The sequence below is a fragment of the Arthrobacter sp. APC 3897 genome, assembly GCF_030407495.1.
GTDB lineage: Bacteria > Actinomycetota > Actinomycetes > Actinomycetales > Micrococcaceae > Arthrobacter_B.
In genome coordinates, this window is sequence record NZ_JASDDG010000011.1 from 1 (window position 1) to 57,671 (window position 57,671).

Sequence of the window (57,671 nt, forward strand, 5' to 3'; positions counted from 1 at the left end):
TGAGCTTTTCCTCGTTCTCCAGAACCGCACCTTCGGCAACATGCAGTGCTCCCAGGACCGCTGCCCGGTCCACGTCCGCGAGCGCGTGGCCCACTTCCTCCTGCGTCAGCAGGCAGGCACTGTCGGCAAGGGCGATCCGCAGCATTTCGCGCCGGCGGATGAGGCGGATCAACCGCATGGCCTCCTGCGGTTTGGGATGGCGGGACATCTTCGACCGGATTTCCTGCCACTGCGCGTCGAAGGTCATCGGCACCAGGTTTTTGTCGGTGTCCAGCCAGGCCGTGGCCTCCGGTGAGACTTCCAGGAGGTCTGTGATGAACCTGCTGGAGGACAGGATGGAGCACAGCCGTTCCCCGGCCGCGGAGGAATCGCGCAGCATGCCCAGATACCAGTGGGTCTCCCCCAGTGACTCGCTGAGGCGCCGGAAGCCCAGCAGGCCGGCGTCGGGATCCACGCCGTCGGCGAGCCAGCCCAGCAGCACGGGCAGGAGCTGCCGCTGCAGGGCGGCACGGCGGCTGATGCCGGTGGTGAGTGCCTCAATATGCCGCATGGCCCCCTTGGGGTCCGCATATCCCAGGGCGGCCAGCCGCGCCTGCGCAGCCGCCGGGGTAAGGCGCACCTCGTCCGCACTGAGGTTTGATGCAGTGTTGAGCAGCGGCCGGTAGAAGATGCTTTCATGAAGGCGCCGGACCAGCCTCTTGGTGCGCTGCCAGGTCTCGGTCAGCCGCTCCGCCGTGGGTCGCCCCGCGGCCAGCGATCCGCTGGCCGCCTTCGCCAGGGCCCGCAGCGCCGGTTCGGACTCCGGCATCAGATGCGTGCGGCGCATGTGCACCAGCTGGATCCTGTGTTCGAGCACCCGCAGATACCGGTAGGCGGCATCCAGGTCAACGGCATCGCTGCGTCCGATGTATCCGCCTTCGCTCAGTGCCGCGATGGCCGCCGTCGTACTGCGCACGCGCAGGCTTTCATCGGTCCGCCCGTGCACCAGCTGGAGAAGCTGGACGGTGAATTCGACGTCGCGCAGGCCGCCGCTGCCCAGCTTCAGCTGCCGGGCTTCTTCGTGTGCGGGGATGTGGTCGGTAACCCGGCGGCGCATCGCCTGCACTGCTTCCACAAAGCCCTCGCGCTCCGTGCTGGACCAAATCAGCGGCGCCACTGCTTCTTCATAGCGGCGGCCCAGGTCCGGGTCCCCTGCCGCGGCGCGGGCCTTGAGCAGTGCCTGGAACTCCCAGGTATGTGCCCAGCGGGAGTAATAGCTCAGATGCGAATCGAGGGTCCGGACCAGGGGGCCGTCCTTGCCCTCGGGCCGCAGGTTGGTGTCCACTTCCCACAACCCCGGTTCCGGGGCCGAGGCGTTGATGGCCCGGGAGATCCCCGCGGCCAGAGCGGTACCGATCCGTGACGCAAGCGTCCCGTCCAGTCCCGGTGCCTCCATCACGTAGATGACGTCGACGTCGGAAATGTAGTTGAGCTCCCGCGCGCCGGTTTTACCCATGGCAATGACGGCCAGACGCACCCGGGAAATATCCTCCGCCGCGTAGCTGGCGGCCAGTTCGGCACGCGAGACAGCCAGCGCTGCCTCCAAGGCGGCGCCGGCAAGGTCTGCGAGTTCGCGCCCGACGGCAGGGAGCACATCGGTGGGCGAGGCGGAGCCGAGGTCCCGCACGGCGAGGTCCAGCAGGTGCCTGCGGTATCTGGTCCGCAGGGCAACGTAGGCTTCGGTTCCCGTCAGTCCGGCAACCGGTGCTCTGCCGGTGCCCGCCTTGACCGATTCCAGCAGGGAAGCGCGCAGGGTGTCCCCGGGCACCTCCATGGGCTCGGCACGCAGCGGAGCACGCAGGCTATCCGCTGCCTCAGGGTGGCGCATCACAAACTCGGCCAGCGCCTCCGAAGCACCCAGGAGCCGGAAAAGCGCTTCGCTCTCCTCGGGCCCGGCTTCCACCAGTTCCCGCAGCGAGGGAACGCGGTCCAGCAGACGGACCAGCGACTGCAGCGCCAGGTCCGGGTCGGCGGCCTGCAGGAACCCGGTAAACAGCACCTGCTCATCAAGCCCCTCCAGCTCGGGTGCCTGCAGGAAGCGGCCGCTCTTTTCCAGGTCGCTGAAACCTGCGGCGATCAGCCGGCGGGTGAGACTCATCGAAGATCCTCCTTCTTGCCCATTCCTGCTCAACGCCAAGTACCGCAGCCCGTCTTTTGAGGGCCCTGCGGCCTAGAGGATGCCCAGGTTCTTTTTCAGCTCGAACTGGGTGACGTGCTGGCGGTACTCGTTCCATTCCGCACGCTTGTTGCGCAGGAAGTTTTCAAAGACCTGCTCACCGAGGATCTCGGCTACCAGCTCCGACTCCTCCATGGCCCGGACCGCGTCATGCAGGGATGCCGGCAGCGGATCCAGCCCCATGGCGCGGCGTTCGGCAGCCGAGAGGCTCTCAATGTCATCCTCCGCACCGGCGGGAAGCTCATAGCCTTCCTCGATGCCCTTGAGGCCGGCTCCCAGCAGGACGGCGTAGGACAGATACGGGTTGGCGGCGGAGTCGATGCCTCGGTATTCAATCCGTGCGGACTGGCCCTTGCCCGGCTTGTACAGCGGCACCCGGACCAGCGCGGAACGGTTGTTGTGGCCCCAGGACACGTAGCTGGGCGCCTCGCCGCCGCCCCACAACCGCTTGTAGGAATTTACGAACTGGTTGGTGACGGCGGTGAACTCCGGCGCGTGCCGCAGGATGCCGGCAATGAACTGGCGGGCGGTGCGGGACAGCTGGTACTCGGCGCCGGCTTCGAAGAACGCGTTGGTGTCACCCTCGAACAGGGACAGGTGCGTGTGCATGCCTGAGCCGGGATGGTCGGAGAACGGCTTGGGCATGAACGTGGCGTAGCAGTTGGTGGTCAGGGCAACTTCCTTGACCACGGTGCGGAACGTCATGATGTTGTCTGCCGTCTGCAGGGCATCCGCGTACCGCAGGTCAATTTCGTTCTGGCCGGGCCCGGCCTCGTGGTGGCTGAACTCCACGGAGATGCCTACGGCTTCCAGCATGGACACCGCGGTGCGGCGGAAATCCTGGGCGACGCCGCCGGGAACGTGGTCAAAGTAGCCGGCGCGGTCCACGGGGACGGGTTCGCCGTCGGGGCCGAGTTCGTCGGACTTCAGCAGGTAGAACTCAATTTCCGGATGCGTGTAGCAGGTGAAGCCCATGTCCGCGGCCTTGGCGAGCTGGCGCTTGAGCACGTTGCGGGGATCCGCAGCGGAGGGCTGGCCGTCGGGGGTGAGGATGTCGCAGAACATGCGCGAGGTCTGCTCGGAGTCGCCGCGCCAGGGAAGGATCTGGAAGGTGGAGGGATCCGGCTGGGCCAGCATGTCTGATTCGAAGACCCGGGCCAGTCCCTCAATGGAGGATCCGTCAAATCCCAGGCCCTCTTCGAAGGCACCTTCAACTTCGGCCGGAGCCAGGGCAACGGACTTCAGCGTGCCCACCACATCGGTAAACCACAACCGCACAAACCGGACGTCTCGCTCTTCAATGGTGCGCAAAACGAATTCCTGCTGGCGGTTCATCCCTACCCTCTTTCGTCAGACGGTGGGACGGGCCGGATTCTCCGGTGCCGCCCCAGTATTACAAGCCTTGGTTTACTCTACCCATCCTTGGGACTTTTGCCGCCGCGGGGCCGCCCCGGGGGCCCTGCGTTACGGCGGCACCGCCGGCTTTCGGGAGAACAGCGGCAGGACCGCGGGTTTTTAGTACGCTCAGGTCATGACAGACGCTGAACAGCCCGCTCCGTACGCACCGGCTCCCGGTAATCCGGCAACCCCCGCGGATCCCGAGACCCGGCCCGCCCGGCAGCGGATCCGCATTCCGCACCTGCAGCGGTTCAAGGACTCCGGGGAGCGCTTTGCCATGCTCACCGCCTATGACCAGTACACCGCGGCCATCTTTGACGAGGTCGGCATCGAGGTCCTGCTGGTGGGTGATTCGGCCGCCAACAACGTCATGGGCCACGCCACCACGCTGCCCATTACCCTGGATGAAATGCTCGTGTTCGCACGCTCCGTCACGGCGGGAGCCAGCCGCGCCCTGGTGGTCTGCGACCTGCCCTTCGGCTCCTACGAGGTCTCCCCCGCCCAAGCAGTGGAGTCCTCGATAAGACTGCTCAAGGAAGGACTGGTCCACGCCGTCAAGCTGGAGGGCGGAGCAGCCTACGCGCCGCACGTCCGTGCCCTGACGGCCGCCGGGATCCCCGTCATGGCTCACGTGGGCTTCACGCCGCAGAGCGAGCATGCCCTGGGCGGCTACCGGGTCCAGGGCCGCGGGGACGCCCGGCACGCAGTGATCGACGACGCCGCTGCCCTGGCCGAGGCGGGTGCCTTCTGCGTCCTGATGGAAATGGTGCCGGCGGATGTCGCCGCAGAGGTTGATGCCGCCGTCGGGGTTCCCACCATCGGCATCGGCGCCGGCAACGCGACCACGGGGCAGGTCCTTGTCTGGCAGGACATGGCAGGCCTGCGGGGAGGCAGGCAGCCGCGGTTCGTCAAGCAGTTTGCCGACGTCCGTTCCGTACTGGCAGCCGCCGCCGGCAGCTACGCGGAGGAAGTGCGCAGCGGCGCCTTCCCCGGCCCGGAGCACAGCTTTTAGCCGGCAGGGCTCCGAGCCTTCACAGACGCCGCCGGCGGGATCCAACTACCAGCGGGGATTCAACTACCAGGGGCGGTTTTCTTCATCCTCTTTGTCCCAGGCTTCGTTGCGCTGCTGCACCTTCAAAAGAGCCGACTGGGCCTCTTCCTCTGTCTTGTAGGGGCCCAGCAGTTTTGTCCAATCTGACTGAGGGCCCTTTTCGACCTCGTGCGTGACAACGTTGAACCAGTATTCGGTCATGGTCGGCTCTCCTTGAACGTGGTGCGTTTCCTTCCCCGCAGCTTTTGCTCCGCCGGCATAAAGACGTTCCGGAGGTCCGGCTCAGGGACGGCTGTGCCGCGGCACAGCCGTGCGGCGATAAGATCGATGGTATGCCCCACACAGTTGCCACTGCACCCCTTGGCCATCTCACACCGGGAGTCGTGAGCCGGCGTCGTCCCGTTCCCGCCTCAATCCCGCGACCCGAATACGTGGGCAAAGAAGCTCCCACCCCCTTCACGGGTTCAGAGGTCAAGAGCCCGGAAACCATCGAAAAGATCCGCGCAGCGTCAAAGATTGCCGCTCAGGCCATCGTGGAGGTGGGCAGGCACATTGCCCCCGGCGTCACCACTGACGAGCTGGACCGCGTAGGCCATGAGTTTTTGCTGGACCACCACGCCTACCCCTCCACACTGGGCTACCGCGGCTTCCCCAAGTCGCTGTGTTCCTCCGTGAATGAGGTCATTTGCCACGGCATTCCGGACAGCACGGTACTGGAGGACGGCGACATCATTAACATCGACATCACCGCCTACATCAACGGCGTGCACGGGGACACCAACTGGACGTTCCTCGTGGGAGACGTGGATGAAGAGTCTGCCCTGCTGGTGGAACGCACGCAGGAATCCCTCCGCCGGGCCATCAAAGCGGTCATGCCGGGACGGGAAATCAACGTCATCGGCCGCACCATCGAGTCCTACGCCAAGCGTTTCGGTTACGGCGTTGTCCGTGACTTCACCGGACACGGTGTCGGCGAAGCCTTCCACACCGGCCTGATCATCCCCCATTACGACGCCGCGCCCGCCTACAGCAGGCTGATCGAACCGGGAATGGTGTTTACGATTGAACCTATGCTCACTCTCGGCACCATTGAGTGGGACATGTGGGATGACAACTGGACCGTCCTTACCAAGGACCGCAAACGCACCGCACAGTTTGAGCACACGCTGCTCGTGACGGACTCCGGCGCCGAAGTTCTGACCCTTCCCTGACCTGTTAGTCCGAGCTGAGAACTACTACTGGAGAACCCATGCCCAAGAAGCACAAGTCCGACAAGCATGTCGACGCCGTCATTGGAATTGATATCGGTGGCACTGGCATCAAGGGCGGCATCGTCGACCTGGCCAAGGGCAAGCTGATTGGTGACCGTTACCGCATTCCCACCCCGCAGCCTGCAACCCCCGAAGCCGTAGCCGGCGTCGTGGCGCAAATTGTCGAAGAACTGTCCTCCCGCAAGGGCGGCCCCGGACCCGATGTCCCAGTGGGCGTCACGTTTCCGGCCATCATCCAGCACGGCATTGCCCGCTCCGCGGCCAATGTGGACGACAGCTGGATTGATACGGACGTGGACACGCTGCTCACCAAGGCTCTCGGCCGCGACGTACAGGTGATGAACGACGCCGACGCCGCAGGGCTGGCGGAGGCCCGCTACGGCGCCGGCCGCGGGGTGGACGGCACCGTCCTGGTGATCACGCTCGGCACCGGCATTGGCTCCGCCCTGATCTACAAGGGCACACTCATTCCGAATGCAGAACTCGGACATCTGGAAATTGACGGGTATGACGCCGAGTCCAAGGCCTCAGCCTCGGCACGTGAACGCGAAGACATCAGCTGGGAGGAATACGCGCAGCGCCTGCAGCGGTACTTCTCCCATGTTGAATTCCTGTTCTCCCCGGACCTCTTTGTGGTGGGCGGCGGCATCTCCAAGCGCAGCGAAGACTTCCTGCCGCTGCTGAACCTCCGGACCCCGCTGGTCACGGCCAATCTGAAGAACAACGCCGGCATTGTGGGCGCTGCACTCCAGGCTGCGCTGCACTTCAAAATCGTCAAGTAGTTCCCGGCACAAGAAGCGGCAGCAGGATTTCCTGCTGCCGCTTCTTTGTGGTCCGCTTCTTTGCGGCCTTACCGCAGTGTCAGCGCCCCTGGGCGACGGCGGGCGCGGACGAACCGTGCAGGGAGTCCCTGCGCAGCACCGCAATGGCCGCCTCGAAGTCCTCCAGCGATTCGAAGGCCTGATAGACGCTGGCAAACCGCAGATAGGCCACCTGGTCCAGTTTCTGCAGCGGCTTGAGAATAGCCAGGCCCACCTCATGGGCATCAATCTCCGCCACGCCGCTGGCGCGGATGGATTCCTCCACCTCCTGGGCCAGCATGGCCAGGTCATCTTCACTCACGGGCCGGCCCTGGCACGCCTTGCGCACACCGTTGATCACCTTCCCGCGGCTGAACGGCTCCCCCACACCGGAACGCTTGATAACGCTCAGACTGGTGGTCTCCACAGTGCTGAACCTGCGGCCGCACTCCGGGCACTGGCGCCGGCGGCGGATCGCCGAGCCGTCTTCGGCCAAGCGGCTGTCCACGACGCGGGAATCAGCGTTGCGGCAGAACGGACAGTACATCCGGTGTCCTTTCGCTGGGGGTCCGGGGTCCGGGGTCCGGGACGGCAGCGAACGCCGCGGGCCCGGGAGGCTCCTGGTTCAAACCGGCACAGCGCCGGTTGCGCACTCATTCTAGGGTCCGAAGGCGCCCAGCACCAACTGCCCGTCACCATATGTAGTACCCGTGGGCACTACATATGGTGGTCCGGCAGCACCGGGGGTACGAAACGTCAGGAAGAAAACCGCACGGATACGGCATCACCGTGCGCGGGCAGGTCCTCGGCGCGGGAGAGGGCTACCACATGCCCGCTCACTTCCTCCAAAGCGGCCCGGTCGTAGTTGATGACCTGGATGGCGCGCATAAAGGTGGTCACATTCAAGCCGGAGGAAAAGGCTGCAGTGCCCGCCGTGGGCAGGACGTGGTTGGAGCCGGAGCAGTAGTCACCCAGGCTCACCGGGCTGTAGCTGCCAACAAAAACGGCGCCGGCGCTGGTGATGCGTGCAGCTGTTTCCTCTGCGTTGGCGGTCTGGATTTCAAGGTGCTCCGCCCCGTAGGCGTTGCAGACGTCGATGCCCTGCTCCAGGTTGTCCACCAGGATGGTTCCGGACTGGGGTCCGGACAACGCGGTGGCCACACGGTCCGCGTGGCGGGTAGCCGGTACCTGACGGTCCAGTTCCGCCCACACCCGCTGCTCCAGATCAACGGAGTCGGTGACGAGCACCGAGGCGGCGTTCGGGTCGTGCTCGGCCTGGCTGATCAGGTCCGCAGCCACCAGGCGCGCGTCGGCCCCGGCGTCGGCCAGGATGGCAATTTCGGTGGGGCCGGCTTCTGCGTCGATGCCCACCACACCCTTGACCAGGCGCTTGGCCGTAGCCACATAGACGTTGCCGGGTCCGGTGACCACATCCACCGGCGCCAGCTCGGGGTTGTCCCCCGCGGCACGAACACCGTAGGCGAAGGCAGCAATGGCCTGGGCGCCGCCCATGGCATACACCTCTTCAATCCCCAGCAGTTCGGCCGCTGCCAGAATGGTGGGGTGCGGCAGGCCGCCGAAGGCCGGCTGCGGCGGTGAGGCCAGGGCCAGCGATGAGACCCCCGCTGCCTGGGCGGGGACAACATTCATGATCACCGATGACGGATAAACCGCCAGGCCGCCGGGTACGTAAAGGCCCACCCGGCGGACGGGAATCCATTTCTGGGCCACGTTGGCGCCGGGGCCTATCTGCAGGTCGGTGTTCCGGGGACGCTGGGCGTCGGCAAACAGCCGGGCGCGGCGGATGGATTCCTCCAGGGCTGCACGGACCTGGGGGTCCAGCTGCTCCAGCGCTTCCTTCAGCGCGGCGCGCGGAACCAGCGGACGGTGCTGCTCCACCCGGTCAAACCGGGCCGCCAGCTCACTCAGGGCGTCGTAGCCGCGGGAGCGGACATCGGAAATGATGGCGGCTACCGCGTCTGAGGCTACATCGGTGGTGGTTTCCGCCCGGGGCATCGCGTGCTTCAGTTCGGCGGCCGAAAGATGCCGGCCGCGCAGGTCGATGGTTCGGAAGGATGTGCTGACGGCTGCGGGGCTGGAAGAAGTCACGGGTTCATTCTACTGCCCCGCCGGCCCCGCTGCCGCTTTGCTACACGTCCAGGCAGGCCGGGCCCAGCAGCACCTTCAGGTCACCGAACAGCGACGGCGTGGGGTTCACCCTGAGGTCGACGCCCAGCTTCATGACCTCCATGGTCCGGGACCCGTTCAGCCTGATCTGCACCTCCGACGTTCCCGGGTGGGTCCGGAGGACGTCCCCGAGCTGGGTCACCACCGTTTCCGTGGCCTTGTACGTGGCCATGGAAATCACCACCGGACCGGAGTGTCCCTCGCTCAGGTCCGGAACGGTGAGCTCCTGCGCGTTCAGGGTTACGGCGCCGTCGTCGCGCCGCTGCAGCCGGCCGCGGACGACCACGATCAGGTCCTCGGCGAGCACTGCGGCAATCGGGCCGTACACCTGGCCGAAGAACATGACTTCCATGGAGCCGGCCAGGTCCTCGATCTCGCACCGGGCATAGGCGTTGCCGCTGTTCTTGGCAATCCTGCGCTGCAGCGAGGTGATCATCCCCGCAATGGTGACAATCGCGCCGTCGGGCGGGCCTTCCTCGCCCACAATGCTGGTGATGGAGGAATCCGCGTGCTGGCTGAGGATGCCCTCAAGACCCTGCAGCGGATGGTCGGACACATACAGGCCCAGCATGTCCCGTTCGAAGGACAGTTTGTCTTTCTTCTCCCACTCGGGCAGATCCGGAATCTCGATGCTGATCGAGTCCTCCGGCTCCTGGTCGGCGATTGCGGCAAAGAGGTCAAACTGGCCCACGGCTTCGTTGCGCTTGAGCACGACGACGGAATCGATCGCCTCTTCGTGGATCATCGCCAGCGGACGCCGCGCGTGGCCCATGGAGTCAAAGGCACCTGCCTTGATCAGGGACTCGATGGTGCGCTTGTTGCAGACCACCGCCGGAACCTTCATCAGGAAGTCCTTGAAGTTGGTGAACGCCCCCTTTTCTTCGCGGGCGGACACCATGGACTGCACCACGTTGGCGCCCACGTTGCGGATGGCTCCCATCCCGAAGCGGATGTCCTTACCCACCGGAGTGAAGTTCACGCTGGACTCGTTGACGTCCGGCGGCAGCACCGTGATGCCCATCTTGCGGCACTCGTTCAGGTACATGGCCAGCTTGTCCTTGTCATCGCCCACGGAGGTGAGCAGGGCAGCCATGTACTCGGCCGGATACTGGGCCTTCAGATACGCGGTCCAGTAGGACACCACGCCGTAGGCGGCCGAGTGCGCCTTGTTGAAGGCGTAGTCGGAGAACGGCAGCAGAATGTCCCAGAGCGCCTTGATGGCAGCCTCCGAGTAGCCGCGGTCCACCATTCCCTGGTGGAAGCCGGCGTACTGTTTGTCCAGCTCGGACTTCTTCTTCTTACCCATGGCGCGGCGCAGGATGTCGGCCTGGCCGAGGGTGAACCCGGCCACCTTCTGGGCAATGGCCATCACCTGTTCCTGATAGACAATCAGGCCGTAGGTGGTGCCCAGGATCTCCGCCAGCGGTTCTTCGAGCTCCGGATGGATGGGGGTGATTTCCTGCTGGCCGGTTTTGCGCAGGGCATAGTTGGTGTGCGAGTTGGCGCCCATGGGACCCGGCCGGTACAGGGCGATGACGGCCGAGATGTCTTCAAAGTTGTCCGGGCGCATACTCTTGAGCAGCGACCGCATGGGCCCGCCGTCGAGCTGGAACACGCCCAGGGTTTCGCCGCCGGCCAGGAGGTCGTAGGCCTCTTTGCGGTCCAGCGGCAGGTCTTCCAGGACCAGGTCCTCGCCGCGGTTGTTCTTGATGTTCTCCACCGCGTCGGAAACGATCGTCAGGTTTCGCAGGCCCAGGAAGTCCATCTTGATCAGCCCCAGGCCTTCGCAGGTCGGGTAATCGAACTGCGTGATGACCTGCCCGTCCTGCTCGCGGCGCATGATCGGAATGATGTCGATCAGCGGGTCCGAGGACATGATGACGCCGGCGGCGTGGACGCCCCACTGGCGCTTGAGGCCTTCCAGTCCCAGCGCGGTGTCGAACACCCGCTGCGAGTCGGGATCGGTGCGCAGCAGTTCACGCAGCTCTTCCGCTTCGCCGTAGCGCTTGGCTTCCTTGTTGTGGACGTCCTGCAGGGAAAGTCCCTTGCCCATGACGTCCGGCGGCATGGCCTTGGTCAGGCGCTCTCCCACGGAGAACGGATAGCCCATGACGCGGGAGGAGTCCTTCAGCGCCTGCTTGGCTTTGATGGTGCCGTAGGTGACAATCATGGCCACGCGCTCGTCGCCGTACTTCTCCGTGACGTAATGGATCACTTCGGAGCGGCGCCGATCATCGAAGTCGACGTCGAAGTCAGGCATGGAAACACGGTCCGGGTTCAGGAACCGCTCAAAGATCAGGCCGTGCTGCAGCGGATCCAGGTCGGTGATGCCCATGGCGTAGGCGGCCATGGAACCGGCACCGGAGCCGCGGCCCGGGCCCACGCGGATTCCGTTGGCCTTGGCCCAGTTGATGAAGTCGGCCACCACCAGGAAGTAGCCCGGGAAACCCATCTGGGCAATGATGCCCACTTCATAGTCGGCCCGCTTGCGGACGTCGTCGGTGATCCCGTTCGGGTAGCGGCGGTGCAGGCCCGCTTCCACTTCCTTAACGAACCAGGATTCCTCGTTTTCCCCTTCGGGGCAGGGGAAACGCGGCATGTAGTTCGCCTTGGTGTTGAATTCGACGTCGCACCGCTCGGCAATGAGCAGGGTGTTGTCGCACGCGTCGGGGTAGTCGCGGAAGATGGCGCGCATTTCCGCCGGGGACTTGAGGTAGAACTCGTCGGCGTCGAACTTGAAGCGCTTGGGATCGGCCAGGGAGGAGCCGGACTGGACGCACAGCAGCGCAGCGTGCGCGGAGGCGTCTTCAGCATGCGTGTAGTGCAGGTCATTGGTAGCCACGAGGGGCAGCTGCAGCTCGCGGGCAAGCTTGATCAGATCCGCCTGGACGTTGCGCTCGATGTCCAGTCCGTGGTCCATCAGCTCGCAGAAGAAGTTGTCCTTCCCGAAGATATCCCGGAAGTCAGCGGCAGCCTGGACGGCTTCCTTGTACAGGCCCAGCCGCAGTTTGGTCTGGACTTCGCCGGAGGGGCAGCCGGTGGTGGCGATGAGTCCCTTGCCGTAGGTCTGGAGCAAATCGCGGTCCATGCGCGGCTTGTAGAGAAATCCCTCAAGGGAAGCCAGGGAGGACATCCGGAAGAGGTTATGCATTCCCTCGGTGGTCTCTGACCACATGGTCATGTGGGTGTACGCACCGGCACCGGAGACGTCGTTGCGGCCTCCGTCGCCCCACTTCACACGGGTCTTGTCGCCCCGTGCGGTTCCCGGAGTCAGGTAGGCTTCAACGCCCACAATCGGTTTGATGCCGGCGTTGCGTGCCTTGTTCCAGAAGTCGAAGGCCCCAAACACGAATCCGTGGTCCGTGGTTGCCACGGCATTCATGCCCAGCTCCTCGGCATGACTGAAGAGGTCCGTCAGGCGGGCCGCCCCGTCCAGCATCGAGTACTCGGTGTGGTTGTGAAGATGGACAAACGATTTCGAAGAAGTTGCTGAAGCCACCGAACCATTCTAGGCCGGGTTAGAGCGGCAGCCGGACGGCTCGCCGCCGTCCGGCTGCCGGCGTTCGTCACTTCCGGCTGCGTGCCTTAGACATCCCCGCGCTGCAGGGCGTCCAGTGCATACTGCAGGTCCTGGGGGTATTCGCTGACAACTTCCACGCGTTCTCCGGTTCCCGGGTGCGCGAAGGCCAGTTTGCGGGCGTGCAGCCACTGCCGGGTCAGGCCCAGTTCGGCGGCCAGCTTTGCCTCGGCGCCGTAGGTGAGATCTCCGGCACAGGGGTGCTTGAGTGCCGAGAAATGCACCCGGATCTGGTGCGTGCGGCCGGTCTCCAGATGCACCTCCACCAGCGAGGCCTTGCCGAACGCCTCAAGCACCTCATAGTGGGTGACCGAGGGCCGGCCGCCCTCAAGCACCGCGAACCGCCAGTCATAGGAAGGATGCCGCCCGATCGGTGCATCGATGGTTCCGCGCAGCGGATCCGGCAGGCCCTGAACCACAGCGTGGTACATCTTCTCCACGGTGCGGTCCTTGAAGGCCTGCTTCAGCAGCGTGTAGGCGTGCTCGGTCTTGGCCACCACCATGGCGCCGGAGGTGCCCACATCGAGGCGGTGGACAATGCCCTGGCGTTCAGGGGAACCGGAGGTGGAAATGCGGTAGCCGGCGGCTGCCAGTCCGCCTACTACGGTGGGGCCCACCCAGCCCGGCGAGGGATGCGCGGCCACGCCCACGGGCTTGTCGATGACAACAAAGTGGTCATCATCGGCCAGGATCTTCAGTCCCTCAACGGGTTCGACGACGACGGCGAGCGGATCACGCTGCTCGGGAATGTCAACGGTCACCCGGTCCCCGGCCGCGAGGCGGTCAGACTTGCCCAGCGCCTTGCCGTTCATACTGAAGTAGCCATCGGTAAACCAGGTGGCTGCTGTGGACCGCGAGACATCCAGGAGTTTCGCCATGACCGCGTCGGCGCGGCCGCCGTCAGCCTCGTCCGGAATCTGCAGGACGGTGTGGATCTCATTCATTTGGTGTCGTTGCCGTTCTTTATGTCTGTGCTGCCGGGTTCGCTGCCGGTGTCCGCGTCCGGTGCTGCCCCTGTGGGGGTCCGCACTCCGTCCAGGCCCACGCCGCGCAGAGTCAGCAGGCAAACCAGAATGACGCCGGAAACCACGCAGGTGTCGGCAATGTTGAAGATTGCGAAGTTGGGCAGGGCGATGAAGTCCACCACGTGGCCCTGGCCGAACGAGGGGTCACGGAACAGCCGGTCGGTGAGGTTGCCCGCCGCTCCCCCGAGGACCAGGCCCAGGGCAACAGCCCAGGAGAAGGAACGGACCCTGAGCATGAGGTACACAAGGAACCCGCACACCGCCGCCATGATGATGGTGAACACCCAGGTGTAGTCGGTACCGATGGAGAAGGCAGCCCCGGGGTTGAGAATGTAGTGCCAGCGCAGCAGGGGCGGCAGCACGTCGGTGACCTGGCCCAGTGTCATGGTGGACTCGACCCACCATTTCGTGAGCTGGTCGATCCCCACGGCCAGTACTGCGCACGCGGCCATAATCAGCGCATATCCGGACCACGCCGGCCGCACGTGGCCGCCGCCGCTGCCGGCTTCGCTTGCCGACACGGGTTCCTCAGAAGATTTAGTCATGGTGCTTTCGTTGGTCGTGGCCCGTCGCAGGGCCCCGGGAGTGCGAAAGCAAGGGGCCGGCCAGCCGGGGCATCCCGGCCAGCCGGCCCTTGCTCTAATTCAGTTTAGTGCACCTTCGGTGCCGCCGTGCCGTCCGCGTTATGCGTCGGCAGTCTCGGAGGCAACGGATCCGCGGGCATCGAGGTCGCGCAGCTGGCCTTCGATGTAGGTCTTCAGGCGTGAACGGTAGTCACGCTCGAAGCCGCGCAGCTGCTCCACCTTGCGCTCCAGGACTTCCTTCTGCTGTTCCAGGCTGCTGAGGATCTTGCGGCTCTTGTCCTCGGCTTCGGTGACCAGGCCGGTGGCTTCGATCTGGGCTTCGGCAATAATCTTGTCGCGCTGCTCAACACCGGCGCCCACGTAGTCATCGTGCATCTTCTGGGCCATCGCCAGGATGCCTGCCGCGGTCTCGGTGTCGCTGGCTGCGGTTGCCGGAGCAGATGCGGCGGCTGCGTTGGCCGGTGCTGCGGCGGCCGGGGCACCGGCCTTGACCTCGTCAGCCTTGGTGGCCTGGGGTTTTGCCTCTTCAGCCTTGGACTCCTGGAGCTTGGCGGCGGCTGCGGTGGCCTTCGACCCCTGGGCCTTGACCGGCTCGGGCTTCTTCTGTCCCTTAACCGGTGCCGTGACCTGCTCCGTCTTGGCTGCAGCTGACACGGGGGCCGGAACAGCGGAGCTGTCATCGGACTTGCCGGCAACGCAGTCGGCGAGCTGACTGCGGAGGTCTTCGTTCTCAGCGTTCAGACGACGCAGCTCAATAACAATCTCATCGAGAAAGTCGTCAACTTCGTCCTGGTCGTAGCCTTCACGGAACTTGGTCGGCTGGAACCGCTTATTGACAACATCTTCTGGCGTCAGAGCCATCTGGTCACCTCACACTGGTTATAAGATACGCCTGCGAGTTCAGCAGACGGTTCTACGTAGAGAATATTGAACATAAAAACCTAAGGAGTCTTATTCCTTTTCACAGTATCGCTTCCAGGGAAGGAAAACTAACTGCAGCCGCAGGGCCGCCGCAAATTAAAAGAGGGCGCCCGCGACGATCTGCTTCACGATGGCAACGACGATGAACAGCACAATGAAGGCGAGGTCCAGGGAGATTCCGCCCAGGCGCAGCGGAGGAATAAACCGGCGAAGCAGCCGGATGGCCGGGTCAGTGGCCCCATAAATTACCGAGGCCAGCACCAGGGCCGGTCCCTTGGGACGCCATTGGCGGGCGAAGATCTGGACGGCGTCGTAGACAATCCTCAGGAACAGGGTGAACTGAAAGAGCACCAGCAGCACATACAGCAGGGCAAAAATAATACTCACGCGTGTTGTTTCGTTTCAGGGAAGGCCGTAGCGGTCCGGGGATATCCCGCTGCTGCGGGCCCGCGGTCAGCTCTGATTGAAGAATGCCGACTGGGATTCGCTGACTTTTTTGTCATCACCCAGCACCTCCACGTAGGACGGTGACAGGAGGAAAACCTTGTTGGTCACGCGTTCGATGCTACCGCGCAGCCCAAAGACAAGGCCAGCAGAGAAATCGACCAGGCGCTTGGCATCTGCTTCGCCCATGTCGGTGACATTCATGATTACCGGAATTCCGTCCCGGAAGCTCTCACCGATGATCTTGGCGTCGTTGTAAGAACGGGGGTGAACGGTGGTGATCTGGCGCAAGCCATCCACTTCCTCTCGGGATGACGGTGCTCGCTTAATGGGTGTGACCGGTGCCCGGTATTCTTCGACTGCAGTGCGTGCCGCGGGTGCCGGTGCGGGCTCGGCGTCGCGGTCCGCACGCTCTGGCCGCTCGGGACGTTCCGTGCGCTCGGCGCGCTCCGTCCGTTCGGGGCGTTCAGTGCGCTCGTACTCGGGGGTGTACTCCTCGGTGCTGCGCCCCGGGGCTTCCCGCTGGCTCTTCTGCTCAGACTCGTAGGGCTCTTCACCGTCGGCGAGCCCAAGGTAGATCATTGTCCTGCGCATTGCGCCAGCCATGGTTGCTCCTTCTATAACTTCAGCGCCGTAGCACCCGCCCCCCGTCAGATGAGGGACTCTATCCTCCTATAGACGCTACCGCACTGCGGGCCGGGGCCCGAGAATATCGGAGCCGATCCGCAGGTGTGTCGCCCCGTTTTCCAGCGCCGCTTCCAGGTCCCCGCTCATGCCGGCCGAGATCGCATCCGCCCCGGGGTGGTCCCGCTGCAGTTCGCCTGACAGGGCAGCCAAACGGGCAAAGGCCTCCCCTGCGTCGGCACCGAGGGGTGCCACCGCCATGACCCCGGCGAGACGAAGGCCGGCGGTTTCCGCGGCTGCCTCCGCCAGACCGGCCAGCTCCTGCGGCAGCGCTCCTCCGCGGGACGCCCCGGCACCGGACAGGCCGCCTCCAGCTGCCTGCTCCCGCAGATCCACCTGCAGGAACACATCCAGGTCCGCCCTGGGCTGCTCCCCCGCCTGCGTACGGCGGGCTTGTTCAGCCGCCACGGCTTTGCCAAGTGCCGTGACCAGCGAGAGCCGGTCCACTGAATGGACGGCCGCCGCGTATCGGACCACTGACTTCGCCTTGTTGCTCTGCAGCTGGCCGATGAAATGCCACTTCAAGCCCTGAGCCTGCACCGATGACGCCTTCGCCGCGGCCTCCTGAGCCTTGTTCTCACCAACGTCGGTGACGCCCAAACCGGCCAGGAGATGCACATCCGAGGCGGGAAAGTACTTGGTGACCACTATGAGGGTTGGCGCCGCAGCGCCTGCTGCCGCTGAGCTGATACGGGAGCGCACCCGCTGAAGCCGCTGCGAAAGCTCAGTGGACCGTTCGGCGGGGGTGAGGCTGGCAGTCATGGCGTCGTGCTCCTTGTATCAAGCAGGTAGTTCAGGCAGCGGAGCTGCCGGTCATGCGGGGATCCGGGACATTTGCGAAAGCGGGGATCCATGCGTCAGTTTCGCCAGATGAGCCCGGCGAAGCGCCCTGCACTGCTGCTGCGGCGGTGCGAGTAGAGATCGTCGGATTCGAGGGTGCACCCGGGGACCCGGACGACGTCGACGCCCAGGGCTTCCAGCTGTGACTGTGCCCCGGCAGGGAGATCGAGGGCAGGAGTTCCCCAGCGGGTGGTCGAGCGCACTTCCGGCAACACAGCGGCTGCCTCACGCTGCATGGCCTCGGGAACCTCGTAGCACTGTCCGCACACCGCCGGGCCGATCCAGGCGCGGAGGTCCTGTGCGCCTGCAGCGGCCATCTCCTGCACGGTGTTGGCGAGGATACCGTCAAGCAGTCCCCGGCGGCCGGCGTGGGCTACACCCGTCACCATGCCGCCGGCACGGTTCCGCCCGGCCAGCACCACGGGGACACAGTCGGCCACCATGACGGCCAGCGGCACGCTGCCGTCCGGACTGACGAGGGCGTCGGCAGTGAGCGGGTCTGCTGCAGCATCAGCCGTCCCCACGGGTGACGCTCCGGCTACGGATGCAACAACTGCCGAATGTACCTGGTTCATGAACCGCAGGGCCCCATCGGGCACACCCATGCGCGCCTCCAGCGCCCTGCGGCGCCGCAGCACCTGTACCGGGTCATCCCCAACATGCAGAGCGAGGTTGCCCGCCTCTGTAGTGGTGAACGCGACCGCCAGGCCGTCACCGGCCTGCGTCTGCCACCAAAACATCGTCGAACAACCTCGCTGGGCTAAATGGTCCGGGTCCGGGACCCGGACCGGGGTGTTACTTCAGGAAGTCAGGGACATCCAGGTCATCATTGCGTCCAGTGGACAGATCCGGCTCCACGACTGCGGGCAGGTCCACATCGAAGCCTGCATCGGCAGGAACATCACTGCGCTGGGTGGAGCGCTGCGACCATGCCGACAGCCCTGCGGAAGCAGGCGCGGCGGCTGCGTAGCCGCCGGCGGCCGGTGCACTGGCCGGGGGCTGTGCAGGTTCGGCCGGCTTGTGCGAAACAGGCTGTGAGGTGACATCCACCTGGTCGAAGCCTGCCGCAATGACGGTAACGCGCGCTTCGTCACCGAGGGCGTCGTCAATAACGGCACCGAAGATGATGTTGGCTTCCGGGTGGGCAACTTCCTGCACCAGCCGCGCAGCCTCGTTGATCTCGAACAGGCCGAGGTCGGACCCGCCCTGGATGGAGAGCAGGACACCGTGGGCGCCGTCAATGGAGGCTTCCAGCAGCGGCGACGCAATGGCCAGCTCAGCGGCCTTGACGGCACGGTCCTCACCGCGTGCGGAACCGATACCCATGAGGGCGGAACCTGCACCCTGCATGACGGACTTGACGTCGGCGAAGTCGAGGTTGATCAGACCCGGCGTGGTAATCAGGTCGGTAATGCCCTGCACACCGGAGAGCAGCACCTGGTCAGCGGAGCGGAAGGCGTCCAGCATGGAGACGTTCCGGTCGCTGATGGAGAGCAGACGGTCATTCGGGATGACGATCAGCGTGTCGACTTCGTCGCGCAGCGTATCGATGCCGGACTCGGCCTGGTTGGACCGGCGGCGGCCTTCGAAGGTGAACGGACGCGTCACGACGCCGATGGTCAGGGCACCCAGGGACCGGGCAATGCGGGCCACGACGGGCGCGCCGCCGGTGCCGGTGCCGCCGCCCTCGCCGGCGGTAACGAAGACCATGTCAGCCCCGCGCAGGACTTCCTCGATCTCTTCGGCGTGGTCCTCGGCGGCCTTGCGGCCCACCTCGGGATCCGCGCCGGCGCCCAGGCCACGCGTCAGCTCGCGGCCGACGTCGAGCTTCACGTCGGCGTCGCTCATCAGCAGCGCCTGCGCATCGGTGTTGATGGCGATAAACTCCACGCCTCGGAGTCCGACATCAATCATCCGGTTTACGGCGTTCACGCCACCGCCGCCGATGCCGACGACCTTGATGACGGCCAAGTAATTCTGCGGTGCTGCCACGTCCTGTGTCCCTTGTTCGAATCTGTGCAACTGATCAATTGTGGCCGGATTTTTCCGGCCGAAAACCTTGAACCTGACCTGCAACGTTCAACCCGAAACCCTAAGCTTTCAGTTGAAGGTTATAGTTATGTCAAGTAATCCTCTACCAGTGACGCTATGGGGCGAAAACTGGTTCTGCAATTACCTCTGCCGCGTGTCGGATTTTTCTTTCCCGCAAGAGAAGAAAATCACCTCGTAACCGGAGCGCTTGGGGTGCTGACATCAAACACACTGATCGGCGGATCCTTGGGCGGCATCAGAAGCAGGGCTTCCAAAACACGCGCCTTGGCCACATTGGATTCGGCGCTCCCCCAGAATACCGTCTGCCCGTTGAGCAGCTGAAGTTCCACTGAATCGACGGATGTCGCCGACGCGTGGTCCAGCTGGGCGAGAACATTTTCCGGCAGCACGGACAGGACCGAGGTCACCGTACTGAAGACTGCATTGTTCACCGCTTCGCTGCCGCCGTCGATCAGCGGCAGCCTGGCCTCGGCACGGTTGGCCGCAGTGCCGATCACCAGCCCGTCTTCATCAATCAGCGAAAACGCATTTCCGGTCTGCAGGACCGCCACCGGAACGCGTTCCGTGATGCTCACGATAATCTCGGACGGGGGCACGGCCACGACGTCCACTCCGGCGACCTCCGGCCGGTCCGCGAGCAGCCCGGCGACGTCGTCGTCACTAATCGTGGTCAGCGGCTCGCCCATGAGCGGCTGAAGGGCACGGTGAACCTCGTCCTCGGCCAGCAGCGAGTTTCCCTGGACTGTTACGGTCTTCAGGGCCAGTGCCGGAGACAGAAAGAGGAAAGCCAGAAAAGCACCCAGCAGAACAACAGCAGTCACCACTGACACCAGCAGCCACCGGCGGCGCCTGCGAGGGGGCGGTTCGGGAAACGCCAGCACCGTGGCGGTCACCAGTTCCCCGTTTCCGGAGCCCGTTTCCGTCCCCGTGCGGCCCCCGGGTTCTTCGGCAGCAGGGGCAGTCCTTCCGGCGCCCCCGTGCAGCCTCCGCTCCCGCTGGACGGGATCCCCGTAGCCTGCTGCACGCCGGACCGACGAGTGTCCGCTGCCGCCGTGACGGATGGGACCCGCGTCTGGCCGCCGGGGTTTTTTGCTAGCCACGGAGTTCCTTCCGCAGCTCGGGCTCGGCCGCGTCCGTCCTGGCGAGTTCCTGCACCAGGTCCGCACCGTACCGGGTGACGTCTCCGGCACCCACCGTAAGGATGATGTCCCCCGGTGCGGCACGGCGGCAAATATCCCGTACGGCCTGCCCGGCGTCCGGCGCGTAGCCTCCGGGCCGGCTCACCTTGGCGGAAATCACCTCGCTGGTCACTCCGGGCACCGGATCCTCGCGGGCCGCATAAATGTCCAGCACCGTGGCGGTGTCCGCCCGTTCCAGAGCGGCGGCAAATTCCTCCGCGAAGGCCAGTGTCCGGCTAAACAGGTGCGGCTGGAACAACACGTGGACGCGGTGGTCCCCGGCAACGGTGCGCGCCGCGTCCAGCGCAGCCACCAGCTCAGTGGGATGATGCGCGTAGTCATCGAAGACCCGCACGCCGCGCATCGCGCCTTTGGCTTCGAAGCGTCGTGCCGCGCCGGAAAAGACTGCCAGCCCTGCCGCGGCCAGGGCCGGGTCCACTCCCAGTCCAAGCCCGACAGCGAACGCGGCGGCGGCATTGCGGATGTTATGCGCGCCGGGGACCATCAGCCGCAGTTCCTGCTCGCAGTCCAGGCCGTCCAGGCTGAAACGCAGGATCGACACCGAACCGCTGGCGAGCGGCCGCGTGTCAGTGATCCGGATGTCGGCGCTCTCGCTGTAGCCGTAGGTGCACACCCGGGCGGCACCGGAGCGGCGCACCACGTCCGCTGCTCCGGGATCGTCCGCACAAGCCACCAGCAGGCCGTCTGCCGGCAGGAGCCGGACAAACCTGTCGAAGGAGGCGAAAACTGCTTCCTCGGTACCGTAATGGTCCAAATGATCGGCCTCAACGTTGGTGAGGACGGAAATCTGCGGCCGGTAGTTCAGGAAAGAGCCGTCCGACTCGTCGGCCTCGGCAACGAACACCCTGCCGCTTCCAAAGGCGGCGTTCACGCCCAGTGCCGCCACGTCTCCGCCGATCGCGAAAGAGGGATCCAGGCCTGCTTCACGCAGGAGGACAGTCACCATGGCAGTGGTGGTGGTTTTGCCGTGGGTTCCGGCGACGGCCACCACGTCCTGCGTCCCCATAGCCGCGGCCAGCGCCTCGGAGCGGTGAATGACGCGCAGGCCCAGTTCACGGGCAGCAGCGAGTTCGGGGTTGTCGGGGCGGATAGCGGTGGACACCACCACGGTATCCGCGCCCTGTACATTGGCCGCGTCCTGGCCCACGAATACCGAGGCGCCCAGGGCTTCCAAAGCCCGCAGCCCGGCGGAGTCCCGCGAGTCCGAGCCGGACACAGAAACGCCCCGGCCGATCATTACCCGGGCGACAGCGGACATGCCTGCACCGCCCAGGCCGATGAAGTGCACCCGGCCGAGCTCGGAAAGATTCAGGGTGCTCATGCTCGTGACCTTACCTTCGCTTCGAGGATAAACTCTGCCATCCGCCGGTCCGCGTCGCGGATTCCCTGAGCTGACGAAGCTGCCGACATGGCTTCCAGCGCCGCGGGATCCGCCAGCAAAGGTATCAGCCGGTCCGATATCCACTGTGCCGTGAAGAGTGTGTCCGCAACCACCAGCGCTCCCCCGGCAGACGCCAGACCGGCCGCGTTGAGTGCCTGTTCCCCGTTGCCGTGCGGCAGCGGAACCAGCACGGCGGGCAGGCCGACTGCGCTGATTTCACAGACCGTACCGGCGCCGGAGCGGGCGAGCAGAAGGTCAGCAGCGGCGTAGGCCTGTTCCATCCCGTCCACATACTCGACCTGGCGGTAAAGCGGCGCCGACAGCGGCGTACCTTCGGAGGTCAGAAGCTGCTTGCCCCGTCCGGTGATGTGCAGGGTCTGAATGCCCGCTTCCGCGAGGGCCGGCAGCGCCGCCTCAACGGCACGGTTGATGCTGGCTGCTCCGGAAGAGCCGCCGGTCACCACCAGGGTTGGACGGTCCTGGTCCAGTCCCAGCGCTGTGCGTGCGCCGGCACGCGCCCGGCTGCGGTCCAGTCCGGAAATTTCGCGGCGCATCGGCATGCCCACCAGTTGCGCGCGGGGCAGCTTGGTCTGCGCAAAGGCGGTGCCGACGACGTCGGCGAACCGTGCGCCCACGCGGTTGGCGAGTCCGGGACGGGCATTGGCCTCGTGCACGATGATCGGCAGTTTCCGCCGGCGGGCGGCAAGATACACCGGCGTGGACACGTAACCGCCAACTCCCACGACGACGTCGGCCGCTGCCTCGTCCAGAATCGCACCGGCCTGGCGCACGGCCTGCACGAGCCTGCCGGGCAGCCGGACCAGGTCGCCGCCGGGTTTGCGAGGCATCGGGACCCGGTCGATGAAGGCCAGCTCAAACCCTGCGGCCGGAACCAGCCGGGTCTCCATGCCTGCGGCGGTGCCCACCACCTTGATGCGGGACTCCGGCGCGGACTCCTGCACAGCGCGCGCCACCGCAAGGAGCGGGCTGATGTGCCCGGCGGTGCCGCCACCGGCGAGGACGAGGGAAAGGGGACGTTGTGTCATGGAGCTGATGGTTCACTTTCAGGAATTTTGTGTTCTGGGATTTTGCGGGCAAAGGAAAGCAGGACCCCCACGGCCGCCAGGGTGAAGGTGAGGGAAGAACCGCCGTAGGAGATAAAGGGCAGAGGCACGCCGATCACAGGCAGCAGTCCGGTCACCATGGCGATGTTCACGAACGCCTGGCCGATGATCCACACCAGGATGGACCCGCAGACAATCCGGATAAACGGATCCGTGTGCCGCATGGTCATGCGGATGGTGGCAACCGCCAGGACACCGAAGAGCAGCACGATCAGGAGCGTGCCCAGCAGTCCGAATTCCTCGCCGATGATTGCGAAAATGAAGTCGTTGTGGGCTTCGGGGATCCAGCTCCACTTCTGCCGGCTCTGTCCGATGCCCACGCCGAACCAGCCTCCGGAGGCCAGGGCGTACATGCCGGCGTTGGCCTGGTCGCAGAGCCCGGCCCCGCAGTCCTGTCCCAGCCAGGCGCTGATGCGCCCGGTGCGGTTTCCGCTGAGCATGGACATCAGGACGGCTCCGGCCCCTCCGGCAGCAACCAGCGCCGCCACGAACCGCAGCGGCGCCCCGGCAAAGAACAGGGCGGCGATCATGATCAATCCCATGATGATGACGGTGCCGAGGTCCCTGCCCAGCAGGACCAGCCCGATCAGGAGGCCGCCGCCCGGAACCACCGGCACCAGGGCATGCTTCCATTCGGTCAGCAGCTTCTGCTTCGTGGAGAGCACGGAGGCGAACCAAACGGCCATCGCCAGTTTTGCCGCTTCCGAGGGCTGGCCCGTGAGGGGACCGATCTCGATCCAGTTCCGGTTGCCGCCGACCTCCTTGCCGATGCCCGGGATAAACACCAGGACCAGCAGGATGACGGCCCCCGCCAGAGCCACCCAGGCCAGTTTCCGGTACGTCCGCGGACCAAGCCGGGACAGTACCAGCATGGCCAGGATTCCCAATGCCGCGAAAAGAGCCTGTTTCATGAAGAAGCCGAAGGTGCTGCCCGCGGATTCTCCGGCCGAGGCCGCAATGGATTCCACGGAGGACGCGGAAAGCACCATCATCAGGCCGATGGCCGTCAGGGCCAGGGCTGCGCCGAGGATGGTGTAGTAAGCAGATCCCGTGGCTTTGCGGCGGCTGCCTTCAAGCACGATGATGCCGCGTTCCAGCAGCGAGGGACTCTTGTCCGGGGCGGCATTCTTACGCGCACCCCGGCCGCGGGTCTTGCCTGCGGCCGCCGGAACCGACGGAGCAGCTGCTCCGGGCTTCCCTGTCCGTGAAGCGGGGCCGGTGGATGCCGGGGGTGTGGATGCCGGGGATGTTTGCGGTGTTTGGCGCTTGGACCGGAGTACGGGCTTCCGGGGCTTCCCTGAGGGCGTAGTGACCATCTAGGGCTCCTTAGGAGTCTGCGCCTGTCCTTCCACGTACCCGCGGACGGCCTCGATGAAAGCGTCCCCGCGGTGCGCGTAGGACGCGAACTGATCCATGGACGCTGCTGCAGGCGCCATCAGGACTGTATCTCCCGGCTGCGCTTCAGCGGCGGCGGCTGCAACGGCCGAAACCATCACGTCCTCACCGCTTACCGCCGAAGCAGCGGCATCCGTTCCACCAGTGTGCGGGGGAACGGCATCGATCACCCGGACGTTGGGCGCGTGTCGCGCCAACGCATCCCGGAGGTCCGAGGAGTCCGCACCGATCAGCACCACGGAACGCAGGCGGGACGCATTGTCCCGGACCAGGTCTGCGTAATGGACACCCTTTGACAGCCCTCCGGCGATCCACACCACCGAGGTGAAGGCAGACAGGGACGCCGACGCGGCGTGCGGATTGGTGGCCTTTGAATCATTGATCCACAGGATGTCATTGAGGCGGGCAACCGGCTGGATGCGGTGGTCTCCGGGCGCATAGGTCCGAAGCCCGTCCCGTACCGCCACCGGCTCAACGCCGTAGGCCCGGACCAGGGCCGCGGCGGCCAGGGCGTTGGCCACCATGTGCCGGGGCGCGTATTCGCCGAGATCGGACATGGAAGCGAGCTCGGCCGCGGAATCCTTGCGCTGCTCGATGAAGGCGCGGTCCACCAGCAGGTTCTCCACCATTCCCACCATGGAGACCGACGGCATGCCGGTGGTGAAGCCGACGGCGCGGCAACCTTCAACAACGTCGGCTTCCTCGACCATGTGCTCGGTCTCGGTCTGCTCGGCGTTGTAGATGCAGGCAACCTGCGTGTTCTCGTAGATCTTGGCTTTGTCGGCTTTGTAAGCCTCATAGGAGCCGTGCCAGTCCACGTGGTCTTCGGCAATGTTCAGGCACACGCTGGCCAGCGGAGAGATGGAATGCGTCCAGTGCAGCTGGAAGGAAGACAGTTCCACGGCGAGGACGTCATAGCCCTGCGGATCGCGAATGGCATCCAGGATGGGGGTTCCCACGTTTCCGGCAGCAATGGCGCGCAGTCCGGCGGCGCGCAGCATGCTTTCGGTCATCGAAACCGTGGTGGTCTTGCCGTTGGTGCCGGTGATGGTCAGCCACTGGGCGGTCTTGCGGCCTTCGCGGATGCGGACCCGCCAGGCCAGTTCGACGTCGCCCCACACCGGGATGCCGGCGTCAGCTGCCGCCCGCATCAGCGGATGGGCCGGGCTGAAGCCGGGCGAGGTGACGACCAGCTCTGCCGGCTCGCCGTCAACGGCGGGCAGGGCTTCTGCATGGTCGGCGCCCAGCAGGACGTCGGCTGCTCCCACGATCCGCAGGGTGTCGGCCTTCGCCCGGTTTTCCTCTGTGTCCCGGGCGTCAACCACCACCACCCGGGCGCCGAGCTCGATCAGGGTGTCGGCCGCGGAGAACCCGGAGAGACCGATACCCGTGACAACAACGCGCAGTCCGCGCCAGGGCGCATCCCACGTGGTCAGTTCGTCCAGCCGGGTTGTCCCGGCGGCGGAGTCAGCTGCGTCGCTCAATTTCCTACCACCCATTCCGCATAGAAGATGCCAAGTGCCACGGCCACGCACAGTCCGGCGACGATCCAGAAACGGACCACGACCGTGACTTCAGCCCAGCCCTTGAGCTCAAAGTGGTGCTGCAGCGGCGCCATTTTGAAAACGCGTTTTCCGCCGCTGAGCTTGAAGTACCCCACCTGGATAATCACGGAAAGCGTGATGATCACGAAGAGCCCGGCCAGGATGACCAGCAGCAGTTCGGTGCGGGAAAGGATGGCGAACGCGGCAATGGCCCCGCCGATGGCGAGGGAACCGGTGTCCCCCATGAAGATTTTGGCCGGCGAGGTGTTCCACCACAGGAAGCCCACCAGTGCGCCGGCCAGGGCGCCGGCCAGCAGGGCCAGGTCCATGGGGTCGCGGACTTCGTAGCAGACTGCTCCGGCATCGGGTGTCCCGCAGGTCTGGTTGGACTGCCAGAAGGCGATCAGGAAGTAGGCGCCGAACACCAGGATGGAGGCTCCCGCGGCCAGGCCGTCCAGTCCGTCCGCCAGGTTCACACCGTTGGTGGTTCCGGTGATGATGAGGTTGGCCCACAGGATGAAGAGGATGGCGCCGATCAGCGTGCCGGCGAAGGCCAGGTCAAGGCCGGTGTCCCGGATAAAGGAGATCTGCGTGGACGCGGGCGTCCGGCCCTGGTCGTTCGGGAAGTTCAGGGCCATGATGGCGAACGCAACCCCCACGAGGGTCTGCAGAATGATCTTCGCCTTGGCGTTCAGCCCCAGGCTGCGCTGGCGGGAGATTTTGGTGTAGTCGTCGATGAAGCCCACAAACCCCATTCCGACCATCAGGAACAGAAGCAGGAGTCCGGAGGCGGACGGGCCAAAACTGCCGGGGTTGATCGCGAAGCTGATGAGGTGCGTGATGAAGTAGGACGCAACCACTGAGGCCACGATGACGGCGCCGCCCATGGTGGGCGTGCCGCGCTTGGTGTGGTGCGAGGTCGGTCCGTCGTCGCGGACAAACTGGCCGTAGCTCTTCTTGACCAGGAAACGGATGAACAGGGGCGTGCCGGCAAAGGCAAGGACCAGAGCCAGTGAAGACCCGATGAGCAGGGAAACCACTACTGGACGCCTCCGGCTTCCCCGGTAAGATCCGGGCTGGTGTGCTGCGGCGCTGAAGCCGGCGGCAGGGCGGTGGTTGAAGAGGGGGCGTTCAAAGCTATCCGATCACCGAGATGGCGCAGGGCTGCACCGTTTGAGGATTTGAAAAGGACGAGGTCTCCGGGCTGCAGCGACGATTCCAGGATGCGTTCGGCGTCTTCGGGGCTCTCCACGAAGACGGACTCATCGCCCCAGGAACCCTCCATGACTGCACCCGTATGCATGGCGCGCGCCCCTGTGCCCACCACTATGAGCTGAGAGATGTTCAGGCGGACTACATACCGGCCGATCGCGTCATGCTCATTGACCGAGGAATCCCCGAGCTCCAGCATTTCGCCCAGCACGGCCCAGGTACGCCGGCCCTGGCCCAGTTCGGCAAGGGTCCGAAGCGCCGCCCGCATGGATTCGGGGTTGGCGTTGTAGGCATCGTTGATGACTGTCACGCCGTCCGGGCGGTCGGTGCGTTCCATGCGCCAGCGGCTGGCGGCCTTCTGGCCGGACAATGCCGCGGCAATGCGCCCGGCCGGAATGCCTGCTGCGAAAGCGGCGGCCGCAGCGGCCAGCAGGTTTGCGGTGTGATGGGCACCAATCAGGCCCGATTCCACCGGATATTCGCTTCCGTCAGGGAACCGGAGGGTAAAGACGGGACGTCCCTGTTCATCGGTCCTGGCATCCACTGCGCGCACTGACGACTTGGCGCCGTGGGCTTCCTCGGGCGAGGACGTGAAGTACAGGATTTCGACGCCGGAACCGGCGCGATCAGTCATGGCAGCCACACGGATGTCGTCGGCGTTCAGGACGGCGGTGCCGCCCGGTGCCAGAGCCTCCACCATCTCGCCCTTGGCGCGGGCGATGTTCTCCACGCCGCCGAATTCGCCGGCGTGGGCGGTTCCCACGCCGAGGACGACGCCGATGTCGGGCTTCACCATGGAGGCCAGGTATTCAATGTGGCCGATGCCGGTGGCGCCCATTTCCATCACCAGGTAGCGGGTGCCGTAGCCCGCGCCGAAGATGGTCAGCGGAACGCCAACTTCTCCGTTGTAGGAACCGACGGGAGCCACTGTCTCGCCTTCGGCGCGCAGGATTGCGGCCAGCAGGTCCTTTGTGGTGGTCTTACCTGCCGATCCGGTAATTCCGATGACCGTCAGCGGCGAGGATTCCCGCAGCCGGCGGACAATCTCCGCTGCCAGGGTGCCCATGGCCAGGACGGCATCCGGAACGAGAACCGCCGGGTAAACGGAGCCGGAAGCATCCTCGACGGGACGCTCCACGAGGGCCAGGACGGCACCGCGTTCAAAAGCCGCATCCACGAAGAGGTGGCCGTCTGACGTTTCGCCGGGTTTGGCGATGAAGAGGGAGCCGGGAGAGGCTTCCCGGGAGTCGGTTGTGGCTGAATTCACGATCGTCCCGGATGCCTGTGCGGCTCCGCCGATGAGTTCGCCGCCCGTAATTGCCGCTATGTCTGCTGCGCTAAGTTCAATCATGACGTCTTAGGACTCTACCCCGTTGCCGGACAGCACGGAGAATCCGTAGCGTGTCAACGCCTGCCGTAGCTCAACGCGGTCATCGAGGACCAAATTCACTCCTTTTACTTCTTGGAATACTTCATGTCCCCGGCCTGCAACCAGCACAGTGTCCTGCGGGCGGGCCAGCGACACGGCGTGGTCTATGGCCGCAGCCCGCGGCGCCATTTCAAGGATTTCACAGTCCAGTGCGCTGCGCTCCCGTGCGGCGCGGGCGCCGGCCAGGACATCGGCGCGGATAGCGGCCTCGTCCTCGTCATGGGGGTCGTCGTCGGTGACGATCACGACGTCGGCAAGCCGCGCGGCAATCTCCCCCATCAGCGGCCGCTTGGTTTGGTCACGCTCTCCGGTAGCGCCGAAAACGATAATGACGCGCGGCGGGGTGTCCGCATCGGAGGGATCTCCGGCTTCCCGGCGCACCGATTCCAGCGTGCGGGCCAGCGCATCGGGGTTGTGGGCGAAGTCGACAATTGCAGCCGGGGCTTCGCCCACCAGCTGCATACGGCCCGGAACCTCTACGGTGAACGGATCGCAGCGGTCCAGGGCTTCCTGGAGCTGTGCAATTCCCACGCCCGAGGCGAGGACCATGACGGCGGCAAGGGCTGCGTTGGAAACGTTGAAGGTACCGGGCAGGCCGGTTCCCGCGCGGAGCACGGCCCCGTCGGGGCCGCGCAGCACAAAGCGGTGGCCCAGCCCGTCGCGGACGACGTCCGTTACCCGCCAGCGAGCCTCGGTGCCGTCGTCGTGCGTGGAAAGCGTCCAAACCGGAACCGGGGAGCCGGCGGCCATCCGGGCGCCCCATTCGTCGTCTACGCAGATGACTGCCTGCCGGGCCCGTTCCGTTGAAAACAAGGCAGCTTTGGCCGCGAAGTACTCTTCCATGGATCCGTGCAGGTCCAGGTGGTCCTGGGTCAGGTTGGTGAATCCGGCCACGTCAAACACGACGCCGTCCACGCGCCGGTACGAAATGGCATGCGAAGAAACTTCCATCGCGGCCGCGTCCAGGCCCTTTTCGCGCATCAGGGCGAGCAGCCCGTGCACCTGGGGCGATTCCGGCGTGGTGAGAGTGCTCGCTATGGGTTCTCCACCGGCAAGGATTTCGATGGTTCCGATGAGCCCTGTTGTCTTGCCCAGTGCACCCAGGAGGGAATTGATGAAGTAGGTGGTGGTGGTCTTGCCGTTGGTGCCCGTGACGCCGAACAGCGTGAGGCCGCTGCCGTCCCGCGGGCTGCTGCCGAAAACCGCCCCGGCCAGCGGCCCCACCAGCCGGCGCGGGTCGGACGTGACATAGACGGGCACCGGCAGTTCCGCCAGCCGGCGTGCGCCCTCGTCATCGGTAAGCACAGCCGCGGCTCCAGCCCCGGCCGCCGCGGCAGCGAAACGGGCACCATGGTGGCGGGCGCCGGGCAGCGCCACATAGAGGTCACCGGCCTGGACCTCACGGGAATTGATGGTGAGGCCCGTGAGCATGATGTCTGCTTCCCCATCCGCCGCGCGTGCGGGCTCAATCCCGGGCAGGCCGGCGGCCGCGAGCGAGTCCGCTGCTGCGCGCAGGGACACCGGTCGAACCGTTGACGGCCTCATTCCGCCTCCCCGCTGCTGCGGATTGCTTTGATCATTTGTAGGCACTGCACTGCTCCAGAAAAATTGACGTGGTACTCGAAATAGATCAGTCCGCAAGGAACTGTCCGCTTGGTGCTTGCCCGGCGACCCGCAGCCGGTTTCAGTACTCCACGGGGTACAGTTCCGGTTCCGACGAGGATGGTGCCACGTTTCGCGTGGTCAGCACCTGCTGCATGACCTTCTTGAAAGTCTTGCCGGGGTCCAGGACCTGCAGGGAACCCTCTGGCCGCTGCAGCGTCACCACCACGACGTACTGCGGATCATCCATGGGTGCAATACCAGCATAGGAGAGTGTATAGCCGTCGTATCCGCCGTTGGCCGCCGGCGCTTCGGCGGTACCGGTCTTGGATCCCACCCGGTACTGGTCCAGGGCGCCTCCCCTGCCCGATCCTTCGGCTGTGACGGTCTCCAGCATGTGTTGGACTTCACGGGCCGTTTGTTCCGAAACCACCCGGGTGGACTCTGTCTTCCCGGCAGCGGTTTCCGTTCCGTCGGCCCCGATGTAGCTGTCGATCAGGCTCGGTGCCAGCCGGACGCCGTCGTTCGCGATCGTTTGGTAGACCATCGCCGTGTGCAGGGCGGTCTGGGCCAGACCCTGGCCGAAGAGCACCGTGTATTGCTGCCTGCCGTCCCATTCCTCGGGCTTGGCCAGCAGACCCACGGTTTCACCATTCAGGCCCACGTCCAGCGGCTCCCCGATCCCGAACTTTTTCAGCCAGTCATAGCGTTCCTGCTTGGTGAGCTGCTCGCCGATCATGACCGTGCCCGTGTTCATGGACTTGGTGAAGATGCCGGCGGCCGTCATATGCACGGTGCCGTGGTCAAAGGCGTCCTTGAAAGTCTGCCCGTCAACCGTGTAGGTGGAGGGGATTTCGAACCGGGACTCCGGCTCAATGATGTCCTCTTCCAGGGCCGCCGCCATGGTGATGATCTTCGTGGTGGAACCCGGTTCGAAGGGGACGGTCACGGACAGGGGCTGCCGGTACTCGGCCGGCGTCTGGCCCGGATCGTTCGGGTCGACGGTGGTTGATTCCGCCATAGTGATGATGCGGCCGGTCTTGGCCTCGACCACCACCACGTTGCCCCAGTCCGCGTTGTACTCCTCGACCTGGCTCGCAATGGCTTGCTGGGCGAACCACTGCAGGTCACGGTCAATGCTGAGCTTGACGGAATCTCCGTCACGCACGGGGACGTCTTCATTGGTGGCATAGGGAATGCGGATTCCGTCTCCGCCTATTTCATACGTCCTGCTGCCTGCCTCACCCGCGAGGACGTCATCCTGGGTAAGCTCCATGCCCTCCTGCGGGCCGTCGGTTCCGAGGAATCCCACAATGGATCCTGCCACCGAGCCGGACGGATAGGTGCGCAGCGTGGTGCGGTCTGCGTAAATGCCGGGGAACTTCACCGCCAGGACCTTGTCCCTGATTTCCGGAGTCACGGTCTTTGCAACGAAATTGAAGCTGGCGTCCCCCAGTACCAGGCTCCTCAGGGATTCGGCGTCCTGGCCGAGGATGCCGGACAGTTCCTCGAAGGCCTGGTCAAAGGAGACCATTTCCTGGCCTTCGGACGTGCTTCGCGCGTACTCCTGATCCTCCGCGTAGGGGTGCGAAAGGGTTTGGTCCACCACAATGTCGAAGCGTTCAACGCTGCGGGCCAGATAATTGCCCTCGGAGTCCAGGATGCTGCCGCGCAGCGGCGGCACAGCCCTGGTTTGCAGCCGCTCCGCAACTGCGGTTTCCGCCATCCCCTGCGGGTCGACTGCCTGCACCTGAAAGAGGCGCACGCCGAGCACTGTCAGCAGGACCAGGGCCAGGATCAAACCTGTCCTCAGCCTGCCTGTAACGACGGCTACTCTGTGGTTCCCCTTCGCGGGGTCCTGCACTTTTGCCACAACGTATCCTCGTCACTGCCTCGTAATACTTAACTTATTGTCCGCTTCTCTGGACCGGAGCCGGAATGGTTCCGCCGTTCAGATCAGATTCCTGCACCGCGGGCGCCGGCTCCGGTTCACCTTCACCGGCCGCGGCTGATTCCGCTGCGGCCGCTTCCCGTTCTTCAGCTGCCCTTGCCGACTCGACCACCGGTGCCGGAGCCTCCGCGGCGGGCACAGCCGGGGCAACCGGCTGCGTCAGCACATTGGGGGCGGGAATCAGGACAGCCGGCGCGTCGGCTTCCTCCGCCGGCACGGGGTCCCCTGTTACAGCCAGCGTCTGAAGATCGATGCTTCCAAACGAGGACGAAGTGACCATCCCCAGTTCAGCGGCTTCCGCAGCCAGGACCTGGGGAGCCTGGTGGTTCTCCAGCTGCTGGGTCAGCGCCTCGTTGCGCTGTGCCAGTTCAGTGCGCTCATTCTGCAGCTGGACCAGCTGATACTGCCCGCTCGAAACGGAGATGTTCAGCAGCAGGACTGCGCCCAATCCGAGGATGAGCGTAATGAAACAGAGAATAACAACGGGAGCACGCCGGCGGCGCTGCACCGCCGCAGGTACCACGGACAGCGGCGTCCTCCGGCGCGGTGCCGGAGCGGAAGGTGCCGGACGAACCGGAGCCGGATTCCAATCCAGCGCCCGGGCGGTGTTGCCGTGCGTGGTGCGGCGGTGTCCGGCGATCCCTGTGTGGGGCCGGGTCTGTACCTGTGTCATGAATCTGCCCCGTCGGTAGCCATGCGAATCCGTTCCACGGCCCGCAGTTTCGCGGAGGCAGCACGGGGATTTTCAGCAATTTCTTCTTCGGTGGGAACCTCGGTTCCCTTGGTCAGCCGGTTCAGCTGCGCCTTGTGTTGTTCCAGTTCCACCGGGAAACCCTTGGGGGCGGAGGACCGGGCACCGGCCGCGAACACGCCCTTGACGATCTTGTCTTCCAGCGAGTGGTAGGACATGACCACCACCCGGCCACCAAGGTTCAGGACCGAGAGTGAGGCGGGGATGGCACGCTCCAGGACGTCCAGCTCTTCGTTAACCTCGATCCGCAGGGCCTGGAAGGTCCGTTTTGCGGGATGGCCCCCTGTGCGGGCAGCTCCGGCAGGCACGACGGCACGGATGGCATCGACCAGTTCCCCCGTGGTGGTGAAGGGCTTTTCAGCGCGGGTGGACACAATCGCCGAAGCAATACGGCCGGCGAATTTTTCCTCACCCCATTTGCGGATGATCGAAACCAGGTCCGCTTCGCTGTAGCTGTTAACGATGTCAGCCGCGGTGCGCCCGCGGCTGACATCCATCCGCATGTCCAGCGGTGCATCGTAGGAGTAGGCGAATCCCCTGTCCCGCTCGTCGAGCTGAAGCGAGGACACGCCCAGATCAAAGAGCGCCCCGTCGATGCCGGTAAAACCCAGGTCCCGGACAACATCGGCAATTTCGTCGTACACAGCGTGCACGAGGTCAATGCGGTCCTCGAATGGAGCCAGACGTTCTCCGGCCAGGGCCAGTGCCTGCCGGTCCCGGTCGATGCCGATCACGTGCAGCTGGGGGAAGCGTTCCAGCATGGCTTCGGTGTGTCCGCCCATGCCAAGGGTTGCATCCACAACCACAGCACTGCCGTGGTCTGCCACGGCTTTGTCGATGGCAGGTGCCAGCAAGTTAATACAGCGGTCACGCAGCACCGGAACATGCCGTTCCTCGGTAGGGCGTTCTTCGCTCATCTGCTGTCCTTCCGCGTCCGGGACGGCGGTGTAGTTCTTGAATCAGACCCCCATCCGCGCCTCACGCTGCGGCGCCTGGCTCCGGGGAAGTGAAGTCAGGTGCCGGCCCTGCGGGGCGGCTGGAGATCTCATGCAAGAATCCGCTGCATCCGGTTCCTGCGTGGTGGTGTGGTTGACGTGGTTATGTTTTGCTGAATTTTGTGCTGTTTGCCGGGTAGTGCCGTTGATCGCAAGCTGTCTAGAAGACCCCTGGAATGGTGTCCTCGTCGGTTTCCGAGAACGCCGTTTCCTGCTCTTCCAAGTAGGTCTGCCACGCCGCGGCGTCCCAGATTTCAGCCCTGGTGCCTGCGCCGATCACGGCCAACTCGCGGCCGAGTCCGGCGTAGGACCGCAGTGCCGGCGGAATGGTGATCCGGCCCTGCTTGTCCGGGACTTCATCTGAGGCTCCCGAGAGGAAAACCCGAATGTAGTCACGTGCCTGGCGTGAGGAAAGCGGAGCTTCCCTCATCTGCTCATGCACCCGTTCAAACTCTTTCTGGCTAAAAACGTAGATGCAGCGTTCCTGCCCCCTGGTAAGCACCAACCCGCCGGCCAGTTCCTCGCGGAATTTCGCCGGCAGGATGAGCCGCCCTTTTTCGTCCAAGCGAGGTGAATGGGTTCCGAGGAACATCAGTCACCGCCTGTCCAAATTGGGAGAAGTTCCTCCTGCTGTACCTGCTTTGCTGCCCCTACGCTCTTATGGCCTCCACTTTACTCCACTTCCCTCCACAGTCAACGATCCAGCCCCGTGGTTTGCGGCGCGTCGGGCCTTTTCTTCCGCAGAATGACGCGGATCGCGGCTGGTGGAGGATTCCGACGCCCGGGAGCGGACCGGAAGGGGGTTTTCTGCTCCTTCACCCACAAAAAAGACCCGCCTGCGGCGGGTCTTTAGTGGAGGGGTGCCGGACGGGGAGGAAAGTGGAGCGGACCCTCAGCCCTGCGGGTTACTGATCCCGCTTGCGCTCATCCCATTTGTTTTCCAGATTGCTCATAAAGTTCTTTGGCGCACTCGCCTCACGCTCTTTCCTGCGTGCCGGCGAGTCCGGCTGTACGTTCCGTTTGCCGCGCGTCGTCGCGTAGTAAACTCCCGCCCCCATGACCAGGAAGCCCAGTATTCCCAAGACAAGACTGAACGGCGTGTCGGAGGCGACGCCCCCGAGCAGCAGTCCGATCCCCGCAACGGCAACCAGAGCACCAAGCACAATCCGCCTGGTGGATATACCCGTGGGTGCCGGGGTTGCCATGGAATTGGCAAATTTGGGGTCCTCGGCGTGTAATTGCTGCTCCAACTGGTCCAGCAAGCGCTGCTCGTGTTCCGAGAGTGCCATTACTGCCTCCTTGCGGTCCGAAATACCCATGTCAAGCAACCAACGATCCCCGTGCCGGGACGGTTCCCACCGCCGGCTTCCCGGAGAACTTAGGTGATCCCCCGGCTACGCCGGGCAGTTCACCTGGACCGACAATCCGGGCAGAACGCGTGTTGTGCTTACTTTCTAGGATAGGTGGCAATTTCATCCGAGGAAAGCGGTGGGGACGCTGCCGGGATCCATTCCGCCTAGGGCTTAGCTGGTTTCCTCTCCCGCAGTGCCCGTCCCGCCCGGAGCCCGGCCGGAACGCCCCCGGCGTGAGGGATTCAAAAGCCTGGCCGGCATGACGCCCAGCTCACCGAAACGGGCGTTGATCTTATCCAGCGTGTCCTCGGCAGACCGCCAGTTGTCGTCGCGGCCGTCCAGTGTCAGCTGAACTGCCGCCCCTTCCGCAGGCTCCAGCCGCTCGGCCCTCAGGCCGATCAGCCGCACGCTCATTCGGCGGGGACCCAGGGCAGTGAGCAGGGCCCGCGATTCTTCGTAAATTAATTGGGCGCTGTCAACGGGCTCCCGCAGGGTCCGGGTTCTGGTGAGGGTGGAGAAATCCGCATACCGCAGCTTGAGGGACACTGCACGGCACTGCAGCCCGGCCGCCCGCAACCGGACTGCCGTCTTGTGAGCCAGGCGGAGCAATTCCGTATGCAGCGTCTCATCGTCAGATACATCCCGCGCGAAAGTCTCTTCCGCTCCAATGCTCTTTTCCCGGCGCACCGGAGTGACTGTGCGGGGATCCCTCCCCCAGGCCAGCTCGTAGACATGCTCTCCGGTGACTCCAAGGAGCCGCTTCAGAACACTGACGGGCGTGCGGGCCACGTCCTCCACCGTGGATATCCCCACCCGTGCAAGGGTTTCCCGGGTTTTGGCACCCACACCCCACAGGGCCGAGACGTTCAAGGTGTGGAGATAGGCCACTGTTTCATCGCGGGGAATCAGCAGCAGCCCGTCCGGCTTGGAACGGGTGGAGGCAATCTTCGCCACGAACTTGGTGGACGCGATGCCAACGCTGGCGGTAATCCCGAGTTCCGAGGCCACCCGCTGACGGATCAGCTCCCCGATGGCACGCGGCGGGCCGAGCAGGCGCATGGCTCCGGCAATATCCAAAAAGGCCTCATCAACACTGAGCGGTTCCACCAGCGGAGTAATGGATTCGAAGATGGCCATGAGCCGGCCGGACACATCACGGTAATCCTCATGGTGGGGCTCCAGGATGACAGCCTGCGGACACAGCCGAAAGGCCCGGGACATGGGCATGGCCGAGTGGACGCCGTAGCGGCGTGCTTCATAGGAAGCGGACAGTACAACTGATCGGCCGCCGAGTCCGCCCACAATGACGGGACGGCCGGCCAGTTCGGGTCGCTTGAGCAATTCCACCGACACGTAGAAGGCATCCATGTCCACGTGCATGATGGTGCAGTCGCGGTTTTCGCTGGGGCCGTTGCTCACTCCTTCATGGTAGACAACGGGTCCGACGTTTGCGTTTCGCCTAGACTGGGGACCAGATCCTGACCTCCCAGCAGATGCGGATACCCATGAAAAAGCTCCCGATTGCCCTTACTGCCGCCGCCGTCCTCCTGGCGGCCGCAGGCTGCACCTCGGATTCGGACACTACAGAAACCGGAACTTCCGCACCCTCTGCCCCGGTATCTTCTTCCGCCGCGGTCTCTCCGTCGGCAAGCGGCTCTGCGTCCTCATCCGGTCCGTCAGCCTCCGCCGGCGCCTCGGAATCAGCGGACAGTACGGCCACCCCTTCAACAACCTCCACCTCCACCGCTATTGCTGAGGGCTTCCCCACGGATCTGATTCCGCTGCTGCCGGGATCGACGGCGCTGACCACCAGCTTCGAGGAGACCGACGCCCTCTTTACTGCTTCGCTGAGCGGCAGCACTGATTCGCCCGCCAAGGAGATTTTGGCCTTCTATGCCAAGACGTTCTCCGATCAGGGCTTCACGCCCTCCGACCCCGAGGAACAGGGACCGGCTACCGTGCAGCAGTTTGTCCGTTCCGGCGGAGACGACACCGCCAATGTGACAGTGGTCTCGCGCGACGGCAGCTTCTTCTACACTGCCAGCATCAACACGCTTCCCGAGTCAGACAAGTAAGGCCCGGCCATGCCTACAGCAATCCCGTCGCCCGACGCCGACGCAGCCCGTGAACAGTCCTCCTACCGTGAACACCTCGGTGCGGAACTGGACGCGTTCCTTTCCGAACAGCAGGCCGTGCTGCAGGACGTATCCATGGAATCGCTTCCCCTCCTGGATGCCGTCTCGGCCCTGGCCCAGGGCGGCAAGCGCCTGCGGGCGCTCCTGAACTATTGGGGCTGGCGCGGTGCCGGCGGAGCCGAACTCGCCCTGCCTGCGGTGCGCTCAGGCGTCGCGCTGGAACTGTTCCAGAGTGCTGCCCTGATCCACGATGACATTATCGACCGCTCCGACACACGGCGAGGCGGCCCCAGCGTGCACCGGCGCTTCAGCACAGCCCACAGCGACGCATCCTGGCATTTGGACGGAACGCATTTCGGGTCCTCGGCCGCCATTCTGGCCGGCGACCTGTGTCTGTCACTGAGCGAGGAAATGTTCGCCGCGGTGGGCGCCCAGGCAGCGCACGGGACACCGGCACGGCGTATCTTCAACCGGATGCGCACCGAAGTCATGGCAGGCCAGTATCTGGATATTCTCGAGGAAGTTGTCGGCCCTACACACGAGCCCGACCGCGCCGTCGTCCGGGCCAGGAATATCCTGCGCTATAAATCCGCCAAATACACCACCGAGCATCCCCTGACCCTGGGCGGCGCCCTGGCCGGGGCAGCACCGGAACTGCTGGACTGGTACTCCCGGTTCGCGCTGCCGCTGGGGGAAGCGTTCCAGCTGCGCGACGACGTCCTGGGCGTCTTTGGTGACCCGGTACAAACGGGCAAGCCCGCCGGAGATGATCTGCGGGAGGGCAAGCGCACTGTCCTGGTCGCCTACGCGTTGGCCCTGGGCGGACCTTCGGCGCAGGATGCCGTTGCCGCCGGCCTGGGCAGGGAGGACCTGGATGACGACGGCGTGGCCCGCCTGCGCTCCCTTATAGAGGAGACGGGGGCGCTGGCCGCCACGGAAACCCTCATTGAGGGCCATACCCGCGCTGCCTTTGACGCCCTGGACCAGATGCCCGTCGATGATGTCACCCGGGCAGCCCTGCGTTCCCTGGCACACGCGGCAGTGACCCGGACCGCCTGACCTTCGAAGTCTTCCGGACCCGGGTCCGGAAGAACCTTCCCGCTGCAGCGGACAAGAAAACAGCGGCTCCCGTTTGAAACGGGAGCCGCTGTTTATATGCTCAGGGCCTGAATCATGCCGAAAGTTCGAATTACCAGCCCAGGGCCTGGGCGCGGCGGCGGATTTCCGTCTTCCGTCCCTCACGCAGGGCATCCACCGGGCGCCCCGGCAGGGAGTCATCCGCAGTAAAGAGCCAGCGGATCATTTCAACGTCGTTGTAGCCGGCATCAATGAGCACGGAAATGGTGCCCTTCAAACTGTCCAGCACCGCGCCGTCGTCAATAAACGCGGCGGGGATACTGCGTATTTTGCGCTCCCCGAGGCGCACGGCCACGAGAGCACGCTCTTCGAGCATGCTGTGCACCTTGGTAATCGAAACGTTCAGTTTTTCAGCCACATCGGGCAGGGTCAGCCAATCGGAAACAAGTTCCTCGAGTTCAGTCACTCTCCTAGGTTCCCACGGGAACCCGTCCGCGGGCCAGTTGGAAGGCGTTGTGGAACCGGAACCCCTGTTCAGGCGGTACTCAGGTATTGCTCTGAGTCTCGGTAGTGTAAATTCGCATACGTCACAGAAATAACTTCTGTCACACTCGCACCACTGCACGCCGCGTAATTCCCCCAGTTGCCTTTAAGGCCACGCCGTTTACAGATGAGGAAACAACCCTTTATGACTGCACAGTCGATTCAGGGAAGCAATTCCCCCCGCTCCGCTTCCAGGGGAATGCCCCGCAAATTGAGTGTCGCCGTGACCGCCGCGGCTATTCCCGCGGTCATGATGTCCGCGCTCGCCCTTGCGGCACCGGCACAGGCAGTCTCCGCCGCTCCGGACGCCGCGCCCTTCTCGCAGCTGCCGCTGCAGGCCGTTAAGAACATGACTGCCGTCTCCGTGGCCGGCGTGGCTGCCCCGTTTGAGCTCGCTGCTCAGATTCCCGTCACGATCCTTGCCCAATCCAGTGTCCCGGGCACCCACCGCATCGAAGCCGGAGACACCGTCAGCTCCATTGCCGCCGCTTACGGATTTTCCATTGACGAAGTACTGCGGGCCAACAATCTCCAAAGCACCTCGCTGATCTTTGCGGGCGAAGAACTTCGGCTGCCGGGATCAGGTACTGCTGCAGCCGCCCCCTCCGCTCCTGCCGCGGCTGCCGGGACGTACACGGTACAAGCCGGTGACACCCTCGGCGCCGTCGCTGCGAACCACGGCGTCAGTCTGGACAGTGTCCTGGCTGCGAACAACCTGACCATGACCTCCATCATCCGCCCCGGACAGGAAATCTCCCTCTCCGGCGGTTCGGCACCGTCAGCCGTCACGGCTGTATCGTCTGCACCCGCCGCAACCCATACCGTGGCAGCCGGCGATACCCTCACCGGAATTGCCGCCCGCCACAACATGGGCCTGGCTGACCTGATGGCCGCCAACGGCATGGATGACTCCAGCATCCTGTTCCCGGGCGACGTCGTCGTTCTTTCCGGCGGAGGCGCAGTGACCACCCTGGCCAGTGCGCCGGCGGAAGCCGCTCCCGCGGATCTGGTTCCCAATACCTTCCTGCACTACACCTACCCGGACCACGTGGTTGCCAACGCCAATGTGAACAAGCACGCGCTCAACAACACGGCCGTTCCCAGCCAGGCGGACATGCAGCAGATTGTTGCCCAGACGGCCGTACAGATGGGCGTGGATCCCGCCCTGGCCATGGCGTTTTCCTACCAGGAGTCCGGCTTCGACCAGCGGGCTGTATCCCCCGCCAACGCCATCGGCGCCATGCAGGTCATCCCCACCTCGGGTGACTGGGCCTCTGATCTGGTGGGCCGCCAGTTGAACCTCCTTGATCCCTATGACAACGCCACCGCAGGCGTGGCGATCATCCGTTCGCTGCTCTCCACCAGCGACAGCCTGGAAAATGCTGTGGCGTCTTATTACCAGGGCCAGTACTCGGTGACAACGCAGGGCATGTACGAGGACACCCGCGGATACGTGGCCTCGGTATTGGCCCACCGCCAGTCCTTCAGCTGACAAGCCTGACCCACACGCGGGGCAGGGGCCGGATCGGTGTCGATCCGGCCCCTGCCCTTTCGCACACGTAGGATCAAAGAGTGCATGAATCCGTGAATGATCCCCTAGTCGGCACCGTAGTGGACGATCGCTACCGGGTGCTGTCCCGTATTGCCCGCGGCGGCATGTCCACGGTCTATCTGGCCACTGACCTGAGACTGGACCGCAACGTTGCGTTGAAGGTCCTCTACCCGCATCTTGCCGCCGACAGGGGTTTCCTGGACCGCTTCGAGCGGGAAGCAAAGTCCGCCGCCCGGCTGTCCCATCCGCACGTCGTCGGAGTCCTTGACCAGGGCTTTGCGGAAAACCTTGCCTATCTGGTGATGGAGTACGTGCCGGGCAAGACGCTGCGCGAACTGCTGGAAACACGGACACGGCTCTCCCCCCGGCTCGCCCTTGCCCTGCTTGACGCCGTGGTTGACGGACTGGCCGCCGCCCATGACGCAGGCCTGATCCACCGGGACGTCAAACCGGAGAACGTCCTGCTGGCGGACAACGGCAGCATTAAGATTGCCGACTTTGGCCTGGCCCGGGCAGTATCCACCAGCACCAACACCGGCACCCTGGTGGGAACGGTTGCCTATCTGGCTCCCGAGCTCGTCACCGGCACCGGCGCCGACGAACGCAGCGACGTGTATTCCGCGGGCATCATGCTGTATGAAATGCTCACCGGTGTCCAGCCTTTCACCGGCACCGTCCCCATCCAGGTTGCCTTCCAGCACGTCCATTCCACTGTTCCCGCGCCCTCGGAAACCTGTCCGGGGCTGGCTGCGGATCTGGATGAGCTGGTCCAGTGGTGCACCGCTCCTGATCCGGATAACCGGCCGGTGAACGGCAGAGCCCTGCTGGGCGAGCTCCGCCACATCCGGACCTCCCTGACCGATGACCAGCTGGATTTCCAGTGCCCGGACCCCGGTCCCCGGACCGGCGGTGAACAGGACGGCACCACCGGCCGGCTGCCGGACGGATCCGGCACCCCCGAGGGTGCCGGTCCGGATGCCACCACCGCTCTGCCTCGTCCCGCAGGCGCCACGGAGGTCATGTCGGCATCCGCCCGGGGAACCGCCGACGCCGGTACCTATCCCACAGAGGTCATCTCCCGCACCGGCACCCGGACCACGGTCTTTCCTGCCGGCAGCCGCGGGGGCTCCGGTTCCCTGCCGCCGGCCGGCACGGACGGGAGCGGCGGAACCGGTGGACCTGGCGGATCTGATGAATACGATCCCGACGGCGAAGCGGCGCAGCAGGCCGCGCCGGGAGGCCGTGCGGAACGGAGACAGGCCCGCCGGGAGTACAAGGCCCTGGCACGCCGAAGCAGCCGCGACGCACATCGTCCCGAAGTATCCCTGCGCCGGGGACGTCCCCGACGCCGCGGTGCTCTTTTGGCGGTGCTGGCCGTGCTGCTCATCGCTGCCGCCGTCTTTACCGGCTGGTTTTTCGGCCGCGGCCCGGGCGCCGTCGTTTCCGTCCCCGACGTGGCCAACGTTTCCCGGGAAGCCGCCGGGGCCCTGCTCAGCGGCGAAGGCCTCAAATACACCACCAATGAGATCCATGACGAGATGGTCGCGGCCGGACTTGCGGTAGGAACGGATCCGGATGCCCCGGCGGAAGTCCGGCGCTACCAGCCGGTGACCCTGCTCATCAGCAAGGGACCGGAATTATTCGACGTGCCCAACGTGGTGCAGCGAACCCTTGAGGCGGCCGGCGAGAACATCACCGACGCCGGGCTCTCGGTGGGAGCAGTCACTGAAGAACACAGCGAAACCGTCGATGCCGGAAAGGTCATCAGCCAGTTCCCCGCTCCCGATACCCAGCTGCGGCGGGACTCGGCCGTCAACATGGTGGTCTCCCTTGGCCCCGCCCCGGTGGAGGTTCCGTCCGTGGTCGGGAAAACAGAGGACGAAGCCGTACAGCTCCTTGAAGAAGCCGGGCTCACGGCGGAGGTGCTTCCCGATCGGGTGAACAGCCCGGATATCCAGGACGGGTCCGTAGCCGCGCAGACTCCGGCCTCAGGCCTGGCGGACCGCGGCTCCACCGTAACGCTGACCGTGTCCAAGGGTCCGGTGATGGTTCAGGTACCGAACGTGGTTCGCCAGTCCCCCGACTCCGCGCGGGCGCAGCTGGAGGACCTGGGCTTCCAGGTCCAGATCAGTGAATTGCTGGGCGGACTGCTGGGCATCGTCCAGTCGCAGGATCCAAGCGGCGGATCCATGGCCCCGGAGGGGTCGGTCATCACGCTGCGCGTGGTCTAACGCAAAAGTGCACGCCCCGGGAGGCGTGCACTTTGCGTTAGCGGATTACCAAATTAGGGTTTTTTGTCTTACCCCCGGGGCTTGTCTTACTCGCCCCTAGTCACCTTTGCGGGACAGCGCACCGGCCACAAGGAACGCCATTTCGAGGGACTGCATGTGGTTCAGGCGCGGATCACACACCGACTCATACCCTTCGAGGAACGCTTCCTGGTCAATCGGGTCTGCTCCGCCGAGGCACTCGGCTACGTCGTCGCCGGTCATTTCAACGTGCAGACCGCCGGGGAAGGTGCCCAGTGAACTGTGCACCTCGAAGAAGCCGCGGACCTCGTCCATCACGTCGTCGAAGTTCCGGGTCTTGTAGCCGTTGGGCGAGGTGACGGTGTTACCGTGCATCGGGTCCGTCACCCAAAGAACCTGCGCACCCGAGGCAGTGACGCGCTCCACCAGCGGAGGAAGCTTCTCACGGATGTTCTGTGCCCCCATGCGGGTGATAAACGTCAGGCGGCCCGGCTCGCGTTCCGGATCCAGCTTGTCGATCAGGGCCAGGGCATCCTCGGGCTTGGTGTTGGGGCCAAGCTTCACACCGATCGGGTTGCGCACCTTGGACAGGAAATCCACATGGGCGGAGTCCAGGTCGCGGGTACGCTCACCGATCCACAGGAAGTGCCCCGAGGTGTCGTACGGCTGCCCGGTGCGGGAATCGATGCGGGTCAATGCCCGCTCGTAGTCCAGCAGGAGGGCTTCATGGCTGGCGAAGAACTCCACACGCTTCAACGCCTCGAAGTCCGCTCCGCAGGCATCCATGAACCTCACGGCACGGTCGATTTCCCGGGCGAGTGACTCGTAGCGCGAATGCGCCGGATTGGAGGTGAATCCCTTGTTCCAGTGGTGCACCAGCCGCAGGTCCGCGAAACCGCCCTGGGTAAAGGCGCGGATCAGGTTCAAGGTGGAAGCGGACGTGTGGTACGCACGGACCATCCGCGCCGGGTTATGTTCCCGGGACTCGGGAGTGAAGTCGTAACCGTTCACCATGTCACCGCGGTATGCGGGCAGGGTCTGTCCCGCCCGCGTCTCATCGTTCGACGAGCGGGGCTTGGCAAACTGTCCGGCCATCCGGCCCATCTTGATGACCGGCAGGGACGCCCCGTAGGTGAGGACAACGGCCATCTGCAGGATGGTCTTTACCCGGGCACTGATTTTGTCAGCGGTGGCTCCGTCGAAGGTTTCAGCACAGTCGCCGCCCTGCAGCAGGAAGGCTTTACCCTGGGCCGCTGCCGCCAAACGGTCACGGAGAATGTCCACTTCACCCGCAAACACCAGCGGAGGAACCATGGACAGCTCGGCAATGGCTGCGTCATAACCCGGGTGATCGCGCCAAGTAGGCTGCTGTGCGATCGGCAACGACCGCCAGTCATCCAAGCCCGGATAGTCCGCCGCACCCTGCCGTGCTGCGGAGGAGGAATCTACTGCGTTGTCAACTGGAGTGTAGGTCACGCCTTTAAGGGTACTGTCTGGACCCCGCCCGGGCAGAAGCGTTCAACCTGTGGGCGTAACCTGGCGTGGCTTGGACGCAATATTGCCCGGGTGCAGGCTGCTTCGTTCACCGGCTGCGCCCGGCCCGTAGCCGCGGAAATCCCGCTGGCCGGGACCGGGGTCCGCGGCGGGCGCCCGGCCTGATTGAGTGGCCAACCACTCACTTATTGGAGGAGCTCAACGATGAGCAACGAACAACCGTCGCGCCCGGTGGATAGCCGGTCCATTACAGGGTATGACCACGAAACGGATGTTTTGGTCATTGGGTACGGCTGCGCCGGAGCGGCCGCCGCCCTGGAAGCCCGAAGCCAGGGTGCTGAGGTGATCATCCTGGAACGTGCCGGCGGCGCAGGAGGATCCTCCGCGCTCTCCGGCGGCGAGATCTATCTGGGCGGCGGCACTCCCATCCAGCAGGCCTGCGGGTTCACCGACAGTGCCGGGGAGATGGAAGCATACCTGCTGGCGGCTCTGGGCCCCCACGCCGACGCCGGCAAAGTCCGGGCCTATTGCCGCGGCAGCGTGGATCACTATGAATGGCTGACCAGGCAGGGGGTGCCGTTCAAGCCGTCATTCTGGGAATCACCCTCCTGGGTTCCTCCGACGGACGACGGCCTGATGTGGCTGGGCGAAAACGCCGAGCCGTTCGCCGGCCTCGCCAAACCCGCTCCCCGCGGACACCGGGTGACAGCGGAAGGGTTTGGCGGAAAAGTACTCATGGACCGGCTCGTCGGCGCTGTCAACGCGGCAGGCGCCGGGGTGCACACCGACACATATGCAACCCGCCTCATCCTTGAGGACTCCAAGGTTGCAGGCGTCACCGCCCGGCGTTTTGGGAAAACCCTGACCTACCGGGCACGCCGCGGGGTCATCCTCACCACCGGAGGGTTTGCCGACAATCCCGGGATGGTGGCGCAGCACGCGCCGTTGCTGACCGGCTGGGGTGTCACGAGCGACGGAGGAGATGACGGGCACGGCATCGAGATGGCCCAGGCAGCGGGCGCCGGCATCCAAAACATGGCAGCCGCCCAAGTGGGGATTTCCCTGGTGCCGGGGTTGGCGGTGCGGGGCATGCTGGTCAACGCCGCGGGCCAGCGCTTCATCAATGAAGACCAGTACCCCGGTTTGCTGGGCCAGGCAGCATTGTTCCGCCAGGACCTCCGGGTGTGGATCATCCTCGATGAAACGGCCTTCGAGGAGGTGCCGGAGGATGAACGCTGGGGCGTGCTGCCGCATCTCGTGGCCGAAACCCCGGAGGAGCTGGAGCAGGAGATCGGCATGCCGGAGGGTGCGTTGAGCGTTGCGGTGGCCGAATACAACAGGCACGCAGCCAGGGGTGAGGACCCGTACTTCCATAAAAACAAACGGTGGCTGCGTCCCCTGGAAGCACCGTTTGCCGCCATCGATGTCAGCCGGGGAATGTCCTCACCCGAACTGGGCGCATCGCGCGGCGGGGCCAAGGTCTTCACACTCGGCGGCCTGCGGACCGACACCAACGGTACCGTCCTGGATGTTTCAGGATTCCCTGTCCCCGGCCTGTACGCCGCCGGCCGTGCGACGTCCGGGCTGCACGGCCAGGGCTACATCAGCGGCACATCCCTCGGGGACGGCACCTTCTTTGGCCGTCGTGCCGGAGCTGCGGCAGCTGCGGCAGGCTAACCGGCGCGGCTCAGGCGCCCTGCGGCTCGGTGTCTTCAGGTTCGATGCCTGCCTCTGCCGGCGGTGTTTTCCGGCGGCCGATCATTGTGACCGTGCCGGCTCCGCGGGACCGGCTGCGCCGTCCCCGGCGGCATCGCTGCCCGTACCGGCGGCCGGCGGCAGCGGACGGGAGCGGCCGCCGGGCTGAACCGGATACGCTGCATCCGTGCCGCCGGCAGAGCCGGATCCGGCGGAACCCGTTGCACCGTGGTCGCTCCCGGGCAGGCGCACCGCTGCGCTGCGGGCTTCGGAACTCTTGGAGACCCTGCGGGCAGCCGCCTGTTTTTCCTTCATGGTGCTGGCATACACATCCACGTACTCCTGGCCGGAAAGACGCATCAGTTCGTACATGATCTCGTCAGTCACTGAACGCTGGATAAACCGGTCATTCTCCATGCCCGCGTACCGGGAGAAGTCCAGGGGCTCGCCCACAATGATGCCGATGCGGCGGATATTGGGGATCCTCCGGCCGATCGGTTGGACCTTGTCAGTGCCGATCATGGCGACCGGGATCACCGGAACACCCGTCTTCAGCACAAGTTTGGCCACCCCGGTCTTGCCGCGGTACAGACGGCCGTCCGGGCTGCGCGTTCCCTCCGGGTAGATACCCAGAAGCCCGCCGTTTTCCAGCACGTCCACCCCTGCGTTCAGGGAGCTTGCCGATGCGGCGCCGCCGGACCGGTCCATCGGCAGCTGATTGGTGAGCCGGAAGAAAGCAGCGGTGAGCTTGCCTTTGAGTCCCTTGCCGGTGAAGTACTCGGACTTTGCCAGGAAACTGACGGGGCGCGGCACCGCCAGCGGCAGGAAGATCGAATCGGAGAAGGACAGGTGGTTGCTCACCAGCACAGCCGGCCCGGTTTCGGGCACGTTATCCATGCCTTTGACCCAGGGCCTAAAGAGCAGGTTGACCACCGGTCCGATGAAAATGGTCTTCATCACCCAATAGAACACGTAAGCCAGCTCTCCTGTCCGAGACATAACAAATCAGGGACCCGGTTTGGTTTCCCATCTCCTACTCTATGCGCCCGCCTGCCCCGGCTGTATTCAGGCGCTCGGACGCGGCGCAACTTTGGGTGCCGCAGGGGTGGAAAAGCCGGTCCCGGATGCAACCATAGAGATATGACTTCCCTACCGGGCGCAGCTGCCTTTTCCAGCGGCGGACATGGCGCAAACGCCGCCACAGGTGTTCTCCTGAGCCACGGGTTTACCGGTTCTCCGGTCAGCATGGCGGCCTGGGCACGGCACCTTGCGGACCAGGGCTACGCGGTGAGCCTTCCCCTTCTTCCCGGGCACGGGACCACCTGGCAGGAGCTGGCACGTACCCCGTGGGAGCGCTGGTATGAAGGCTATGACGATGCTTACCAGGAGCTGGCCGGCCGCACTGACCGTGTTGTTGCCGCGGGACTGTCGATGGGCGGCACGCTCGCCCTGCGCCTTGCCGCGTACCGCCCGGTGGCCGGCGTGGCAGTGGTGAATCCCGGCCTGACGATTGATGATCCGCGGGCCAGATACTCCGGATTCCTCAAATACGTCCTAAGGTCCGTGCCTGCCATCGGCAACAACATCAAGCTCCCCGGACAGGATGAGGGCGCCTACACGCGCACCCCGGTGGGCGGCGTCCACCAGCTGATGCGGTTATTCAAGGACACGACGGCGGCTCTGCCGGGGATCAACGCACCGGTCATTGCCTTCCGTTCCGCAGTGGACCCGGTGGTCCCGGAATCCAGCATGGATGTTCTTCGCCGCCGTCTCGGCAGCGCTTTGGAGGTTGTCCCCTTGGAAAACAGCTACCATGTGGCCACCATGGACCACGATGCCCCCTTGATTTTCGACCGTTCCTCCCAGTTCATCCAAAGGATCAGTGCAGGTGCCGCAGCATGAAAGAACGTGAACCGGAACGCAACGAATCCACCGACGAGGCAGCTTGGCTTGACCTTGTTTCACGGCTGCAGAATATGCCGACCGATGGAACCCACGGCGGCCGTGACGCGCCCGGTCCGCCCCGGGCAACAGGCACTGACGAACCAAACGGTGGAGCGGATGCCGGGGACACCCGTGATTCGGAGGGAACCGGCGTCCCCGCTGAAGAGGATGCCGGTCAGGGCCATGCCGGCGGTCCGGTTCCGCGGTCCGCCGCGGAGCGAACGCGCGCCATCTTCGAGAACCAGCCGTTCCGGACAGTCCCGCCCCGGGGGCCGCGGGATTACGACGAACCGGAGGAGCTCGAATCCGAGGGCGAGTTTGTTCCTCCGGAACCGCCGCCGTTCAGCACGGGTGAGCCGCTGGTTGTCCTGGCCTGGATAGGTGCAGTCGGCGGACCCATCCTGCTGCTGGTTTTTGCCATGTTCTGGCGGGGCGCGCCGGTGGCGGTGATTCTGGGCGTCATCGCGCTCTTCGTGGCTGCGGCCGGCTATTTGCTCTTCCGGCTGCCCCAGCACCACGACGACGACGGGGCGGCCGTCTAGGGTACGGGTCCGGCACCCTCCCCGACAGGGCGTCAGCGCCGGGCGGCGATCCGCGACAGGTCAGCTGCCCCGATCATTCCGGCCGCGGGTCCCAGGGCCGCCAACTCCAGACGCGCGGCCGGACGGAACCCCCGTCCGGTCAGGTTGCGGGCAAAGGACCGCCGGGCCGGCTCCAGCAGGAGGTCTCCGGCGGCACTTAGTCCGCCGCCCACCACAAACATGCCGGGATCCAGGGCGGCAGCCAGGTTTGCCAGGCCAAGGCCCAGCCATTGACCCACTTCATCGAGCAGTTCCACGGACGCCTGATCTCCGTCGAGGGCCATCCTCGTGACCACTGCGCCGGTAATGCCGCTGATGTTTCCGTCCACGGCACGCAGCAATTCCTGTGCCACCGGAGAGTTGGCGGCTGCCAGTTCACGGGCTTCACGGCCGAGGGCGTTGCCCGAGGCATATTGTTCCCAGCAGCCTCGGTTCCCGCACTCGCAGCGCTGTCCGCCCGGCATGATGATCTGGTGGCCGAATTCCCCTGCCACACCGAAACGCCCGCGCTCCAGGCGTCCGTCCATGATCATTGCGCCGCCTATGCCGGTGCCGAGCGTGACACAGACCAGCCGGCTCTGCCCCAGGCCGGATCCGAACCGCCATTCGGCCCAGGCGGCGGCATCCGCGTCGTTGACCAGGTAGACGCGCCGGCGCAGCAGCCGTTCGAGGTTTTCCCGCAGTGGCTCGTTGCGCCAGGCCAAATGCGGACTGAACAGAACGGTACTTCCGGCAAGGTCCATCCAGCCGGCGGCACCGATACCAACCGACCAGACGTGGTGGTTGGCGGACAACTCGGCCACCAGGTCCGCGATGACCGACTCCACTTCGCGCGGATCCTGCCCGGGCGTTGACCGGCGCGCCTCCGCGAGGACCCTGCCGTCGCCGTCGATGAGGCCGGCCGCCACCTTGGTGCCGCCGATGTCGATGCCGATGGCCAGGCCGCGCCGGCGCATTCGGTTGGGCAGCCGCATGGGCCGGCGTGCGGAAAACGGTTCAGTTCCGCGGCGCTGCCACGGGATAGGTGACGAACGGGGTGCGGGCGCTGGGTTTACGGGGGGCATCAATCGTCCATTCTATTCGCCGCCGCGCTCACCGTGAAAGCGTTATTGGTTCGAAAAGTTACCGGCCGGTACTAAATGTGATCCACGTTATAGGCTGTTCTGTAATGTCTGCGTAATCGTCCGCGGGGCAGCCGGATATCGAAGGAGCTATCATGCGTGAGTTCAGTGTTCCCCCCAGGGTGGAGTCGCCCCTGGAGACCAACACCACCGACCTGCTGCTGGAGCAGGCGGCAAAGCCTTCCAACCCTGCCCTGTTTTCGGTTCGGGGTGCAGACGGCGCCTGGGCCCCCGTTACCGCCACTGAATTCCTGAAAGACGTCCGGGCGCTGGCCAAGGGATTCGCCGCCTGCGGCGTCGAGCCGGGCGACAGGGTGGGCATCATGGCGCGCACCCGGTACGAGTGGACGCTGGTGGACTTTGCCCTGTGGTTCGCCGGGGCCGTCTCCGTCCCGGTCTACGAGACGTCTTCACCCTCCCAGGTCGCCTGGATCCTCAGTGACTCGGGTGCCGTAGGGGTGGTTGTAGAGGCTTCCCGCCATGAGAACGTGGTCCGCCAGGCAGCCGTGGAAGAGGACCTGGCCGCTGTAAAGAACGTCTGGCAGATCGAGGGTCCCGGACTCGATGAGCTCCGTGCAGCCGGCGCAACGGTCTCAGACGAGGACCTTGAAGCACGCCGCGCCCAAGCGACGCTGGATGACACCGCCACCATCATTTACACCTCCGGAACCACGGGCCGGCCCAAGGGCTGCGAATTGACTCACGGGAACTTCGTGAACCTCTCCCGCAATGCCGCAGCTGCGCAGGCCGAGGTATGCCGCGAGGGTGCCCAAACCATCATGTTCCTGCCGCTGGCCCATGTGTTCGCCCGGTTTATCTCAGTGTTGAGCGTGGCTGCCGGTGCCACCGTGGCGCATACCCCGGACGTGAAGAACCTGCTCCCCGATCTCCAGAGCTTCCAGCCGGACTTCCTGCTGGTTGTTCCCCGGGTCTTCGAAAAGGTCTACAACTCTTCCATGCTCAAGGCCGAGGACGGCGGCAAGGGCAAAATCTTCCATGCCGGCGCCAAGACCGCCATCGAATGGTCCAAGGCAGAGGAAGCCGGCAAGGTCCCGCTGAGCCTCAAGGTCAAGCATGCCGTCTTTGACAAGCTGCTCTACGGGAAGATCCGCACTGCCATGGGCGGACGGGTTAAGTATGCGATTTCGGGAGGCGCACCGCTGGGTGAACGGCTCGGCCACTTCTTCCACGGAATTGGCGTGACGGTGCTGGAAGGGTACGGGCTGACCGAAACCACCGCTCCCGTGACCGTCAACACTCCAAGACTGACCAAGATTGGCACCGTTGGCGCGCCGCTTCCCGGCAACGCTGTCCGCATCGCGGACGACGGCGAAATCCTGGCCAAGGGCGTCAGCGTCATGAAGGGCTACTACAACCGCCCGGACCTCACGGCGGAGAACTTCACGGACGGCTGGTTCCATACCGGTGACATTGGCCAGCTGGACAGTGACGGCTTCCTGCGGATCACCGGACGCAAGAAGGAAATCATCGTCACGGCCAGCGGGAAGAACGTGGTCCCGGCACTGCTGGAGGACAGAATCCGAGCCGACGCCATTGTCTCCCAGTGCGTGCTGGTGGGTGACCAGCGGCCGTTCATTTCGGCCCTGATCACACTGGACGAGGAAGCCCTGCCCGGCTGGCTGGAACGCCACAAGCTGCCGGCCGGGACAACGGCCGCCCAGGCCGGTGAAACCGAGCAGCTGCAGACCGAGATCCAGGCACTGGTGGACCGGGCCAACGAGCACGTCTCCAAAGCCGAAGCCATCAAGGTGTTCCGGATTGTTCCGACTGACTTCACTGAAGCCAGCGGGCACCTGACGCCGTCCATGAAGATCAAGCGCGCCCAGGTCCTGAAGGACTTTTCCGGCGTGGTGGATGAGATCTACAGCGGCCAGAAAGTCTGATCCGGCGTTACCGCCCTGACCGGGGCCTTAGTCCTGTCTGTTGATCTTCAGGGACAGCAGGGCGTTTTCCACAACTTCGGTCAGGGCCGGATGGATCCAGTATTGGCCTGATGCCATGCCGGCGGCGTCCAGCCCGAAAGACATGGCCTGGATCAGCGGCTGGATCAGCATGGATGCTTCATGGCCCATAATGTGGGCTCCGAGCAGCTTTCCGCTTTCCTTTTCGGCCAGCAGCTTCACGAAGCCCGTGCTGTCCTCCATGGCCCAGCCGTAGGCCGTGGATCCGTATTCCTGAACGGCCAGCGCCAGCTCCACTCCCCTTGCCTCCGTATCCCGGCAGGCTTCCTCCTCCGTCATTCCAACGGAGGCAATCTGCGGACTGCTGAAGACGGCCGAGGGAACAAACCGGTGGTCGCTGGCCCTTAGGTCCCCGGGGTGCACCAGATTGTGTGCCACGACGCGCGCCTCATGGTTGGCGACGTGTTTGAGCTGGAAGTCGCTGCTGACATCTCCGAGCGCCCACACTCCTTCAACGGGCCGGCCGTCCTTTTGCACGCGCTGGAACTCATCCACCGCCAACCGTCCGTCGGGGCGCAGGTCAAAGCCGGCAGCGTCAACGCCGAGACTGTCGGTATTGGGTACGCGGCCTGTGGCCACCAGGACCAGATCGACGTCGAGCGTGCCTGTCCCCTCGGGTCCCTCCAGGGAAACCTGCACGGAGCCGTCGGGATTCTCAGCCAAAGACCTGACCTCGGTGTTCAGCCGCACGTCCCACTGTTTGGAGGCAGCCTCGGTGAAGCGCTCGGACACTGTGGCATCCATGGCGCGCAGGAGGGGCCCGGACCGGGCAGCCATGGTGACGGATGAGCCGAACGCGGAAAACACAAAGCCAAACTCGGCGGCAATGTACCCGCCGCCGATGATCAGGATCCGCTCGGGAAGTTCGGGGATGCGCATGACTGTGTCGGACGTGTGCACCTGCGGCAGGTTGATGCCGGGAATGTCCGGCAGTACCGGCCGTGATCCGGCCGCCACCACAATCTGGTCGGCGGTGATGCGCTGGCCGTCCTCGGTCTCGAGGGCATGTTCGCTGGTAAAGCGGACATAGCTGTCGTAGAGAGTGACGTTGTCCAGTTCCTCGGCCCGGTACCGGCGGCCGCCCTCGGAAATCGAGTCAATGCGGGTAAAGATGCGGTCGCGGATATCACGCCAGTGCACCTTGTCCAGTGTCAGGTCCACCCCCAGCCGGGCCGCATCTGCGCCGGCCGCCGCCAGCTGCGCCGGATAGACGTACATCTTGGTGGGAATGCACCCTACGTTCAGGCAGGTCCCGCCAAAGGTCCCGCCGTCGATCACCGCAACTTTCCTGCCGTCCCAATCCGGAGTAATCAGGGAGTTGCCGGAGCCGGAACCAATAATGGCCAAATCAAAGTGAGTCACGATCCCAGTCTAGGGCGCAAAAGGGCCCCGTGTTCCGTCAGCAGGATCACGGGGCCCTTCGCAGGACATGCGGCCTCGGGTTAGCCGTCCTTGGGCTCAATCACCACCAGGAGGTCTCCGCCCTGCACCTGCTCCACAGCTGAGATTGCCAGCCGGGCAACCTTTCCGGCCACAGGCGCCGTAATGGATGCCTCCATCTTCATGGCTTCTATGGTCGCCACGGTTTCGCCCGCTGCCACTTCGTCCCCCGCCTTCACGGTGACGGTGACGGCGCCGGCAAACGGAGCCGCGACGTGACCGGCATTACCCGGATCCGCCTGCTCGGAAACCTTGGCCTCGGATTTGACGCTGCGGTCGCGGACCAGCACCGGCCTCATCTGGCCGTTGAGCGTGGTCATCACAGAGCGCATGCCCTTTTCGTCCGGATCGGACACCGCTTCCAGAGTGGCAATCAGGCGCACACCTTTTTCGAGTTCAACCACGTGCTCAACACCCTGCTGCAGCCCGTACAGGTAGTCGCGGGTGTCCAGCACGGACACGTCGCCGTAGGTCTCACGCACGGTGGTGAAGTCCTTGGCCGGGCCCGGGAACAGCAGCCGGTTGAGGGTCTCCCGCCGGGTAGCCGAGTCTCCGGCCAGGCCGGCGCGGTCCACCTCGGTGAGTTCGACATCGCGAACCTTGATATTGCGTCCCTGCAGGGCTTTGGTCCGGAAAGGCTCGGGCCAGCCCCCGGGCGGGTTGCCCAGCTCGCCGCTGAGGAAGCCGATGACTGAATCCGGGATGTCGAAGTTCTGCGGGTTCTCTTCGAAGTCCTCGGGTGCCACCTTGCTGCCAACCAGCTGCAGGGCCAGATCGCCGACCACTTTGGAAGACGGCGTGACCTTTACCAGCCGGCCCAGCATGCGGTCCGCAGCGGTGTACATGTCCTCAATGGCTTCAAAGCGCTCCCCCAGACCGAGGGCAATGGCCTGCTGGCGCAGGTTGGAAAGCTGTCCGCCGGGAATTTCGTGCTGGTAGACCCGGCCGGTTGGGCCGGCCAGACCGGATTCAAACGGAGCGTAAACCCGGCGCACCGCTTCCCAGTACGGTTCCATGGCGTTGACAGCGTCCAGGTCCAGTCCGGTGTCGCGGTCGGTATGGGCCATGGCTGCCACCAGGGCGGAGGCTGCGGGCTGGCTGGTGGTGCCGGCCAGGGATGCAGTAGCCACGTCAACGGCATCCACGCCCACGTTGGCCGCAGCCAGCAGGGTGGCAAGCTGTCCGCCCGCGGTGTCGTGGGTGTGCAGGTGCACGGGCAAATCAAAGCGGTCACGCAGGGCAGCCACCAGCTTGGCCGCCGCTGCCGGCCGCAGCAGTCCGGCCATGTCCTTGATGGCCAGGATGTGGGCTCCGGCGTCCACCATCTGCTGGGCCAGGTCCAGGTAGTAGTCCAGCGTGTACAGCTTCTCATTGGGGTCCAGCATGTCCGCCGTGTAGCACAGGGCCACTTCGGCAACCGCTGTGCCGGTGGCCCGGACGGCGCGGATAGCCGGTTCCATCTGTTCGACGTCGTTCAGGGCATCAAAGATGCGGAAGATGTCGACGCCGGTAGCAGCTGCCTCCTGCACGAAGGCCTCAGTCACCTCCGTCGGATAGGGCGTGTAGCCCACGGTGTTCCGGCCGCGCAGGAGCATCTGGATGCAGATGTTCGGCAGTGCCTTGCGCAGTGATGCCAACCGTTCCCAGGGGTCTTCGCCGAGGAAGCGGAGGGCGACGTCGTAAGTGGCTCCGCCCCAGGCCTCCACCGACAGCAGCTGCGGCGTCAGCGCGGACACTGCCGGCGCCGCCAGCAGCAGGTCGCGGGTGCGGACCCGGGTGGCGAGCAGCGACTGGTGCGCGTCCCGGAACGTGGTATCCGTGACGGCCAGCGCCTGCTGGGCGCGCAGCTCTGCGGCGAATCCTTCCGGACCAAGCTCCTCAAGCCGCTGGCGTGACCCCGGCCGGACTTCGGGCAGGTTGACCGGCAGCTTATCGGCCGGGTTGATGTGCACGGGAAGCTCCCCGTGCGGCTTGTTCACTGTGGTATCGGCCAGCCAGTTCAGCAGACGTGAGCCGCGGTCCGCTGAGCCGCGGGCGCTGAGCAGCTCGGGCCGTTCCTCGATGAAGGAGGTTGCGACGTCGCCGGCAATGAAATCCGGGTCATCGAGGACGGCCTGCAGGAACGAGATGTTGGAAGAGACGCCGCGGATCCGGAACTCGGCCAGAGCCCTCCGGGCACGGTTGACGGCGGCCGGGTAGTTGCGGCCGCGGCAGGTCAGTTTTACGAGCATGGAATCGAAGTGCGGGCTGATGTCAGCGCCGGCATAGACCGTGCCGCCGTCGAGCCGCACACCGGCGCCGCCGGCGGACCGGTAGCCGCTGATCTTCCCCACATCCGGGCGGAAGCCGTTGGCCGGGTCCTCCGTGGTGATGCGGCACTGCAGGGCCGCGCCGCGGACGCGCAGTTCCTCCTGACGCAGTCCGAGGTCCTCCAGCGTCTCGCCGGCGGCGATCCGCAGCTGGGACTGCACCAGGTCGACGTCGGTGATTTCCTCGGTCACCGTATGCTCCACCTGGATGCGGGGATTCATTTCGATGAAGACGTGCTGCCCGGCGCGCTCCCCCACAGTGTCAACGAGGAACTCAACAGTCCCGGCGTTCTCATATTTCAGCGCCTTGGCGAACTTCACGGCGTCCCGGTAGAGGGCCTGCCTGATGCTCTCGTCCAAGTTGGGCGCCGGCGCAATTTCAATCACCTTCTGGTGGCGGCGCTGGAGGGAGCAGTCCCGCTCGAAAAGATGGATAACGTTGCCCTCGCCGTCGGCAAGGATCTGGACCTCGATATGGCGCGGGCGCAGCACTGCCTGTTCCAGGAATACGGTGGAGTCACCGAAGGCGGTGTCAGCCTCACGCATCGCCGCATTCAGCGCTTCCGGCAGGTCCTTGGCAGTGTCTACGCGGCGCATGCCGCGGCCTCCGCCGCCGGCCACAGCCTTCACGAAAATGGGGAACCCAATGTCCTCGGCTTCAGCGAGCAGCTTCTCCGGGTCTGAGCTGGGCTGGGTGGAGCGCAGGACCGGGATGCCGGCTTCCCGTGCAGCGTTGAGGGCATGCACCTTATGTCCGGCGAGCTCAAGGATGTCCGCGGCAGGACCCACAAAGGTGATGCCCGCTTCCTTGGCGGCCCGGGCGAGCTGCGGGTTCTCGGAGAGGAACCCGTACCCGGGGTAGATGGCGTCGCAACCGGATTCCTTGGCAACACGGATGATCTCGTCCACGTCCAGGTACGCCCGGACGGGATGTCCTTCCTCACCGATCAGATATGCCTCGTCAGCCTTCTGCCGGTGAATCGAGTTGCGGTCCTCGTGCGGAAATACAGCCACCGTCTTGGCGCCCAGTTCATAAGCAGCCCTGAAGGCCCTGATCGCGATTTCACCGCGGTTGGCTACCAATATCTTCGAGAACATTGCGCTCCTGCATCGTTGCGGGTTGACGGCAGCTCGGAAGCGCTGCACTCTTCGTGATTCTAGACCCGGCACTTCCGGCGGTGGCCGGGAAAGTGGTCCGGATCACGCTAAGTATTCTGCCTTTTCTCCGCCACCCTGCAAAACCAACACTGCCGGAGTTACCTCCCGGCGTCACATAGAATGAGACAGCAGCCTCACAGGGGCCCCGCCCGTGATCCCTAGACACGTTAGGTTTTGGTTCAGCAAGTGCAAGTAGTGAGCATCAGCAGCCTGAAGGGCGGCGTGGGCAAAACTTCTGTGACGCTTGGGCTGGCGTCCGCTGCACTGGCAGCAGGAATACCCACCCTCGTCGTGGACCTGGACCCGCACGCAGATGCAACCACGGGGCTGGGCGTCACGGCGGCGGGCAAGCCGGGCATTGGTGAAATGCTCAAGAATTCCCGGCGCGCCCAGCTTGGGGACAGCGTTGTTCCCAGCGGCTGGGTGGCCAATGTCCGGCGATCCGGGAACTACGGCCCCGAGCACCGGCCTGTCCTCGATGTCGCCATGGGGTCCGCTTTTTCCGGAATCTATGACCGCCCGGAGGTGGGCCGCAGGGACCTCCGGCGCCTGGCCACGCTCCTGTCCCGTGTCAGCGGCTACGGATTGGTCCTGATCGACTGCCCGCCGTCGCTGAACGGTCTGACGCGCATGGCATGGACGGCCAGCAACCGTGTCCTGCTGGTCGCGGAACCCGCGCTCTTTTCCGTAGCAGGAACCGAGCGGACCATGCGTGCGCTGGAACTGTTCCGCAGGGAATTCGCTCCCAACCTTGCCCCCGCGGCGATCATTGCCAACCGGGTGCGGTCCGGCTCCAACGAGCACACCTTCCGGCTGGCCGAGATGAAGCAGATGTTCGGTGGCCTGCTGCTGAGCCCCACTATTGCGGAGCAGGCCAACTGGCAGCAAATCCAGGGAGCTGCGCATTCCGTGCACCACTGGCCCGGTGAGTCGGCCAAGCAGGCGGCCCGTACTTTCGATTCACTGCTGACGAACGTTGTGGAAACCCGCAGCGCCCGCAGCCGCGTTATCCGCCGGGCAGGCTAAGCGCCCCTCGGGCAACCAACCGTCCTCCGAATGAGTGTGGGAAGACTGTGCGGAACCCGCGATGCCGCGGCAGTCCTTCCTGCTAGCTGATCTTGCGGGCTGTCCGCCGCTGGCTCAGTTCATCTCCCGGAAAATCATGATCACTCACGTGCTCGCTCGGCAACTGTGCCAGGCTTCCCTCAACTTCGCGCCAGACGCGGCCAACGGCAATTCCAAAGACACCCTGTCCGCCCTGCACCAGGTCGATGACTTCGTCTGCCGAGGTGCACTCGTAGACGCTGGCGCCATCGCTCATCAGCGTAATCTGGGCCAGATCTTCCACACCGCGCTCACGCAGGTGTTCAACCGCTGTTCGAATCTGCTGAAGGGAAACGCCGGTGT

General features: G+C 64.9%; 47 protein-coding genes (1 of these 47 running past the window's edge). 12 read left to right on the plus strand and 35 right to left on the minus strand.

The window, feature by feature from the left end; all coding sequences use genetic code 11:
• The coding region (locus tag QMA10_RS06950; protein ID WP_290167106.1) for a bifunctional [glutamine synthetase] adenylyltransferase/[glutamine synthetase]-adenylyl-L-tyrosine phosphorylase at positions 1–2,137 on the minus strand (2,137 nt) is incomplete at its 3' end.
• 72 nt (positions 2,138–2,209) lie between these two features.
• On the minus strand, positions 2,210–3,550 hold the full coding sequence (gene glnA / locus QMA10_RS06955; RefSeq protein WP_104054680.1) for a type I glutamate--ammonia ligase: 1,341 nt from the start codon (positions 3,548–3,550) through the stop codon (positions 2,210–2,212).
• A 196-nt stretch (positions 3,551–3,746) separates the two neighbouring features.
• Between glnA and panB the strand changes: the two genes are divergently transcribed.
• Positions 3,747–4,625: a 3-methyl-2-oxobutanoate hydroxymethyltransferase gene (gene panB / locus QMA10_RS06960; protein WP_290167107.1), complete on the plus strand. Its 879-nt coding sequence runs from the start codon at positions 3,747–3,749 to the stop codon at positions 4,623–4,625.
• A 63-nt stretch (positions 4,626–4,688) separates the two neighbouring features.
• Here panB and QMA10_RS06965 read toward each other — a convergent pair whose 3' ends face one another.
• The gene (locus QMA10_RS06965; protein WP_290167108.1) at positions 4,689–4,865 is read right to left on the minus strand and encodes an SPOR domain-containing protein; all 177 of its coding nucleotides are present in this window, start codon (positions 4,863–4,865) and stop codon (positions 4,689–4,691) included.
• 131 nt (positions 4,866–4,996) lie between these two features.
• On the opposite strand from QMA10_RS06965, the gene map reads away from it, so the two are divergent.
• Together map and ppgK are read left to right on the plus strand one after the other, a co-directional pair.
• Complete coding sequence (gene map / locus QMA10_RS06970) at positions 4,997–5,875, plus strand: type I methionyl aminopeptidase (RefSeq protein WP_290167109.1); 879 nt, start codon at positions 4,997–4,999, stop codon at positions 5,873–5,875.
• 38 nt (positions 5,876–5,913) lie between these two features.
• Positions 5,914–6,717 carry a polyphosphate--glucose phosphotransferase gene (gene ppgK, locus QMA10_RS06975; protein ID WP_290167110.1) on the plus strand — a complete coding sequence of 268 codons (804 nt, stop codon included), beginning with the start codon at positions 5,914–5,916 and terminating at the stop codon, positions 6,715–6,717.
• A 79-nt stretch (positions 6,718–6,796) separates the two neighbouring features.
• On the opposite strand, the gene nrdR is transcribed toward ppgK, so the two are convergent.
• From nrdR to dinB, 25 genes are all read right to left on the minus strand, one after another.
• Positions 6,797–7,282, minus strand: a complete 486-nt coding sequence (gene nrdR / locus QMA10_RS06980; protein ID WP_290167111.1) for a transcriptional regulator NrdR — start codon at positions 7,280–7,282, stop codon at positions 6,797–6,799.
• Positions 7,283–7,491: 209 nt separating this feature from the next.
• Positions 7,492–8,844 (minus strand): histidinol dehydrogenase, encoded by a 1,353-nt coding sequence (gene hisD, locus QMA10_RS06985; RefSeq protein ID WP_290167112.1) that lies wholly within the window; start codon positions 8,842–8,844, stop codon positions 7,492–7,494.
• Between the two features lie 40 nt (positions 8,845–8,884).
• Positions 8,885–12,421, minus strand: a complete 3,537-nt coding sequence (gene dnaE, locus QMA10_RS06990; protein WP_290167113.1) for a DNA polymerase III subunit alpha — start codon at positions 12,419–12,421, stop codon at positions 8,885–8,887.
• Positions 12,422–12,507: 86 nt separating this feature from the next.
• Positions 12,508–13,434: an RluA family pseudouridine synthase gene (locus QMA10_RS06995; RefSeq protein WP_290167192.1), complete on the minus strand. Its 927-nt coding sequence runs from the start codon at positions 13,432–13,434 to the stop codon at positions 12,508–12,510.
• A gap of 5 nt (positions 13,435–13,439) precedes the next feature.
• Entirely contained in the window at positions 13,440–14,069 is a 630-nt protein-coding gene (lspA, locus tag QMA10_RS07000) for a signal peptidase II (RefSeq protein WP_290167114.1), read from the minus strand.
• Between the two features lie 138 nt (positions 14,070–14,207).
• Positions 14,208–14,969 carry a DivIVA domain-containing protein gene (locus tag QMA10_RS07005; RefSeq protein ID WP_290167115.1) on the minus strand — a complete coding sequence of 254 codons (762 nt, stop codon included), beginning with the start codon at positions 14,967–14,969 and terminating at the stop codon, positions 14,208–14,210.
• A gap of 156 nt (positions 14,970–15,125) precedes the next feature.
• Positions 15,126–15,416, minus strand: coding sequence for a YggT family protein (locus QMA10_RS07010; RefSeq protein WP_290167116.1), 291 nt, complete (start codon positions 15,414–15,416; stop codon positions 15,126–15,128).
• A 66-nt stretch (positions 15,417–15,482) separates the two neighbouring features.
• Positions 15,483–16,079 carry a cell division protein SepF gene (locus QMA10_RS07015; RefSeq protein ID WP_290167117.1) on the minus strand — a complete coding sequence of 199 codons (597 nt, stop codon included), beginning with the start codon at positions 16,077–16,079 and terminating at the stop codon, positions 15,483–15,485.
• A gap of 75 nt (positions 16,080–16,154) precedes the next feature.
• Complete coding sequence (locus QMA10_RS07020) at positions 16,155–16,919, minus strand: YggS family pyridoxal phosphate-dependent enzyme (RefSeq protein WP_290167118.1); 765 nt, start codon at positions 16,917–16,919, stop codon at positions 16,155–16,157.
• Between the two features lie 95 nt (positions 16,920–17,014).
• Positions 17,015–17,737, minus strand: a complete 723-nt coding sequence (locus QMA10_RS07025; protein ID WP_290167119.1) for a polyphenol oxidase family protein — start codon at positions 17,735–17,737, stop codon at positions 17,015–17,017.
• Between the two features lie 55 nt (positions 17,738–17,792).
• The gene (gene ftsZ / locus QMA10_RS07030; RefSeq protein ID WP_290167120.1) at positions 17,793–18,989 is read right to left on the minus strand and encodes a cell division protein FtsZ; all 1,197 of its coding nucleotides are present in this window, start codon (positions 18,987–18,989) and stop codon (positions 17,793–17,795) included.
• A gap of 227 nt (positions 18,990–19,216) precedes the next feature.
• Positions 19,217–20,149 carry an FtsQ-type POTRA domain-containing protein gene (locus tag QMA10_RS07035; RefSeq protein ID WP_290167121.1) on the minus strand — a complete coding sequence of 311 codons (933 nt, stop codon included), beginning with the start codon at positions 20,147–20,149 and terminating at the stop codon, positions 19,217–19,219.
• Positions 20,142–21,569 carry a UDP-N-acetylmuramate--L-alanine ligase gene (murC, locus tag QMA10_RS07040; RefSeq protein WP_290167122.1) on the minus strand — a complete coding sequence of 476 codons (1,428 nt, stop codon included), beginning with the start codon at positions 21,567–21,569 and terminating at the stop codon, positions 20,142–20,144. The genes QMA10_RS07035 and murC overlap by 8 nt, the downstream gene beginning before the upstream one ends.
• Entirely contained in the window at positions 21,566–22,675 is a 1,110-nt protein-coding gene (gene murG, locus QMA10_RS07045) for an undecaprenyldiphospho-muramoylpentapeptide beta-N-acetylglucosaminyltransferase (protein ID WP_290167123.1), read from the minus strand. Before murG ends, murC begins: the two co-directional genes overlap by 4 nt.
• Positions 22,672–24,069, minus strand: a complete 1,398-nt coding sequence (gene ftsW / locus QMA10_RS07050; RefSeq protein ID WP_290167124.1) for a putative lipid II flippase FtsW — start codon at positions 24,067–24,069, stop codon at positions 22,672–22,674. The genes murG and ftsW overlap by 4 nt, the downstream gene beginning before the upstream one ends.
• Positions 24,070–25,647, minus strand: a complete 1,578-nt coding sequence (murD, locus tag QMA10_RS07055) for a UDP-N-acetylmuramoyl-L-alanine--D-glutamate ligase (RefSeq protein WP_290167125.1) — start codon at positions 25,645–25,647, stop codon at positions 24,070–24,072.
• Positions 25,629–26,732 (minus strand): phospho-N-acetylmuramoyl-pentapeptide-transferase, encoded by a 1,104-nt coding sequence (mraY, locus tag QMA10_RS07060; protein WP_290167126.1) that lies wholly within the window; start codon positions 26,730–26,732, stop codon positions 25,629–25,631. The genes murD and mraY overlap by 19 nt, the downstream gene beginning before the upstream one ends.
• Positions 26,732–28,255 (minus strand): UDP-N-acetylmuramoyl-tripeptide--D-alanyl-D-alanine ligase, encoded by a 1,524-nt coding sequence (gene murF, locus QMA10_RS07065; protein ID WP_290167127.1) that lies wholly within the window; start codon positions 28,253–28,255, stop codon positions 26,732–26,734. The genes mraY and murF overlap by 1 nt, the downstream gene beginning before the upstream one ends.
• A gap of 6 nt (positions 28,256–28,261) precedes the next feature.
• Positions 28,262–29,878, minus strand: coding sequence for a UDP-N-acetylmuramoyl-L-alanyl-D-glutamate--2,6-diaminopimelate ligase (locus tag QMA10_RS07070; RefSeq protein WP_290167128.1), 1,617 nt, complete (start codon positions 29,876–29,878; stop codon positions 28,262–28,264).
• Between the two features lie 139 nt (positions 29,879–30,017).
• On the minus strand, positions 30,018–31,808 hold the full coding sequence (locus QMA10_RS07075) for a penicillin-binding protein 2 (protein ID WP_290167129.1): 1,791 nt from the start codon (positions 31,806–31,808) through the stop codon (positions 30,018–30,020).
• A gap of 34 nt (positions 31,809–31,842) precedes the next feature.
• Positions 31,843–32,559, minus strand: coding sequence for a hypothetical protein (locus tag QMA10_RS07080; protein ID WP_290167130.1), 717 nt, complete (start codon positions 32,557–32,559; stop codon positions 31,843–31,845).
• Positions 32,556–33,554, minus strand: a complete 999-nt coding sequence (gene rsmH, locus QMA10_RS07085; RefSeq protein ID WP_290167131.1) for a 16S rRNA (cytosine(1402)-N(4))-methyltransferase RsmH — start codon at positions 33,552–33,554, stop codon at positions 32,556–32,558. The genes QMA10_RS07080 and rsmH overlap by 4 nt, the downstream gene beginning before the upstream one ends.
• 238 nt (positions 33,555–33,792) lie before the next feature.
• The gene (gene mraZ, locus QMA10_RS07090) at positions 33,793–34,224 is read right to left on the minus strand and encodes a division/cell wall cluster transcriptional repressor MraZ (protein ID WP_290167132.1); all 432 of its coding nucleotides are present in this window, start codon (positions 34,222–34,224) and stop codon (positions 33,793–33,795) included.
• 313 nt (positions 34,225–34,537) lie between these two features.
• Positions 34,538–34,921 carry a DUF3040 domain-containing protein gene (locus QMA10_RS07095; protein ID WP_290167133.1) on the minus strand — a complete coding sequence of 128 codons (384 nt, stop codon included), beginning with the start codon at positions 34,919–34,921 and terminating at the stop codon, positions 34,538–34,540.
• Between the two features lie 234 nt (positions 34,922–35,155).
• Positions 35,156–36,403 carry a DNA polymerase IV gene (gene dinB, locus QMA10_RS07100; protein WP_290167134.1) on the minus strand — a complete coding sequence of 416 codons (1,248 nt, stop codon included), beginning with the start codon at positions 36,401–36,403 and terminating at the stop codon, positions 35,156–35,158.
• Positions 36,404–36,489: 86 nt separating this feature from the next.
• Here dinB and QMA10_RS07105 point away from each other — a divergent pair, with 86 nt between their 5' ends.
• Positions 36,490–37,059 carry a hypothetical protein gene (locus QMA10_RS07105; RefSeq protein WP_290167135.1) on the plus strand — a complete coding sequence of 190 codons (570 nt, stop codon included), beginning with the start codon at positions 36,490–36,492 and terminating at the stop codon, positions 37,057–37,059.
• A gap of 9 nt (positions 37,060–37,068) precedes the next feature.
• A complete protein-coding gene (locus QMA10_RS07110; protein WP_290167136.1) occupies positions 37,069–38,178 on the plus strand; it encodes a polyprenyl synthetase family protein in 1,110 nt (369 codons plus the stop codon).
• A 130-nt stretch (positions 38,179–38,308) separates the two neighbouring features.
• Here QMA10_RS07110 and QMA10_RS07115 read toward each other — a convergent pair whose 3' ends face one another.
• Positions 38,309–38,662 carry an Rv2175c family DNA-binding protein gene (locus tag QMA10_RS07115; RefSeq protein ID WP_290167137.1) on the minus strand — a complete coding sequence of 118 codons (354 nt, stop codon included), beginning with the start codon at positions 38,660–38,662 and terminating at the stop codon, positions 38,309–38,311.
• Between the two features lie 222 nt (positions 38,663–38,884).
• Here QMA10_RS07115 and QMA10_RS07120 point away from each other — a divergent pair, with 222 nt between their 5' ends.
• Both QMA10_RS07120 and QMA10_RS07125 read left to right on the plus strand, forming a co-directional pair.
• Positions 38,885–40,231, plus strand: coding sequence for a lytic transglycosylase domain-containing protein (locus tag QMA10_RS07120; protein ID WP_290167138.1), 1,347 nt, complete (start codon positions 38,885–38,887; stop codon positions 40,229–40,231).
• 92 nt (positions 40,232–40,323) lie between these two features.
• Positions 40,324–42,522, plus strand: coding sequence for a Stk1 family PASTA domain-containing Ser/Thr kinase (locus tag QMA10_RS07125; RefSeq protein WP_290167139.1), 2,199 nt, complete (start codon positions 40,324–40,326; stop codon positions 42,520–42,522).
• A gap of 96 nt (positions 42,523–42,618) precedes the next feature.
• On the opposite strand, the gene QMA10_RS07130 is transcribed toward QMA10_RS07125, so the two are convergent.
• Positions 42,619–44,016: a class II 3-deoxy-7-phosphoheptulonate synthase gene (locus QMA10_RS07130; protein ID WP_290167140.1), complete on the minus strand. Its 1,398-nt coding sequence runs from the start codon at positions 44,014–44,016 to the stop codon at positions 42,619–42,621.
• Positions 44,017–44,238: 222 nt separating this feature from the next.
• Here QMA10_RS07130 and QMA10_RS07135 point away from each other — a divergent pair, with 222 nt between their 5' ends.
• Entirely contained in the window at positions 44,239–45,711 is a 1,473-nt protein-coding gene (locus tag QMA10_RS07135; protein ID WP_290167141.1) for an FAD-dependent oxidoreductase, read from the plus strand.
• A gap of 81 nt (positions 45,712–45,792) precedes the next feature.
• Here QMA10_RS07135 and QMA10_RS07140 read toward each other — a convergent pair whose 3' ends face one another.
• Complete coding sequence (locus QMA10_RS07140; RefSeq protein ID WP_290167193.1) at positions 45,793–46,701, minus strand: lysophospholipid acyltransferase family protein; 909 nt, start codon at positions 46,699–46,701, stop codon at positions 45,793–45,795.
• A gap of 168 nt (positions 46,702–46,869) precedes the next feature.
• On the opposite strand from QMA10_RS07140, the gene QMA10_RS07145 reads away from it, so the two are divergent.
• Complete coding sequence (locus QMA10_RS07145) at positions 46,870–47,631, plus strand: alpha/beta fold hydrolase (protein WP_290167142.1); 762 nt, start codon at positions 46,870–46,872, stop codon at positions 47,629–47,631.
• Positions 47,628–48,215, plus strand: a complete 588-nt coding sequence (locus QMA10_RS07150) for a hypothetical protein (protein WP_290167143.1) — start codon at positions 47,628–47,630, stop codon at positions 48,213–48,215. The genes QMA10_RS07145 and QMA10_RS07150 overlap by 4 nt, the downstream gene beginning before the upstream one ends.
• 32 nt (positions 48,216–48,247) lie before the next feature.
• On the opposite strand, the gene QMA10_RS07155 is transcribed toward QMA10_RS07150, so the two are convergent.
• Positions 48,248–49,228 carry an ROK family glucokinase gene (locus tag QMA10_RS07155; RefSeq protein ID WP_290167194.1) on the minus strand — a complete coding sequence of 327 codons (981 nt, stop codon included), beginning with the start codon at positions 49,226–49,228 and terminating at the stop codon, positions 48,248–48,250.
• A gap of 242 nt (positions 49,229–49,470) precedes the next feature.
• Here QMA10_RS07155 and QMA10_RS07160 point away from each other — a divergent pair, with 242 nt between their 5' ends.
• A complete protein-coding gene (locus QMA10_RS07160; protein ID WP_290167144.1) occupies positions 49,471–51,279 on the plus strand; it encodes an AMP-dependent synthetase/ligase in 1,809 nt (602 codons plus the stop codon).
• Between the two features lie 27 nt (positions 51,280–51,306).
• Here the strand turns inward: QMA10_RS07160 and QMA10_RS07165 are convergent, their stop codons facing one another.
• Both QMA10_RS07165 and QMA10_RS07170 read right to left on the minus strand, forming a co-directional pair.
• Entirely contained in the window at positions 51,307–52,719 is a 1,413-nt protein-coding gene (locus QMA10_RS07165; protein ID WP_290167145.1) for a mycothione reductase, read from the minus strand.
• 80 nt (positions 52,720–52,799) lie between these two features.
• A complete protein-coding gene (locus tag QMA10_RS07170; RefSeq protein WP_290167146.1) occupies positions 52,800–56,204 on the minus strand; it encodes a pyruvate carboxylase in 3,405 nt (1,134 codons plus the stop codon).
• A gap of 246 nt (positions 56,205–56,450) precedes the next feature.
• Between QMA10_RS07170 and QMA10_RS07175 the strand changes: the two genes are divergently transcribed.
• Positions 56,451–57,290, plus strand: coding sequence for a ParA family protein (locus QMA10_RS07175; protein WP_290167147.1), 840 nt, complete (start codon positions 56,451–56,453; stop codon positions 57,288–57,290).
• A gap of 82 nt (positions 57,291–57,372) precedes the next feature.
• Here the strand turns inward: QMA10_RS07175 and QMA10_RS07180 are convergent, their stop codons facing one another.
• Positions 57,373–57,671: the 3' portion of a MerR family transcriptional regulator gene (locus tag QMA10_RS07180; protein WP_290167148.1), read on the minus strand. Its footprint extends 289 nt past the window's final position; the window shows 299 of its 588 coding nt (coding positions 290–588); its start codon lies off the right edge, out of view; it ends in the stop codon at positions 57,373–57,375.

Coding starts and splice junctions, on each gene's coding strand:
- glnA (WP_104054680.1), bottom strand. CDS start 3,550: ATGAACCGCCAGCAGGAATTCGTTTTGCGCACCATTGAAGAGCGAGAC.
- panB (WP_290167107.1), top strand. CDS start 3,747: ATGACAGACGCTGAACAGCCCGCTCCGTACGCACCGGCTCCCGGTAAT.
- QMA10_RS06965 (WP_290167108.1), bottom strand. CDS start 4,865: ATGACCGAATACTGGTTCAACGTTGTCACGCACGAGGTCGAAAAGGGC.
- map (WP_290167109.1), top strand. CDS start 4,997: ATGCCCCACACAGTTGCCACTGCACCCCTTGGCCATCTCACACCGGGA.
- ppgK (WP_290167110.1), top strand. CDS start 5,914: ATGCCCAAGAAGCACAAGTCCGACAAGCATGTCGACGCCGTCATTGGA.
- nrdR (WP_290167111.1), bottom strand. CDS start 7,282: ATGTACTGTCCGTTCTGCCGCAACGCTGATTCCCGCGTCGTGGACAGC.
- lspA (WP_290167114.1), bottom strand. CDS start 14,069: ATGACTAAATCTTCTGAGGAACCCGTGTCGGCAAGCGAAGCCGGCAGC.
- QMA10_RS07005 (WP_290167115.1), bottom strand. CDS start 14,969: ATGGCTCTGACGCCAGAAGATGTTGTCAATAAGCGGTTCCAGCCGACC.
- QMA10_RS07015 (WP_290167117.1), bottom strand. CDS start 16,079: ATGGCTGGCGCAATGCGCAGGACAATGATCTACCTTGGGCTCGCCGAC.
- QMA10_RS07020 (WP_290167118.1), bottom strand. CDS start 16,919: ATGACTGCCAGCCTCACCCCCGCCGAACGGTCCACTGAGCTTTCGCAG.
- QMA10_RS07025 (WP_290167119.1), bottom strand. CDS start 17,737: ATGTTTTGGTGGCAGACGCAGGCCGGTGACGGCCTGGCGGTCGCGTTC.
- murC (WP_290167122.1), bottom strand. CDS start 21,569: ATGAGCACCCTGAATCTTTCCGAGCTCGGCCGGGTGCACTTCATCGGC.
- murG (WP_290167123.1), bottom strand. CDS start 22,675: ATGACACAACGTCCCCTTTCCCTCGTCCTCGCCGGTGGCGGCACCGCC.
- ftsW (WP_290167124.1), bottom strand. CDS start 24,069: ATGGTCACTACGCCCTCAGGGAAGCCCCGGAAGCCCGTACTCCGGTCC.
- murD (WP_290167125.1), bottom strand. CDS start 25,647: ATGGGTGGTAGGAAATTGAGCGACGCAGCTGACTCCGCCGCCGGGACA.
- murF (WP_290167127.1), bottom strand. CDS start 28,255: ATGATTGAACTTAGCGCAGCAGACATAGCGGCAATTACGGGCGGCGAA.
- QMA10_RS07070 (WP_290167128.1), bottom strand. CDS start 29,878: ATGAGGCCGTCAACGGTTCGACCGGTGTCCCTGCGCGCAGCAGCGGAC.
- QMA10_RS07080 (WP_290167130.1), bottom strand. CDS start 32,559: ATGACACAGGTACAGACCCGGCCCCACACAGGGATCGCCGGACACCGC.
- rsmH (WP_290167131.1), bottom strand. CDS start 33,554: ATGAGCGAAGAACGCCCTACCGAGGAACGGCATGTTCCGGTGCTGCGT.
- mraZ (WP_290167132.1), bottom strand. CDS start 34,224: ATGTTCCTCGGAACCCATTCACCTCGCTTGGACGAAAAAGGGCGGCTC.
- QMA10_RS07095 (WP_290167133.1), bottom strand. CDS start 34,921: ATGGCACTCTCGGAACACGAGCAGCGCTTGCTGGACCAGTTGGAGCAG.
- QMA10_RS07105 (WP_290167135.1), top strand. CDS start 36,490: ATGAAAAAGCTCCCGATTGCCCTTACTGCCGCCGCCGTCCTCCTGGCG.
- QMA10_RS07110 (WP_290167136.1), top strand. CDS start 37,069: ATGCCTACAGCAATCCCGTCGCCCGACGCCGACGCAGCCCGTGAACAG.
- QMA10_RS07120 (WP_290167138.1), top strand. CDS start 38,885: ATGACTGCACAGTCGATTCAGGGAAGCAATTCCCCCCGCTCCGCTTCC.
- QMA10_RS07135 (WP_290167141.1), top strand. CDS start 44,239: ATGAGCAACGAACAACCGTCGCGCCCGGTGGATAGCCGGTCCATTACA.
- QMA10_RS07145 (WP_290167142.1), top strand. CDS start 46,870: ATGACTTCCCTACCGGGCGCAGCTGCCTTTTCCAGCGGCGGACATGGC.
- QMA10_RS07150 (WP_290167143.1), top strand. CDS start 47,628: ATGAAAGAACGTGAACCGGAACGCAACGAATCCACCGACGAGGCAGCT.
- QMA10_RS07155 (WP_290167194.1), bottom strand. CDS start 49,228: ATGCGGCTGCCCAACCGAATGCGCCGGCGCGGCCTGGCCATCGGCATC.
- QMA10_RS07160 (WP_290167144.1), top strand. CDS start 49,471: ATGCGTGAGTTCAGTGTTCCCCCCAGGGTGGAGTCGCCCCTGGAGACC.
- QMA10_RS07170 (WP_290167146.1), bottom strand. CDS start 56,204: ATGTTCTCGAAGATATTGGTAGCCAACCGCGGTGAAATCGCGATCAGG.